Annotated in this window: 57 protein-coding genes, 2 tRNA genes and 2 pseudogenes (1 of these 61 running past the window's edge); 18 read left to right on the forward strand and 43 right to left on the reverse strand. The window is 69.9% G+C overall.

From position 1 onward, the window contains the following. The 3 genes from SSP29_RS40060 to SSP29_RS40070 all read right to left on the reverse strand — a co-directional run. A protein-coding gene (locus SSP29_RS40060; protein ID WP_089105847.1) for a response regulator transcription factor crosses the window boundary here: on the reverse strand, window positions 1–296 show its 5' end (the start). 370 nt of this gene lie to the left of the window's left edge; the window shows 296 of its 666 coding nt (coding positions 1–296); it begins with the start codon at window positions 294–296; the stop codon falls past the left edge of the window. Then, window positions 293–1,597, reverse strand: a complete 1,305-nt coding sequence (locus SSP29_RS40065; RefSeq protein ID WP_089105925.1) for a sensor histidine kinase — start codon at window positions 1,595–1,597, stop codon at window positions 293–295. Before SSP29_RS40065 ends, SSP29_RS40060 begins: the two co-directional genes overlap by 4 nt. 91 nt (window positions 1,598–1,688) lie before the next feature. Continuing rightward, window positions 1,689–2,357, reverse strand: coding sequence for a TetR/AcrR family transcriptional regulator (locus tag SSP29_RS40070; protein ID WP_089105848.1), 669 nt, complete (start codon window positions 2,355–2,357; stop codon window positions 1,689–1,691). A 271-nt stretch (window positions 2,358–2,628) separates the two neighbouring features. Here SSP29_RS40070 and SSP29_RS40075 point away from each other — a divergent pair, with 271 nt between their 5' ends. Beyond that, window positions 2,629–3,723 (forward strand): medium chain dehydrogenase/reductase family protein, encoded by a 1,095-nt coding sequence (locus tag SSP29_RS40075; protein WP_089105849.1) that lies wholly within the window; start codon window positions 2,629–2,631, stop codon window positions 3,721–3,723. Between the two features lie 11 nt (window positions 3,724–3,734). Here the strand turns inward: SSP29_RS40075 and SSP29_RS40080 are convergent, their stop codons facing one another. Further along, complete coding sequence (locus SSP29_RS40080) at window positions 3,735–4,937, reverse strand: GDSL-type esterase/lipase family protein (RefSeq protein WP_089105850.1); 1,203 nt, start codon at window positions 4,935–4,937, stop codon at window positions 3,735–3,737. Window positions 4,938–4,976: 39 nt separating this feature from the next. Continuing rightward, on the reverse strand, window positions 4,977–5,549 hold the full coding sequence (locus SSP29_RS40085) for a TetR/AcrR family transcriptional regulator (protein WP_089105851.1): 573 nt from the start codon (window positions 5,547–5,549) through the stop codon (window positions 4,977–4,979). A gap of 79 nt (window positions 5,550–5,628) precedes the next feature. Here SSP29_RS40085 and SSP29_RS40090 point away from each other — a divergent pair, with 79 nt between their 5' ends. After that, on the forward strand, window positions 5,629–6,123 hold the full coding sequence (locus SSP29_RS40090) for an FBP domain-containing protein (protein WP_089105926.1): 495 nt from the start codon (window positions 5,629–5,631) through the stop codon (window positions 6,121–6,123). Window positions 6,124–6,166: 43 nt separating this feature from the next. On the opposite strand, the gene SSP29_RS40095 is transcribed toward SSP29_RS40090, so the two are convergent. Beyond that, on the reverse strand, window positions 6,167–6,859 hold the full coding sequence (locus SSP29_RS40095; protein WP_089105852.1) for a TetR/AcrR family transcriptional regulator: 693 nt from the start codon (window positions 6,857–6,859) through the stop codon (window positions 6,167–6,169). Between the two features lie 206 nt (window positions 6,860–7,065). On the opposite strand from SSP29_RS40095, the gene SSP29_RS40100 reads away from it, so the two are divergent. After that, window positions 7,066–7,551, forward strand: coding sequence for a nitroreductase/quinone reductase family protein (locus SSP29_RS40100; RefSeq protein ID WP_089105927.1), 486 nt, complete (start codon window positions 7,066–7,068; stop codon window positions 7,549–7,551). Here SSP29_RS40100 and SSP29_RS40105 read toward each other — a convergent pair. Continuing rightward, window positions 7,541–8,824: a geranylgeranyl reductase family protein gene (locus tag SSP29_RS40105; RefSeq protein WP_089105853.1), complete on the reverse strand. Its 1,284-nt coding sequence runs from the start codon at window positions 8,822–8,824 to the stop codon at window positions 7,541–7,543. The two genes, SSP29_RS40100 and SSP29_RS40105, sit on opposite strands and share 11 nt — an antisense overlap. A gap of 198 nt (window positions 8,825–9,022) precedes the next feature. Between SSP29_RS40105 and SSP29_RS40110 the strand changes: the two genes are divergently transcribed. The 3 genes and pseudogenes from SSP29_RS40110 (at window position 9,023) to SSP29_RS40120 (ending at window position 11,903) form a co-directional block, all read left to right on the forward strand. Beyond that, window positions 9,023–10,378 carry a dipeptidase gene (locus SSP29_RS40110; RefSeq protein WP_089105854.1) on the forward strand — a complete coding sequence of 452 codons (1,356 nt, stop codon included), beginning with the start codon at window positions 9,023–9,025 and terminating at the stop codon, window positions 10,376–10,378. 97 nt (window positions 10,379–10,475) lie between these two features. After that, window positions 10,476–10,724 (forward strand): annotated as a pseudogene (locus SSP29_RS40115) (MBL fold metallo-hydrolase); the annotation flags it as partial. A 123-nt stretch (window positions 10,725–10,847) separates the two neighbouring features. Continuing rightward, a complete protein-coding gene (locus SSP29_RS40120) occupies window positions 10,848–11,903 on the forward strand; it encodes a hypothetical protein (RefSeq protein ID WP_089105856.1) in 1,056 nt (351 codons plus the stop codon). On the opposite strand, the gene SSP29_RS40125 is transcribed toward SSP29_RS40120, so the two are convergent. The 7 genes from SSP29_RS40125 to SSP29_RS40155 form a co-directional block, all read right to left on the reverse strand. Then, window positions 11,876–12,928: an ABC transporter ATP-binding protein gene (locus SSP29_RS40125; protein WP_089105857.1), complete on the reverse strand. Its 1,053-nt coding sequence runs from the start codon at window positions 12,926–12,928 to the stop codon at window positions 11,876–11,878. The genes SSP29_RS40120 and SSP29_RS40125 overlap by 28 nt on opposite strands. Beyond that, on the reverse strand, window positions 12,925–14,061 hold the full coding sequence (locus tag SSP29_RS40130) for an ABC transporter ATP-binding protein (protein WP_150135836.1): 1,137 nt from the start codon (window positions 14,059–14,061) through the stop codon (window positions 12,925–12,927). Before SSP29_RS40130 ends, SSP29_RS40125 begins: the two co-directional genes overlap by 4 nt. Then, entirely contained in the window at window positions 14,058–14,978 is a 921-nt protein-coding gene (locus tag SSP29_RS40135; RefSeq protein ID WP_089105858.1) for an ABC transporter permease, read from the reverse strand. The genes SSP29_RS40130 and SSP29_RS40135 overlap by 4 nt, the downstream gene beginning before the upstream one ends. Continuing rightward, window positions 14,971–15,957 carry an ABC transporter permease gene (locus tag SSP29_RS40140; RefSeq protein ID WP_089105859.1) on the reverse strand — a complete coding sequence of 329 codons (987 nt, stop codon included), beginning with the start codon at window positions 15,955–15,957 and terminating at the stop codon, window positions 14,971–14,973. The genes SSP29_RS40135 and SSP29_RS40140 overlap by 8 nt, the downstream gene beginning before the upstream one ends. Window positions 15,958–16,029: 72 nt before the next feature. Further along, window positions 16,030–17,847, reverse strand: a complete 1,818-nt coding sequence (locus tag SSP29_RS40145) for an ABC transporter family substrate-binding protein (RefSeq protein WP_089105860.1) — start codon at window positions 17,845–17,847, stop codon at window positions 16,030–16,032. A 257-nt stretch (window positions 17,848–18,104) separates the two neighbouring features. After that, window positions 18,105–19,145 carry an NUDIX hydrolase gene (locus SSP29_RS40150; protein WP_089105861.1) on the reverse strand — a complete coding sequence of 347 codons (1,041 nt, stop codon included), beginning with the start codon at window positions 19,143–19,145 and terminating at the stop codon, window positions 18,105–18,107. A gap of 143 nt (window positions 19,146–19,288) precedes the next feature. Further along, window positions 19,289–19,480, reverse strand: coding sequence for a hypothetical protein (locus SSP29_RS40155; RefSeq protein WP_089105862.1), 192 nt, complete (start codon window positions 19,478–19,480; stop codon window positions 19,289–19,291). A 295-nt stretch (window positions 19,481–19,775) separates the two neighbouring features. Here SSP29_RS40155 and SSP29_RS40160 point away from each other — a divergent pair. Next, window positions 19,776–21,799, forward strand: a pseudogene (locus tag SSP29_RS40160) (NPCBM/NEW2 domain-containing protein). A gap of 90 nt (window positions 21,800–21,889) precedes the next feature. On the opposite strand, the gene SSP29_RS40165 reads toward SSP29_RS40160, so the two are convergent. Beyond that, a complete protein-coding gene (locus SSP29_RS40165; RefSeq protein ID WP_089105863.1) occupies window positions 21,890–22,861 on the reverse strand; it encodes an ROK family protein in 972 nt (323 codons plus the stop codon). 213 nt (window positions 22,862–23,074) lie between these two features. Here SSP29_RS40165 and SSP29_RS40170 point away from each other — a divergent pair, with 213 nt between their 5' ends. Then, on the forward strand, window positions 23,075–24,160 hold the full coding sequence (locus SSP29_RS40170; RefSeq protein ID WP_174856047.1) for a LacI family DNA-binding transcriptional regulator: 1,086 nt from the start codon (window positions 23,075–23,077) through the stop codon (window positions 24,158–24,160). Between the two features lie 141 nt (window positions 24,161–24,301). Continuing rightward, window positions 24,302–25,099: a hypothetical protein gene (locus SSP29_RS40175; RefSeq protein WP_089105864.1), complete on the forward strand. Its 798-nt coding sequence runs from the start codon at window positions 24,302–24,304 to the stop codon at window positions 25,097–25,099. Here SSP29_RS40175 and SSP29_RS40180 read toward each other — a convergent pair. After that, complete coding sequence (locus tag SSP29_RS40180; protein ID WP_089105865.1) at window positions 25,045–26,994, reverse strand: serine/threonine-protein kinase; 1,950 nt, start codon at window positions 26,992–26,994, stop codon at window positions 25,045–25,047. The genes SSP29_RS40175 and SSP29_RS40180 overlap by 55 nt on opposite strands. 103 nt (window positions 26,995–27,097) lie before the next feature. Beyond that, window positions 27,098–28,402: a DUF6986 family protein gene (locus tag SSP29_RS40185; RefSeq protein WP_089105866.1), complete on the reverse strand. Its 1,305-nt coding sequence runs from the start codon at window positions 28,400–28,402 to the stop codon at window positions 27,098–27,100. A gap of 194 nt (window positions 28,403–28,596) precedes the next feature. On the opposite strand from SSP29_RS40185, the gene SSP29_RS40190 reads away from it, so the two are divergent. Beyond that, a complete protein-coding gene (locus tag SSP29_RS40190) occupies window positions 28,597–29,538 on the forward strand; it encodes an endonuclease/exonuclease/phosphatase family protein (protein ID WP_089105867.1) in 942 nt (313 codons plus the stop codon). 96 nt (window positions 29,539–29,634) lie between these two features. On the opposite strand, the gene SSP29_RS40195 is transcribed toward SSP29_RS40190, so the two are convergent. The 4 genes from SSP29_RS40195 to SSP29_RS40210 form a co-directional block, all read right to left on the reverse strand. Then, entirely contained in the window at window positions 29,635–30,597 is a 963-nt protein-coding gene (locus tag SSP29_RS40195; RefSeq protein ID WP_089105868.1) for an electron transfer flavoprotein subunit alpha/FixB family protein, read from the reverse strand. Window positions 30,598–30,649: 52 nt separating this feature from the next. Then, the gene (locus SSP29_RS40200; RefSeq protein WP_089105869.1) at window positions 30,650–31,438 is read right to left on the reverse strand and encodes an electron transfer flavoprotein subunit beta/FixA family protein; all 789 of its coding nucleotides are present in this window, start codon (window positions 31,436–31,438) and stop codon (window positions 30,650–30,652) included. A gap of 241 nt (window positions 31,439–31,679) precedes the next feature. Then, window positions 31,680–32,189, reverse strand: a complete 510-nt coding sequence (locus SSP29_RS40205; protein ID WP_089105870.1) for a flavin reductase family protein — start codon at window positions 32,187–32,189, stop codon at window positions 31,680–31,682. Window positions 32,190–32,397: 208 nt separating this feature from the next. Beyond that, window positions 32,398–32,811, reverse strand: coding sequence for a TlpA family protein disulfide reductase (locus tag SSP29_RS40210; RefSeq protein WP_089105871.1), 414 nt, complete (start codon window positions 32,809–32,811; stop codon window positions 32,398–32,400). A gap of 105 nt (window positions 32,812–32,916) precedes the next feature. Here SSP29_RS40210 and SSP29_RS40215 point away from each other — a divergent pair, with 105 nt between their 5' ends. Both SSP29_RS40215 and SSP29_RS40220 read left to right on the forward strand, forming a co-directional pair. After that, a complete protein-coding gene (locus tag SSP29_RS40215) occupies window positions 32,917–33,333 on the forward strand; it encodes a DUF4395 domain-containing protein (RefSeq protein ID WP_089105872.1) in 417 nt (138 codons plus the stop codon). 188 nt (window positions 33,334–33,521) lie between these two features. After that, on the forward strand, window positions 33,522–34,250 hold the full coding sequence (locus SSP29_RS40220; RefSeq protein ID WP_089105873.1) for a lysophospholipid acyltransferase family protein: 729 nt from the start codon (window positions 33,522–33,524) through the stop codon (window positions 34,248–34,250). A 45-nt stretch (window positions 34,251–34,295) separates the two neighbouring features. On the opposite strand, the gene SSP29_RS40225 is transcribed toward SSP29_RS40220, so the two are convergent. The 5 genes from SSP29_RS40225 to SSP29_RS57250 all read right to left on the reverse strand — a co-directional run bounded on the left by SSP29_RS40225 (window position 34,296) and on the right by SSP29_RS57250 (window position 39,021). Then, window positions 34,296–34,997, reverse strand: a complete 702-nt coding sequence (locus SSP29_RS40225) for a B3/B4 domain-containing protein (protein ID WP_089105874.1) — start codon at window positions 34,995–34,997, stop codon at window positions 34,296–34,298. Window positions 34,998–35,007: 10 nt separating this feature from the next. Beyond that, window positions 35,008–35,601 carry a transglutaminase domain-containing protein gene (locus SSP29_RS40230; protein ID WP_089105875.1) on the reverse strand — a complete coding sequence of 198 codons (594 nt, stop codon included), beginning with the start codon at window positions 35,599–35,601 and terminating at the stop codon, window positions 35,008–35,010. A 167-nt stretch (window positions 35,602–35,768) separates the two neighbouring features. Beyond that, a complete protein-coding gene (locus tag SSP29_RS40235) occupies window positions 35,769–36,839 on the reverse strand; it encodes a threonine aldolase family protein (RefSeq protein WP_089105876.1) in 1,071 nt (356 codons plus the stop codon). Continuing rightward, window positions 36,836–37,582, reverse strand: a complete 747-nt coding sequence (locus SSP29_RS40240) for an SDR family NAD(P)-dependent oxidoreductase (protein WP_089105930.1) — start codon at window positions 37,580–37,582, stop codon at window positions 36,836–36,838. The genes SSP29_RS40235 and SSP29_RS40240 overlap by 4 nt, the downstream gene beginning before the upstream one ends. Window positions 37,583–37,623: 41 nt before the next feature. Continuing rightward, window positions 37,624–39,021 carry a DUF6421 family protein gene (locus SSP29_RS57250; protein ID WP_089105877.1) on the reverse strand — a complete coding sequence of 466 codons (1,398 nt, stop codon included), beginning with the start codon at window positions 39,019–39,021 and terminating at the stop codon, window positions 37,624–37,626. A gap of 413 nt (window positions 39,022–39,434) precedes the next feature. On the opposite strand from SSP29_RS57250, the gene SSP29_RS40250 reads away from it, so the two are divergent. Further along, a complete protein-coding gene (locus tag SSP29_RS40250; protein ID WP_089105878.1) occupies window positions 39,435–40,118 on the forward strand; it encodes a glycerophosphodiester phosphodiesterase in 684 nt (227 codons plus the stop codon). A 15-nt stretch (window positions 40,119–40,133) separates the two neighbouring features. Here SSP29_RS40250 and SSP29_RS57255 read toward each other — a convergent pair whose 3' ends face one another. Continuing rightward, a complete protein-coding gene (locus SSP29_RS57255) occupies window positions 40,134–40,673 on the reverse strand; it encodes a GNAT family N-acetyltransferase (RefSeq protein WP_089105879.1) in 540 nt (179 codons plus the stop codon). Window positions 40,674–40,962: 289 nt separating this feature from the next. Between SSP29_RS57255 and SSP29_RS40260 the strand changes: the two genes are divergently transcribed. Beyond that, complete coding sequence (locus SSP29_RS40260; protein WP_089105880.1) at window positions 40,963–41,355, forward strand: VOC family protein; 393 nt, start codon at window positions 40,963–40,965, stop codon at window positions 41,353–41,355. Between the two features lie 540 nt (window positions 41,356–41,895). Here the strand turns inward: SSP29_RS40260 and SSP29_RS40265 are convergent. From SSP29_RS40265 to SSP29_RS40290, 6 genes are all read right to left on the reverse strand, one after another. After that, window positions 41,896–42,102: a hypothetical protein gene (locus SSP29_RS40265; RefSeq protein WP_089105881.1), complete on the reverse strand. Its 207-nt coding sequence runs from the start codon at window positions 42,100–42,102 to the stop codon at window positions 41,896–41,898. Continuing rightward, window positions 42,099–42,374 (reverse strand): DUF7848 domain-containing protein, encoded by a 276-nt coding sequence (locus SSP29_RS40270; protein WP_089105882.1) that lies wholly within the window; start codon window positions 42,372–42,374, stop codon window positions 42,099–42,101. Before SSP29_RS40270 ends, SSP29_RS40265 begins: the two co-directional genes overlap by 4 nt. After that, entirely contained in the window at window positions 42,371–42,682 is a 312-nt protein-coding gene (locus tag SSP29_RS40275) for a hypothetical protein (RefSeq protein WP_089105883.1), read from the reverse strand. The genes SSP29_RS40270 and SSP29_RS40275 overlap by 4 nt, the downstream gene beginning before the upstream one ends. 91 nt (window positions 42,683–42,773) lie before the next feature. Continuing rightward, window positions 42,774–43,625, reverse strand: coding sequence for a helix-turn-helix domain-containing protein (locus tag SSP29_RS40280; RefSeq protein WP_089105884.1), 852 nt, complete (start codon window positions 43,623–43,625; stop codon window positions 42,774–42,776). Between the two features lie 12 nt (window positions 43,626–43,637). Further along, window positions 43,638–44,162, reverse strand: a complete 525-nt coding sequence (locus tag SSP29_RS40285; RefSeq protein WP_089105885.1) for a DUF6879 family protein — start codon at window positions 44,160–44,162, stop codon at window positions 43,638–43,640. Beyond that, on the reverse strand, window positions 44,134–44,376 hold the full coding sequence (locus SSP29_RS40290) for a hypothetical protein (protein ID WP_089105886.1): 243 nt from the start codon (window positions 44,374–44,376) through the stop codon (window positions 44,134–44,136). The genes SSP29_RS40285 and SSP29_RS40290 overlap by 29 nt, the downstream gene beginning before the upstream one ends. Window positions 44,377–44,974: 598 nt before the next feature. Between SSP29_RS40290 and SSP29_RS60465 the strand changes: the two genes are divergently transcribed. Beyond that, the gene (locus SSP29_RS60465; RefSeq protein WP_150135849.1) at window positions 44,975–45,337 is read left to right on the forward strand and encodes a hypothetical protein; all 363 of its coding nucleotides are present in this window, start codon (window positions 44,975–44,977) and stop codon (window positions 45,335–45,337) included. A 225-nt stretch (window positions 45,338–45,562) separates the two neighbouring features. After that, window positions 45,563–46,420 (forward strand): inositol monophosphatase family protein, encoded by an 858-nt coding sequence (locus SSP29_RS40305; protein ID WP_089105888.1) that lies wholly within the window; start codon window positions 45,563–45,565, stop codon window positions 46,418–46,420. A gap of 166 nt (window positions 46,421–46,586) precedes the next feature. Here SSP29_RS40305 and SSP29_RS61015 read toward each other — a convergent pair whose 3' ends face one another. From SSP29_RS61015 to SSP29_RS40345, 8 genes are all read right to left on the reverse strand, one after another. Further along, complete coding sequence (locus SSP29_RS61015; protein ID WP_275539782.1) at window positions 46,587–46,712, reverse strand: hypothetical protein; 126 nt, start codon at window positions 46,710–46,712, stop codon at window positions 46,587–46,589. Then, complete coding sequence (locus SSP29_RS40310; RefSeq protein WP_150135851.1) at window positions 46,709–47,842, reverse strand: terminase large subunit domain-containing protein; 1,134 nt, start codon at window positions 47,840–47,842, stop codon at window positions 46,709–46,711. The genes SSP29_RS61015 and SSP29_RS40310 overlap by 4 nt, the downstream gene beginning before the upstream one ends. An 8-nt stretch (window positions 47,843–47,850) precedes the next feature. Then, entirely contained in the window at window positions 47,851–48,315 is a 465-nt protein-coding gene (locus SSP29_RS40315; RefSeq protein WP_089105889.1) for a phage terminase small subunit, read from the reverse strand. Window positions 48,316–48,805: 490 nt separating this feature from the next. After that, window positions 48,806–49,405: a bifunctional DNA primase/polymerase gene (locus SSP29_RS40320; RefSeq protein WP_107436339.1), complete on the reverse strand. Its 600-nt coding sequence runs from the start codon at window positions 49,403–49,405 to the stop codon at window positions 48,806–48,808. A 255-nt stretch (window positions 49,406–49,660) separates the two neighbouring features. After that, the gene (locus tag SSP29_RS40325; RefSeq protein ID WP_089105891.1) at window positions 49,661–49,912 is read right to left on the reverse strand and encodes a hypothetical protein; all 252 of its coding nucleotides are present in this window, start codon (window positions 49,910–49,912) and stop codon (window positions 49,661–49,663) included. 573 nt (window positions 49,913–50,485) lie between these two features. Then, window positions 50,486–50,791, reverse strand: a complete 306-nt coding sequence (locus SSP29_RS61395; protein ID WP_089105893.1) for an HNH endonuclease — start codon at window positions 50,789–50,791, stop codon at window positions 50,486–50,488. A 203-nt stretch (window positions 50,792–50,994) separates the two neighbouring features. After that, window positions 50,995–51,351: a nuclear transport factor 2 family protein gene (locus tag SSP29_RS40340; protein WP_167450112.1), complete on the reverse strand. Its 357-nt coding sequence runs from the start codon at window positions 51,349–51,351 to the stop codon at window positions 50,995–50,997. Window positions 51,352–51,402: 51 nt separating this feature from the next. Next, on the reverse strand, window positions 51,403–52,656 hold the full coding sequence (locus SSP29_RS40345; RefSeq protein WP_089105895.1) for an IS256 family transposase: 1,254 nt from the start codon (window positions 52,654–52,656) through the stop codon (window positions 51,403–51,405). Between the two features lie 296 nt (window positions 52,657–52,952). Here SSP29_RS40345 and SSP29_RS40350 point away from each other — a divergent pair, with 296 nt between their 5' ends. Next, on the forward strand, window positions 52,953–53,312 hold the full coding sequence (locus SSP29_RS40350; protein WP_089105896.1) for a DUF4352 domain-containing protein: 360 nt from the start codon (window positions 52,953–52,955) through the stop codon (window positions 53,310–53,312). A 51-nt stretch (window positions 53,313–53,363) separates the two neighbouring features. Here the strand turns inward: SSP29_RS40350 and SSP29_RS40355 are convergent. Together SSP29_RS40355 and SSP29_RS40360 are read right to left on the reverse strand one after the other, a co-directional pair. Beyond that, a tRNA-Pro gene (locus SSP29_RS40355) sits at window positions 53,364–53,436 on the reverse strand. Window positions 53,437–53,685: 249 nt separating this feature from the next. Beyond that, window positions 53,686–53,759 (reverse strand) — tRNA-Thr (locus SSP29_RS40360). A gap of 34 nt (window positions 53,760–53,793) precedes the next feature. Here SSP29_RS40360 and SSP29_RS52655 point away from each other — a divergent pair. Next, a complete protein-coding gene (locus SSP29_RS52655) occupies window positions 53,794–53,982 on the forward strand; it encodes a hypothetical protein (protein WP_145969008.1) in 189 nt (62 codons plus the stop codon). Window positions 53,983–54,371 lie beyond the last annotated feature (389 nt).

Raw genomic sequence — 54,371 nt, forward strand, 5'->3', positions numbered from 1 at the left:
CCGGAACGGATCGCCTCGAAGACGTACTCGTCGAGCTCGAACGTCGTCAGCATGACCACCCTGACGTCCTTCAGCTCCTCCTCCCCGGTGATCCGGCGGGTCGCGGCCAGGCCGTCCAGACGGGGCATGCGGATGTCCATCAGGACGACGTCCGGGCGCAGTTCACGCACTTTGCGCAGCGCCTCCTCGCCGTCCGCCGCCTCACCGGTCACCTCGATGTCCGGCTGCGCGTCGAGCAACGCCCGGAAACCGGCCCGCACCAGCGACTGGTCGTCGGCGAGCAGCACCCGGATCATCGGTCCTCCCTGTCGTCCCTGTCGTCCCTGTCGTCCAAGGGGAGTACGGCCAGCACCCGGAAGCCGCCGTCGGCGCGCGGTCCCGCCTCGATCGTGCCACCCAGGGCGGCCGCCCGCTCCCGCATCCCGGCCAGCCCGTTCCCACTGCCGCCCGCGTCCGCCCCGGTCGCCGGTCCGTCGTCGTCGATCCGCAACCGCAGCTCCCCTCCGCCGTGTTCGAACCGCACGCGCGCCTGCCGCGAACCCGAGTGCCGTACGACGTTGGTGAGAGCCTCCTGCACGATGCGGAAGGCGGCCAGGTCGGCGCCGGGCGAAAGGGCCGGCGACTCCCCCGTCACGGCCACGGCGAGTCCGGCGCCCGCCGCCTGTTCCACCAGCTCCGGCAGCCGCCCGAGCCCTGGCGCCGGCGCCCGCGGTGCGTGGCCCGGGGCGCGCAGGGTGTCGAGCACCTGACGCACCTCGCCGAGCGCCTCCTTGCTGGCCGCCTTGATGGTGGTGAGCGCGGCCCTGGCCTGCTCGGGGTCGGAGTCGAGGAGCGCGAGACCCATGCCCGCCTGGACGTTGATGACGGAGATGCTGTGCGCGAGGACGTCGTGCAACTCCCGGGCGATCCGCAGCCGTTCCTCGTCCGCGCGCCGCCGGGCCGCCTGGGCCCGGTCGGCCCGCTCACGCGCCCACTGCTCGCGCCGCAGCCGGACCAGCTCGGCGACAGCGACGATGATCAGCACCCAGGTGGCGATGATCACCTCCTGGCCGGGGTTCGCGCCGGTGTCGCCCGGCGGCGGCAGCCACCGGTACAGCCAGAGCGAGATCAGCAGATGCCCTGCCCACAGCATCCCGATCGCCGCCCAGGCGGCCCGGCGGTGCCCGGCGACGACGGCACTGAAGCAGGCCACGGCGACGGCCGCGAAGACCGGTCCGTACGGGTAGCCGGCACCGAGGTAGACCAGCGCGAGCGCCGCCGTGCCGAACGCCACGATCACCGGGTGCCGGTGCCGCCACAGCAGCAGGGCACAGGTGGCGAGGAGCAGCAGGCGGGCGTACGGGTCGAGAGGCTCGCGGTGGGGTTGCGCATGGGCGGCGAAGTTCGAGACCACCAGCACGAGGACGGTCAGCAGCACGGTGGAGCGCCACGGCAGGCGGGGGCGGTGGGTCCCGGCGCCGGCGCCGGCGCCGGTGCCGGCATCGGCATCGGCATCGGCATCGGCTCTGGTGCCGGTGGCGTCGGGGAGGTTCCACCACGGGGGTCCGTAGTGCCACCACTGCGCGGGACCTCGCTCCCGTACCCGCCGTTCGTCCATGACCGCCACGCTAGACGCAGCCGGAGCGCACGAGCGTCAGCCCGGCGAGGTGATCACGCGTACTCCCCGGGAAGTAGGCCGCCGGGCCTGGTCAGCGGCCGGGCGTCAGCTCCGCCACCTCGGCGTCGAACAGCCGGTCCGGTTCGAAGCCCATGCCCGTGAAGTGACCGGCGAGTTCGAGGGAGAGCACTCCGTGCATCCGGGTCCAGAACGCCAGCGCCCGCCGTAGCACTCCCGGCGGCGCGGGGTGGCCGCCGGCCCAGTCGCGGTGCTGGGAGAGGTGCGCGGTGAAACCGGCGGAGGCCGGCGCGGGCGCCTCGGGCTCGGCCGCCGCGCAGACGTCGAGCAGGGCCGCCATGATCTCCTGGGCGATTCCGGTGATGTCGTCGGGCGCCTGGTAGCCGGGGACCGGCGTGCCGTAGACGAGGAAGTACCGCTGGGGGTCGTCGAGCGCCCAGCGGCGCAGGGCGTGGGCCAGGCCGCCGATACCGGCCCCGGAGTCCGCGGCGGCACGGAAGGTGTCGGCCAGGCTGCGGTACGCGTCCCGGATCAGCTCGGTGATCAGCTCGTCGCGACTGCCGAAGTAGCGGTAGAGGGCCGGACCGCTCATGCCCAGTTCCTTGGCGATCGCGTTCAGGGACAGGCCCGACGCGCCCGCCTTGGCGATCTGCTCCCACGCACGCGCCTTGATGTCCGCCCGCACCTGGCTCCGGTACCGCTCGCGGGGGCTCACCGCGTCCGCGTCTGCGTCTGCGGCCATGGCCGTCACGCTCCTCTCTCGCTTTCGATGCCCGGGCGCCTCGGCACGTCGTCGTCTCGGCACCTCAGGGTTCGCCAGCTTCGGGTTCTCATCTTTGTTTCAACCTATCACTTTCGGCAGTGGATCTAACAGGAGCGATGACCACATCCAAGGTGAGGGCTTGACACTCAAGCGAGCACCAGTCATGTTTGTTATAGCTTCTAACGCAAGCGAGAACATATCTCGAATGCGAGCACGTCTACACACCCGTCTGCACACGGAGGCCGTCGCCATGGGAACTGCAGGAACCGCCGGAACCGCCGGAAACACCCAGCTCATCGAGGTCGTCCTGCCGGGCGTCGTGGAGCCGGAGGGCCTCCGCATCGAGCGCCGGGAGATCCCGGCCCCGGCGGCCGGCCAGATCGTCGTCCGCGTGGAGGCGACCGGCGTCTCCTTCGCGGAGCAGCAGATGCGCCGCGGCCGCTACTACGACCAGCCGCCCTTCCCCTTCGTCCCCGGCTACGACCTGGTCGGCACGGTGCTCACGGCCGGTGCGGGCGTCGAGCCCGGACTCGTCGGCAAGCGGGTGGCATCACTGGTGAAGGTCGGCGGCTGGGCCAGTCATGTCGTGCTCGACGCGGCCGACGCCGTGCAGGTGCCCGCCGGTGTCGGCGCGGCGGAGGCGGAGACGCTGGTCGTCAACGGCATCACGGCCTGGCAGATGCTGCACCGCAAGGCCAGGGTGCGCAGCGGCGGCACGATCCTGGTGCACGGTGCCAACGGCGGCGTCGGCACGGTCCTCGTCCAGCTGGCACGGGCGGCCGGCCTGCAGGTGATCGGCACGGCTTCCGCCCGTCACCACGACGCGCTGCGGGAGCTGGGCGTGACCCCGGTCGACTACCGCACCGAGGACGTCCCGGCCCGGGTCCGGGAACTGGCCCCCGGCGGTGTGGACGCCGTCTTCGACCACCTCGGCGGCCGCAGCGTCATCGACTCCTGGCGGCTCCTCGCCCCGGGCGGCACCCTCGTCGCCTACGGCAGCGCCACCACCCGGGACGACTCCGGCTCCAAGCAGCTCCCCGTGCTGAAGATCCTCGGCCGGGTGTGGACGTGGAACGCGCTGCCCAACGGCCGGCACGCCTACTTCTTCAACGTCTGGGAGGGCCGCGCCCTCGGCAGGGACCGCTTCCGGGCCCGGCTGAGCACCGACCTCACCCAGGTGTTCCAGGCGCTCCAGCGCGGCGAGGTCACCGCACGCATCGCCGCCCGGCTGCCGCTGACCCAGGCCGCCGAGGCCCTGCGGCTCGCCGAGTCGGGGACGGTCGCGGGGAAGGTCGTACTGGTCCCGGACGGCGGCGACGAGGCGCCGTCCGACTCGGCACGATGAGGACCGCCGGCTCAGCGGTCGCCGCCGCTCCCCGCGAACGCGAACGCGCCGTCGTCCGCGAAGGCCAGTCCGGCGAAGCGTTCGCCGATACGGCGGTGGGTGGCCGCGTCCGGGTGGAGTCCGTCGGGCAGCGGCAGCTCGGCGGAGTCGGCTTCGCCGTAGAGGACGCGGCCGTCGAGGTAGTGGAGGTGCGGATCCTCGGCCGCGCGCTGGGCGACGATCCGGGACAGCTCGTCCCGGATGACGTTCAGGGTGAGCTTGCCGCTCGCGCGCTCGGCCGGGTCGCCCGCGGCCGTGAAGGCGAGCCGGCCCTCGCCGAGGGCGCTCAGGTCCATGGCGGTGGGGCCCGGTGTGTCCTCGTGCATCGGGCACAGGATCGGCGACACGACCAGCAGCGGGGTGGCGGGGTGCCCCTCGCGGACGGTGTCGAGGAAGCCGTGCACGGCGGGACCGAAGGCCCGCAGCCGCATCAGGTCGGTGTTGACGACGTTGATGCCGAGCTTGAGGCTGATCAGGTCGGCGGGGGCGTCCCGGACGGCGCGGGCGGTGAACGGGTCGAGCAGGGCGCTGCCGCCCAGCCCCAGGTTGACCAGCTCCACGCCGGCGAGCGCGGCCGCGCGTGCCGGCCAGATGGCGGTGGGGCTCGCGGCGTCGGACCCGTGACTGATGGAACTGCCGTGGTGCAGCCAGACCTTGCGGCCGTGGTCGGGTGCGGCCGCGAGCGGGGCGTCGGTGCGCAGCGCGACCAGTTCCGTGGTCTCGTTGTGCGGCAGCCAGATCTCGACGACCTTCTCGCGCTCGGGGAGGCCGGCGAAGCGGAGGGTGCCTACCGGTCCGGGGAGCAGCTCCATGGTCCCGGCGCCCATGTCGACGACCTGCACCCGGCCGCCGGACACACTGCCCCGGCCGGCCAGGGCGCCGTCGACGAGCAGGTCGTAGACGCCGTCCGGGCGAGGTGGCGCGCCGGCGTAGAGGCGCTTGGTGGGCAGGGTGTCCAGTTCCACGGCGGTGGCGCGGGTGCGGAACACCAGCCGTACGCCGGAGGGCTGGGACTCGACCATGGCGAGCTGTGGGTCGGCGCACTGGGCGCGGGCCCGGGCCGGGAGCCGGTGCGGCAGGATGCCGTGCTCCGTCTGCTCCAGGTCGAGGGCGCCGCGCAGGAGATCGGCGGTGATCGGAGTGGTGATCCGGATCCGGCGGGGGTGGGTGTTCATGGCCTCTGCGTTCCGTACGAGGAATGAAAAGAAGGGGGTTCAGGTCGGGGCTGGCCAGTTGCGCAGGAGTGCATCGAGGGCATCAAGGACGCGGGTCCAGGACTGCTGGCTGTCGGGGGCGCTGTGGCTGAAGCCGCCGCTCAGTTCGAGGTCGACGTAGCCGTGGAAGACGCTGCCGAGCATCCGGACGGCATGGGTCTCGTCCGGTTCGGACAGGTCGTAGCCGCGCAGGATCGCCCGGGTCATCTGGGAGTGCCGCACGCCTGCGCTGCCTGCCGCCGTCTGCGGGTCGAGGCGCAGCCGGGCCGCCGCGTAGCGGCCGGGGTGGGCGCGGGCGTAGTCGCGGTAGACGTCGGCGAACGCGATGAGGGCGTCCTTGCCGGCCCGTCCGGCCAGCGCGTCGGCGGCCCGGTCGGCGAGCTCCTCCAGCGCCAGCAGCGCGATCCTCGTCTTCAGGTCCTGGGAGCTCTTGACGTGCGAGTACAGGCTCGCGACCTTCACGTCGAACCGTCTGGCCAGCGCCGAGACGGTCACCTGGTCGAAGCCGACCTCGTCGGCCAGCTCGGCTCCGGCCCGGACCAGTCGTCCCGTGCTCAGTCCCGCTCGCGCCACACCCGCTCCTCGCCTTCACCTCTAACCTGAATCGATTATGCGTTTGCCTAAAACCTTTAGGCAAATTAGCGTGCAGAGCATGCGACAGCTGACCGAGCAAGAGATCCGTGCCGCGTTCGTGAACTGCACCAAAGGCGCGGCGAAACGCCTGAACATCCCCCACGACCTGGACGAACGACCATGGGCCGACCTGGACTACTTCGGCTGGCGCGACCCCCAGGCACCCGATCGCGCCTACCTGGTGGCCGAGCTGGAGGACGGCCGCGCGCGGGCGGTGGCACTGCGCTGCCCGAGCCCCTCCTCCTGGCAGACCCGGCGCAGCATGTGTTCGATCTGCCTGACCACACACACCGGAGGCGTCTCCCTGATGGTCGCCGCCAAGGCGGGGAAGGCCGGGCAGCAGGGCAACTCCGTGGGCGCCTACCTCTGCAGCGACCTCGCCTGCTCGCTGTACGTACGGGGCAAGCGGGACGCGGGCGTGGGCGGGCGCATGCCGGAGTCGCTCACGCTGGAGGAGAAGACACGGCGGACCGTGACGAACCTCGCCGCGTTCCTGGACAAGGTCACGGCGTGAGCCGAGGCGGCGGCGCCTTTGCCGCCTCACCCGAAGGGCTCCGCTAGGGGAAAACCAGCCCCACCCCGTGGGCGAGCTGCGCGGCCGCGTGCCGGAAGAACCGCTCCCGTTCCTCCACGACCCCCTTGAACTGGCCGAACAGTTCGAACCCCACCAGCCCGAACAGCTGCGCCCAGGCCGCGACCATGGCCACCGCCACCTCCGGCGGGAGGCCGGGCACCAGCTCGTCGGCCATCCGGCGGGCCTCGGGGGCGAGCTCGGCGGGTACGGGGGTACGGGCCAGACCACGCCGTTCGAACGCCTCGCGCAGGATCCCGATGAGGACCAGGGCCACCCGGGCCGCCGGCGGAATGGTCGTGTCCGGCGCCGAGTAGCCGGGCACCGGCGAGCCGTAGATCAGCGCGTACTCGTGGGGATGGGTCAGCGCCCAGCCGCGCACCGCCTCGCACACCACGACCCAGCGCTGCGCCGGGGCCGCGCCGGCGGCAGCGGCGTGCGCGGTCTCGGCGGCCTCGCCGAGGGAGTCGTAGGCGTCGATGATCAGCGCGGTGAGCAGGTCGTCGCGGCTGGGGAAGTAGCGGTAGAGCGCGGAGGAGACCATGCCGAGTTCGCGCGCGACGGCCCGCAGCGACAGCTTGGCCGCGCCCTCGGCCGCGAGCTGTCTGCGCGCCTCGTCCTTGATGGCCGTGGTGACTTCCATCCTGGCTCGCGCGCGGGCGCCCTGCGGGGTGGTCATGGGGAGCAGTTTGCCATGTTTGCAGAGCGGTGCACACGCTTTGGAGCAGTGCACTTGATTCGGATCAGCGATCACAGATGAGAGCGATGCACGCGCACAAGTGCACCGCTCAAAAAGGAGAGCACCGCTCTTGCAGTGGATCACCGATCTCCCCCACACTGTTCCTCAAGCGAGAGCACTGCTCTCCCAAGCAGGTGGGGGTCATCATGTCGTCGTCACAGTCGCACTCAGAGCCGCAGCCGTCGCCCGAGCCGTACTACGCCAAGGCCAACCCGGTGGCCGTCCGGATGAACGGCCTCGTCGGGTGGCTCGCCCGGCGCGGGATCAGCCTCGCGGGCAGCGCGGAGCTGTCCGTGCCCGGCCGCAAGAGCGGCAGGATGCAGCGCGTCCCGGTCAACCCGCACACGTACGACGGCACCCAGTACCTGGTCTCGGCGCGCGGCAACTCCCAGTGGGTGCGGAACATGCGCGTGGCCGGCGGCGGGGAACTGCGGGTGGGCCGCAAGGTACGGGAGTTCACCGTGGTGGAGCTTCCCGATGCCGAGAAGCTCCCGGTGCTGCGGACCTACCTGGAGAAGTGGGGCTGGGAGGTCAAGCAGTACTTCCCCGGGGTGACGGCCAGGTCCTCCGACGACGAACTCGTCGCGGCCGGCGCCGACCACCCCGTCTTCCGGGTCACCGTCACGAAGTGACGGTTTCCTCGTCGGCCTGGTCCTCCGTGGGCGCGGTCTCCTTCGCCGCCGGCTCCGGGCCGAAGGCGGTGAGGGCGCGCTGGGCGAGCGGGTGCGAGCGGATGAGTTCACCGAGGGAGGTCCGGCCCTGGGTGATCTCCTTGAACGCCCGCCAGGCGGGACGGAACCCGGTCAGGACCGCGTGGAAGAGCCCGGGACGGCGCTCGAACACCGCGAGCATCCGCTTGCCGACGCTCATCTCGACGCCGAGGCCCGCCTTGATGGCGAAGGCGTAGTTCAGCGCCTGGCGGCGGGTGTCGACGGCGTCGTGGGCCTCGGCGATCCGCACCGCCCACTCCCCGGCGAGGCGCCCCGAACGCAGCGCGAAGGAGATGCCCTCGCGGGTCCAGGGTTCGAGCAGGCCCGCCGCGTCACCGCAGACCAGCACCCGGCCCCGGGACAGCGGTGAGTCGTCGGCGCGGCAGCGGGTCAAGTGGCCGGAGGAGATGCTCGGTTCGAAGCCGGCGAGGCCGAGCCGGGCGATGAAGTCCTCCAGGTACCGCTTGGTGGCGGCGCCTTCGCCGCGCGCCGAGATCACGCCGACCGTCAGCGTGTCGCCCTTGGGGAAGACCCAGCCGTAACTGCCCGGCATCGGGCCCCAGTCGATGAGGACCCGGCCCTTCCAGTCCTCGGCGACCGTCTCCGGCACCGGGATCTCCGCCTCCAGGCCGAGGTCCACCTGGTCGACCTTCACCCCGACGTGGGCGCCTATGCGGCTGGCGCTGCCGTCGGCGCCGACCACCGCGCGGGCCAGCAGGGTCTCGCCGCCCTGGAGCACGACCGCGACCGTCCGCCGGTCCGGGACCGCCGAGCCGTGCTGCTCGACGCGCTGCACGGCCGCGCCCGTGCGCAGCTCGGCACCCGCCTTCTGGGCGTGCTCGACCAGCTGCTGGTCGAACTCGGGGCGGTTGATCAGCCCGAACATCATCTGCTTGGAGCGCCGGGTGCGGGTGAACCGTCCGTTGTTGGAGAAGGTGACCGCGTGCACCCGGTCCTTGAGGGGCAGCTCGAAGCCGGGCGGCAGCGCGTCGCGGGACGGGCCGATGATGCCGCCGCCGCAGGTCTTGTAGCGGGGTAGCTCGGCTTTCTCCAGCAACAGCACGCGCCGTCCCGCGACCGCCGCCGCGTAGGCGGCCGAGGCCCCCGCGGGTCCCGCGCCCACCACGACGACGTCCCACACCCGCTGCACGTCGTCCGCCTGCACGTCGTCCGCCGAAGAATTCTCGCCGCTCACGATGGTCCGCTGCTCCGATCAAGCCGTAGAAGCCGTATCAAGCCGTCAAGCTGTCAAGCCGTGGGGCAGGCCCCGTCCGTCCGTAGGCCGACACCTGTCACCTGTCCCCCCGCATCCTACGGCGGAGATCGCCGCAGGCCACTGTGGGAGGATCGGTCCACTCACCAGTTCAACGTCGCACCCACGAGGAGCGTGCCCATGTCGTCCAATCCGGTCGCCGAGACCGTCGCCGCCCTGCTGCCCAGGGCCAAGGCGGAGCTCGCCGAGCTGGTGGCCTTCAAGTCGGTGGCGGACTTCGCGCAGTTCCCGAAGAGCGAGAGCGAGGGCGCCGCGAACTGGGTGGCCGACGCGCTGCGCGCCGAGGACTTCACGGACGTCGCCGTACTGGACACCCCGGACGGCACGCAGTCGGTGTACGGCTACTTGCCGGGCCCGGCGGGTGCCAAGACGGTCCTGCTGTACGCGCACTACGATGTGCAGCCGCCGCTGGACGAGGCCGCCTGGACCACCCCGCCGTTCGAGCTGACCGAGCGGGACGGCCGCTGGTACGGGCGCGGTGCCGCCGACTGCAAGGGCGGCGTGATCATGCACCTGCTGGCGTTGCGTGCGCTGAAGGCGAACGGCGGCGTCCCGGTCAACGTCAAGGTGATCGCCGAGGGCTCGGAGGAGATGGGCACCGGCGGTCTGGAGCGGTACGCCGAGCAGCACCCCGAGCTGCTGGCCGCGGACGTGATCGTCATCGGTGACGCGGGCAACTTCCGGGTGGGGCTGCCGACGGTGACCACGACTCTGCGGGGCATGACCATGGTCCGCATCCAGATCGACACGCTGCGGGGCAATCTGCACTCGGGCCAGTTCGGCGGCGCCGCCCCCGACGCCCTGGCCGCGCTGATCCGCGTCCTGGACTCGCTGCGCGCCGAGGACGGTTCCACGACGGTCGACGGGCTCGCGCCGGAGACGCGCTGGGAGGGTCTGGAGTACGACGAGGAGCAGTTCCGTACCGACGCGAAGGTGCTGGACGGTGTCGGGCTGATCGGTGACGGTTCGGTCGCGGACCGCATCTGGGCCCGTCCGGCGGTCACGGTGCTCGGCATCGACTGCCCGCCGGTGGTCGGCGCCACCCCGTCGGTGCAGGCCGCCGCCCGCGCCCTGGTCAGCCTCCGGGTGCCGCCGGGCGTGGACGCGGCCGAGGCGGGCAAGCTGCTCCAGGCCCATCTGGAGGCGCACACGCCGTGGGGTGCCCGGGTGCGGACCGAGACGGTCGGGCAGGGCCAGCCGTTCCGCGCGGACACCACCAGCCCGGCGTACCGGGCGATGGCCGACGCGATGGCGGTCGCCTACCCGGACGAGACGATGCAGTTCGCCGGTCAGGGCGGCTCCATCCCGCTGTGCAACACCCTCGCCGGCCTCTACCCGCAGGCCGAGTTCCTGCTGATCGGCCTGAGTGAGCCGGAGGCGCAGATCCACGCCGCCAACGAGAGCGTGTCGCCGCAGGAGCTGGAGCGCCTGTCGGTGGCGGAGGCGCTGTTCCTGCAGAACTACGCGGCGGGCTGACGCCCTCGGCCCGGCCGGCGTACGCGGTGGGCTGAATCGCTCTGCCCACAGCGGAGGACCCTCGTCCGTGGACGAGGGTCCTTCCCGGGGTCGGGACATGGACGTCATCGAGTTGCTCCCCCGGCTGCACCTGCTGCGCTTCCCGGTGGGTCAGGCCTACCTCTGGCACGATCCGGACACCGGTGACTCGACCCTGGTCGACACGGGACCGCCCGGCTCGGGCCGGCCGATCGCCGACGCGCTCACCGCACTGGGGCGGTCCCCCTCGGCGGTACGACGGATCGTCCTCACCCATTTCCACGAGGACCACGTGGGCGGGGCGGCCGAGCCGTCGCGTCCTTCCGGCGGCTGGCCGCCCTGGAGACGCGGACGGCGTGCTTCGGTCACGGTGATTCGGTGACCGTCGACGCGCCACAGGCGCTGCGGGAATCCGCGGACACCTACGGACCGCGGCGGTGACCATGGGGGTATGAGCGACACCGCGCGGCGTATCGCCGCCCACACCGGCATCGCGAACTCCCTGTCCCTGCTGAGCGACGTCGGGCTGGCCGAACTGGTCGCGGGCGGTGAGCCGCTCGATGCCGGGATCGGCGGGAGAGCGGTGCGGCTCGCGGTGGACGGCAGGCCGGTGTTCGTGAAGCGGATCCCCCTGACCGACCGGGAACGGGAGCCTCGCCACGCCCGCTCCACCGAGAACCTCTTCGGCCTGCCGGCGTACTGCCACTACGGCATCGGCGCGATCGGCAGCCCGGGGTTCGGCGGCTGGCGGGAGCTGGCCGCGCACCAGGTGACGACCGACTGGGTGCTGGCGGGCCGGTTCCCCGGTTTCCCGCTGCTGCACCACTGGCGGGTGCTGCCCGACGTGTCCGTCCCGCTGCCCGGCGAACTGGGGGACGCCGAAAGGGCGGTGGCCTACTGGGGCGACTCCGCGGGCGTACGGGAGCGCATCGACGCACTGCGGGACGCCTCCGCGAGCCTCACCCTGTTCCTGGAGCACATCCCGTACACCCTGCACGACTGGCTGGACGCCGAACTGCGCACGGACCGGGCGGACTCGGCCTGTGCCCTCACGGCCCGAGGGCTGGAGGACATCACCGCGTTCCTCTCGGGCACCGATCTCCTGCACCTCGACGCCCACTTCGGCAACATCCTCACCGACGGCCGGCAGCTGTACCTCACCGACTTCGGGCTCTCCCTCAGCTCCGGCTTCCGACTGGCCTCCGACGAAGGGGAGTTCTTCGACCGGCACCGGCACTACGACCGTGTGTACACCGTCTACTATTTGGTGATCTGGCTGGTCACCGCGCTGTACGGCTACCGGGGCGAGGAACGCGCGGAGTTCGTGCGGGCCTGTGCCGGCGGGGTACGGCCCGAGGGCATCCCCCGGGTCGCCGCCGAACTGCTGTCACGGCACGCCCCGCTCGCCGTCGGCATGGAGGTCTTCTGCCGGCGGCTGGAGCGGGAGAGCCGGCTGACACCGTTTCCGTACCCGGACGGTCACAGCAACTGCACGCTCTCCGCGTAGTGGCAGGCGACCGGGTTGCCGCCGCCCCGGTCGACCAGGTCCGGCACCTGCTCGACACAGGCCGTGCGCTCGCTGTCGGTGAGCTGGTTCGCGAACTTGGGGCAGCGGGTGCGGAAGCGGCAGCCGCTGGGCGGGCGGACCGGGCTCGGGACGTCGCCCTGGACGGTGATCCGTTTCCGGGCGCGTTCCTTGCGCGGGTCGGGCAGCGGGATCGCGGAGACCAGGGCCTGGGTGTAGGGGTGGGCGGGGCGGGCGAAGAGCTGCCGGGCGGGGGCGATCTCCACCAGGCGGCCCAGGTACATCACCGCGACCCGGCCGGCGACATGGCGCATCACGGAGAGGTCGTGGGCCACGAAGAGGAAGGACAGGCCCAGTTCGCTCTGGAGGTCCATCAGCAGGTTGAGGACGCCGGCCTGGATCGACACGTCCAGCGCGGAGACCGGCTCGTCCAGCACGATCACCTTGGGGCGCAGTGCCAATGCCCTTGCGATGCCGATGCGTTGGCGTTGTCCGCCGGAGAACTCGTGCGCGAAGCGGTTGCCGTGCTCAGGGTTGAGGCCGACCAGGCGCAGCAGTTCGCGTACCTCGTCGGCGGCGCCGGGGCCGTAGCGGCCGTGGATGCGCAGGGGTTCGGCGACGATCTCGTGGACCGAGATCCTGGGGTCCAGGGAGGCGTACGGGTCCTGGAACACGATCTGCAACTCGCGTCGCAGCGGCCGCATCTGACGTCTGCTCAGGTCGGTCAGCAGCCGGCCCCGGTAGTGGACGGAGCCCGAGGTGGCCGTTTCCAGGTTGAGCAGGGTCCGGGACACGGTCGTCTTGCCGGAGCCGGACTCGCCGACCAGGCCGAGCGTCTCGTTCTCGTACAGGTCGAAGGAGACCCCGCAGACGGCGTGCACGTCGCCGATCCGGCGGCGGACCACGCCCTTGGACATCACCGGGAAGTGTTTGACGAGGTCGCGGACCTGGAGGACGGGGTCGCCGGTGCCGCCGTGACCGGGCAGCGGGGGCAGCGGATCGGTCATCGGGCATCGTCCTCCAGGTCCGCGAACCGGGCCAGGGCCTCGGTGTCGGCGCCGACGGCGTCGAAGACCTCGCCGGCGGCCGTGTCCACGAGTTCGTCGGCGAAGTGGCAGGCGCTGCGGTGGGCGTCGGATCCGACGGGGCGCAGGGCGGGTTCCGTGCTGTCGCAGGGCTCCCGGCGCATCGGGCAGCGCGGGGCGAAGGGGCAGCCCGGGGGCAGGTTGAGCAGCGAGGGCGGGGAGCCGGTGATGGGGGTCAGGCGGTCCTCCTCGTGGTCGAGGCGGGGCAGGGAGCCGAGCAGGCCCAGGGTGTAGGGCATGCGCGGGGTGTAGAAGATGTCCTCGACCGAGCCGGTCTCGACGATCCGCCCGGCGTACATGACGGCGACCCGGTCGGTGTGGCCGGCGACCACGCCCAGGTCGTGGGTGATCAGGACGAGGGCGGCGCCGGTCTCGGCGCGGGCGGTCTCCAGGGCCTCCAGGATCTGGGCCTGGACGGTGACGTCGAGGGCGGTGGTGGGCTCGTCGGCGATGATCACGTCCGGGTCGTTGGCGATCGCGATGGCGATGACGACCCGCTGGCGCATGCCGCCGGAGAGTTCGTGCGGGTAGCTGTCGACGCGCCGTTCGGGGCTCGGGATGCCGACTGTGCCGAGGAGTTCCACGGCGCGGGCGCGGGCGGGGCGTCTGCCGAGTCCGGGGTTGTGTCTGAGCAGGGTTTCGGCGATCTGGTAGCCGATCGTGTAGACGGGGTTGAGGGAGGTCATCGGGTCCTGGAAGACCATGGCGATGCCGCTGCCCCGTACGTCCGAGAGGCGGGCGTCGGACATCCCGAGCAGTTCCGTGCCCTCGAACCGCACCGAGCCGCGCACCCGGGCCGAGCCTGGCAGCAGGCCCATCACGGCAAGGGCGGTGACCGACTTGCCCGACCCCGACTCGCCGACGATGCCCAGCGCCTCGCCCCGCTCCAGCCGGTAGCCGACGCCGCGCACCGCCCGTACGGTCCCGTCCTCGGTGGGGAACTCCACGCGCAGGTCGTCGACTTCGAGGACGGCGCCGGACTCCTCGCCCTTTGCCACGACCCTGTCGATGCCCTTGCCCTTGCCCTTGCCGTTGCCGTTGCCGGGGTCGGTCACTGTCGCACCCTTTGCTGCCGGGGGTCGAAGGCGTCACGCAGCCCGTCGCCGATGAAGTTGATGGTGAGGGCGATGGCGATGATGAAGGCGCCGGGGATGTAGAAGAGCCAGGGCCGGGTGTCGACCGCGGTCTGTGCCTGGGCGACCAGCAACCCGAGGGAGGTGTCGGGCGGTTGGACGCCGAACCCGAGGAAGGACAGGGCGGTCTCGGTGAGGATGCCGGTGGCGACCAGGATCGTGGCGTTCACGATGATCGGGCCGAGCGCGTTGGGCAGCAGGTGCCGGAAGATGATCCGGGTGTCGGAGGCGCCGAGCGCCCGGGCGGCCTCCACGAACTCCTTCTCGCGCAGGGACAGTACCGAGGAGCGCACCACGCGGGACACGTACGCCCAGGTGAGTCCGGCGATCACCGCGGCGATCCAGTACCAGGAGCCGCCGCTGCGCGAGGAGATGACCAGCGCGATCGCGAACAGCGGGAGGGTCAGCACGAGATCGGCGATGCGCATCATCAGCGCGTCGACGAACCCCCGGTAGAAGCCGGCGACGGCTCCCCACACGGCTCCGACCAGAGTCGAGCCGAGCGCGATCAGGATGGCGATCTTCAGCGAGGTCTGGGTGCCGCGCATCACCTGGGCGTAGGCGTCGTACCCCGAGGAGTCGGTGCCGAACGGATGCTTCCAGGAGGGTGGCTGGGAGTTGTCCGGGGTGTACTTGGCGTACGAGTAGTGCCAGAAGTGCGGGCCGGCGAAGGCCCACAGCACGATCAGCACGAAGACGACCAGGCTGATCATCGCGGCCCGGTGGCGCAGGAAGCGGCGCAGGACGAGCTGGGTCTGGCTGCGCTGCACGACGGTGAACTCGTGGTCGTCGTTCGGCGTCCGGGTGCCGGCCGGCCCGAGTGCCCCGATGTCAGTCATAACGGATCCTCGGGTCGAGAACGGCGTAGAGGAGGTCGGCGAAGAGGTTGAAGACGATGACGACGACGGCGGACAGCAGCAGCCAGGCCATGGTCCGGTAGACGTCGAGGGTGGTGGCGGCCTGGACGAGCATCTCGCCCATGCCGTGCCACTGGAAGATCGTCTCGGTGATGACCGCCCCGCCGAGGATGATCGCGATGTCGAGGGCGGTGACGGTGGCCAGCGGGATCAGGGCGGTGCGCAGGGCGTGCCGGGTGAGCACCCGGCCGCGGCGCAGCCCCTTGGCACGGGCGAGCCGGACGTAGTCGCTGTCCAGGACTTCGAGCATGGAGGCGCGGGTGTAGCGGGTCCAGGAGGCGAAGGAAACCAGGGCCAGGGTGATGGTGGGCAGGATGAGATGGCCGACGCGGTCGGTGAACTCGTTCCAGGTGGTGTCGACTTCGAGATACGGGGACTTCTCGCCGATGGTGCCGAGGAACTGGCTGCCGGTCTCCTGGTTGAACCAGATCCCGGCCTGTTTGAGCAGCACCGCGAACCAGAACACGGGCATGGCGAGGAACAGGAAGCCGAGGAAGGTGATGGTGTAGTCGGCGGCGCTGTACTGGCGGATCGCGCTGAACACCCCGAAGACGACGGCCATCACGAGGGCGAGCAGCATGGCGGCGGCGACCAGGGTGACGGTGACCCGGAAGCGGGTGAACAGGTCGTGGCCGATGTCGAGGTTGGTCTGGACGGACGGGCCCCAGTCGCCGTGCAGGACCCCGGTGATCCAGTTCCAGTAGCGTTCCACGACCGGTTCGTTGGCGTGGATGTGCCGGGCGAAGGCGGTCACGGCGGCCTTGCTGGGCGGCGGTTGCCGGGAGGTGGCGAAGTTGGCCACGGGGTCGCCGGAGTTGACGACGACCAGGAAGACGATGAACGTCGAGACGATCAGGACGGGTACGGAGACGAGGATGCGGCGCACGGTGTAGGCGAGCATGCGGTCTTCTCTCGCGGAGGCCCGGCCCCGGGGTCGCCGGGGCCGGGATTCGGATCCGACTGGTCGCCGGGGCTACTTCTTGAGGCCCCACGCGCCGACGTTGTACGGCGGTCCGACGTTGGTGGAGTTGTTGCGCATGTTGACGAACCGGGTCTGCACCGCGAGGAAGGTGGGCTTCTGGTAGAGCGGCAGCACGTAGGCGTCGTTCACCATCAGCTGGTCGGCCTGGTTGAGCAGGGCGGCGGCCTTGGTCTGGTCCGTCTCCCCGATGGCCGTGCTGATCAGGGAGTCGACCTGCTTGTTGCTGTAGCCGCCGTAGTTGCCGCCGGCTCCGGTGGTCCACAGCTGCTGGGCGCCGCTGATGGCGAACGGTGAGGCGACCCAGGCGAAGACGATGATGTCGTACTGGTGACCGGCCAGGACCGTGCCGAGGTCGGCGGCGCCGATGGGCTTGATCGTGACCTTGATCCCGAGGTTGGCGAGGTCGCTCTGCAGGATCTGGCACTCGCTCTGCCGGATCTGGTTGCCGGTGGTGTAGCGGCAGTTGAAGGGTCCGACGGCCGTGCCGTCCGGGGTCTTCAGGGCGGTGCCGACTCCGGTGAACTTGGCGTCGGTGAGGTACTTCTTGGCCTTGGCGAGGTCACCCGACCCCTGGCCGCTGGCGCTGACCACGTCCTTGTAACCTGCCGTCCCCGGGACGAAGTTGTGGTTGTAGAGCTGCTTCACGCCGGGGTCGAACTGGGCGACCGTCTTGGCCATGATGTCCTTGACGCTGATCGCCGTGAACATCGCCTGCCTCAGGGCCAGGTACTTGCCGATCACCGGGTTGTGCAGGTTGAGGTCGAAGTGCTCCCAGGTCAGCCCGCTGCCGATGGTGTAGGTGACGTTGGGGATGGCCTTCACCTGGTTGACGAGGTCCACCTCGGGCTGCGGGTAGATGCCCTGGACCTCGTTGTTGCGCAGCGCGATCGGCTCCTGAGTGGCGTCCGAGATCACCTTGAAGATCAGCCGCTGCAGGGTGGCCTTCGTGCCCGTCCACTTCGGGTCGGGCTCGTAGGTGGCGTGGTCGTTGTCCACCCACTCGGTCATCTTGTAGGGGCCCGCGGTCGCGTACTTGGTGGGCGGGTTCTTCTGGAAGTACTGCCAGCCCTGGGTCATCTGGGCGGCCGTCATGTGGGCCGCGTCGCCCGCCTTCGCGCCGGAGACCTTCTCGGCGACGTGCGCCGGGTAGAACGGGTAGCCGGCGCCGAACAGGGACTTCCAGTCGGCGTAGGGCTTGGCCATCACCACGGTGACGGTCTTGCCGTTGTCCGAGCCCGTGACCGACTTGATGCGGTCGTAGCCGGCGGTGGTCTCCGGCAGACAGCCCTTGGTCTGGGTGGCGTCGCTGGCGGGCGGTGGCGGGCAGTCCTTGCCGTCGTTGGTACGCCAGTAGTAGATGAAGTCGTCGGCGGTGATGGCGGTCCCGTCGTTCCAGGACGCCTTGGGGTTGATCTTGTAGACGATGGTCTGCGGGCCGGCGCTGGTCTGGGTCGCCGAGGTCACCAGGTCGGTGTTGAGCTTGACGCTGAAGTCCGGCTGCGGGACATAGACCTGGGGCAGCACCGGGCTCAGCGCCTCGGCGTTCTCGAAGGTGTTGCCGTTGGTGTCCTGCACGTTCCACTGCTGGATGTTCTTCTCGATGACGTAGGTGAACGTGCCGCCGGCCTTGGTGGTGCCGGAGTTGCAGGTGTCCGCCTTGCCCTGAGTGGAGCAGGACGTGAGGCCGGCCGAGGTGCCCTTGCCGCCGCTGCCCCCGCCACCTCCCCCGCTGCTGCAGGCAGTGAGCGCCAGAACGAGCCCGGCGGTCAGTGCGAGTCCCCTTGTGAGGGCCGAAGAGTGCGCGCGCATGTCCCTCCTTCAGCCGGCTGTTGTCCGGCCTGTGCACGGCGGCCAGCGGCCGCGAGGAAGTTGAGCTGCGCACCGACGGTAGAACGTCTGTGTACCTCCTTCACGTTCTTGTTCATACCGGGACGGCGACAATTCACCCTCGCTTTCCCCTAGGAACCTTCCGCCCCGCGCAAAGTCCCCTACACACACCCCGGAAATGCCAAAGTCCCCGCCAACATCGAGCACACGGCGGGGACTTGACAATCCGTCAGAGAATGTCAGCCGACCGGGACACCGGCTTCCAGATAGAGCGCGGCACCGCGCTCGCGGGCGCGCAGGGCCCAGCGGAGCCGTTCGTAGCGCACCGGCGGAAGCAGTTCGGCGGCCTCCTGCTCGGTGACGAACCGCCAGTCACGCAACTCCGGGCCCGGCAGCACCAGCCGCCCGGCCTCGGCGGAGTCCAGCCGGCCGCCGTCGAAGAGCAGCCGCAGGCCGCCGTAGCGGGGCGGCGCGGGCTGTTCCCAGTCGACGACGAGCAGCCCCGGCAGCTCCGCCAGCCGTATCCCGGTCTCCTCCTCGACCTCCCGTACGCCCGCCTGGGCGGGGGCCTCACCTTGCTCGACGACACCGCCCGGGAACTCCCAGCCGGCCTTGTAGGTGGGGTCCACGAGGAGGACGCGGTCCTGTTCGTCGAAGAGGAGGACGCCTGCGGCGACGGTTTCGGCGGTGGGTTCAGGGGTTTGTACTATGTCACATACCGCGGCTTCGCCATTCCCGACCGCCCCCGCGATCCGCACCGCCGCCTCGTAAGGACTGAGCGCGCTGGTGTCGACGAGATGGGCGTCGGCGCTGATCCAGGAGGCGAGGGCGGCACGGTAGGGCTCGATGCGGTCGTACGACCACTGCCGGATCCGCATCTCGCCGTCGGGCAGGTCGGGCGGGATCTCCCGCCCGGCTATTCGCTCGCGCAGGATCGTTTCCGCCGGGGTGAGGCACAGGTGCCGGACTGCGATCCGGCGGGCGGCGAGGCCGCCGAAGATCTCGTCCCGGTACTCCTGGCGCAGCAACGTCATCGGAACCACCAGGGTTCCGCCCAGTTCGGCGAGCATCGCGGCCGCGGTGTCGATCACCAGTCGTCGCCAGATCGGCAGATCCTGGAAGTCGCCGACGTCGGCGAGGTGCTTGGCCGGCAGCAGGTCTGTCAGTGCCCCGCCGATGACCTCGGGGTCGAAGAGCGTGCTGTTCGGGATCAGTTCGATGAGTTCACGTGCGGTGGTCGTCTTACCCGCACCGAACGCCCCGTTGACCCAGACGATCACGGACTCCCCCTCTTCTGTTGGCCCCTGTGGCTTGCCCGCTCCACACTGCCACGGAAACCAGCTCCCGTTGAGGGCGCGCAAACGGAGTGCCGGCGTCCCCTGCCTGGAACACCGGCACCGTTGCCCGCCCCCGCTCCGCCGGGCTACTCCTGGCCCAGGAGGTTCTGATCGCCCTGGAAGCTGTCCTGGCTGACGATGTGGTCGACGTGCTCCAGGGTGTCCGAGACGTTCAGGTCGCCGAGCGGGCCTTCGTGGGCCGCATGCGACGGGGTGATGGCGGCCACGACGAAACCGGTGGCCAGGCTGGCGATGGCGAGCATGCTGCGCTTCTTCATGCCCGTTTCAACTACGCGGACGGCCGGGGGTCACGGGCGTACCCGCGAGGAGAGCAACGGGACACGTCGGAGCGGAAACCGGGGCCGGGCGATCACGACGTCGCCGGCATCGGTCGACCAGAACATCGGATGACCCGATTCATTCCGGTCTGGACCAAACAGATCTCGAACGAAGCGTCGAACCATCATCACCGCTCTCTATTCAACACACTCCGACGGGTTCTAACGTAATCGCACAGAGCGATGACGCGTACATGCCGTCATCGCACCTTTCGCGAGTCGGAGGAACGTAACGATGCGTCACCCTCACACCCGCACGACCCGCACGATCCGCCGAAGAGTGGTCGGAGCACTGGCCGCGGCCCTGTTGTGTACGGCGGGCCTCGCCGCACCCGCCGTCGCCGACGCGAGGACCGCCTCCCCCGCCCTGGCCGACGGTCTCGCGCCGACCCCGCCGATGGGCTTCAACAACTGGAACTCCACGCACTGCGGCGCGGACTTCAACGAGGCGATGGTCAAGGGCATCGCCGACCTCTTCGTGGCGAAGGGCCTCAAGGACGCCGGCTACCGGTACGTCAATCTCGACGACTGCTGGGCCCTGCCCGATCGGGACGCGGACGGCAAGCTGGTCCCCGACCCGGCCCGGTTCCCGGGCGGGATCAAGGCCGTCGCCGACTACGTGCACGCCAAGGGCCTGAAGCTCGGCATCTACACCAGCGCCGGCACCAAGACCTGCAACGACGCGGGCTTCCCGGGCGCCCTCGGCCACGAGTACAGCGACGCCCGGCAGTTCGCCGACTGGGGCGTCGACTATCTCAAGTACGACAACTGCAACAACCAGGGTGGGACGCCAGGCAGCGGTACACCACCATGCGCGACGCGCTGGAGGCGACCGGTCGGCCCATCGTCCTCAGCATCTGCGAATGGGGCGAGAACAAGCCCTGGGAGTGGGCCGCCGGCGTCGGCCAACTGTGGCGCACCACCGGGGACATCAGCGACAGCTGGGGCTCGATGGTGTCGATCCTGAAGCAGAACCTACCCCTCGCCCAGTACGCCGGACCGGGGCACTGGAACGACCCGGACATGCTGGAGGTCGGCAACGGCGGCATGACCGACACCGAGTACCGCTCGCACTTCTCGATGTGGTCGGTCATGGCCGCCCCGCTGCTCATCGGCACCGACCTGCGCAAGGCATCCCCGGCGACCTTCGGCATCCTGGACAACAAGGAGGTCATCGCCGTCGACCAGGACCCGCTGGGCAAGCAGGGCACGGTGGTCTCCTCGGAGGGCGGCGGCTGGGTCGTCGCCAAGGAGATGGCGGACGGCAGCCGAGCGATCGCCCTGTTCAACGAGTCCGGCTCGCCGCAGCGCATCGCGACCTCGGCGACGGCCGTCGGCCTGCCGAACGCCCCCGCCTACACCCTGCGGGACCTGTGGCAGCACCGGAGCTACAACACCGCGGGCACCGTCTCCGCGATCGTCCCGGCGCACGGCACGGTCCTGGTGCGGGTCGCCGCCGACCGGCGCTGGGCGGCCAACCCGCCGGCCGTCGAACTCGGTCCGGACGGGAGCCGGTTCAGCGAGCCGGGAAAGACGTCCGAGCTCAGCACGTCGGTCACCGACCTGGGCCGCACCACGGCCGGGAAGGTCTCCGTGTCGCTCACCGGCCCGGAAGGCTGGACCGTCAGGGCGGCCTCGCCGACGAAGACACCCGCCCTGCCGACCGGCCGTGCTCTGCGCACCCGTTGGCGGGTGACCGCTCCCGCGGGGACGCCGAGGGGGTCGTACGACCTGCAGCTCAAGGCGAGTTACCGGTCGCCGGCCGGAGTGCGCGCGGAGAGCGCGACGACGGTCACGATGGCCGTCGTGGACCCGCCGCCCACCGGCGGCTCCTACCTCAGTGACCTGCCCTGGCTGTCGGCCGGCAACGGCTGGGGACCGGTGGAGCGCGACACCAGCAACGGGGAGACCGCCGCGGGCGACGGACATCCGATCACCATCGGCGGGGTGGTGTACGCCAAGGGGCTCGGCACCCACGCCCAGAGCGAGGTCGACTACTACACCGGGGAGGCGTGCGAGAGGGTCACCGCGGACGTCGGGGTGGACGACGAGGAAGCCGCCAACGGCACCGTCTCCTTCGAGGTCTGGGCGGACGGCACGGAGGTCGCCTCGACCGGCGTGCTGACCACGGACATGCCCGCCCAGCCGCTCACCGCCGACGTGACCGGCGCCGAGGTGATCAGGCTCGTCGTCACCGACGGCGGTGACGGCATCACCTCCGACCACGGGGACTGGGCGGACGCGCGGATCACCTGCTGAGGTCCCACGGGTTCGCCCCCGGCCCGGTCGGACGGCCCTGAACACCGGCCGACCGGGCCTGAACGTTCCTGCGCAGCCCTGCGACCGCCGTCAGACCCCCGAGCCTCCCGAGACCCCCGCCGCCTCCGCGTCCGGCCTGGCGGCCAGCGCGGCCGCCGCGGCGCCCACCAGGCCCGCGTCCGTGCCCATCTGGGCCGGCACGACCGTCAGCCGCTGGACGAAGGAGAGGGTGGCGTAGTCGGTGAGGGCCTTGCGCAGGGGCGTGAAGAGGATGTCCCCCGCCTTGCCGACGCCCCCGCCGATCACCGCGATGTCGATCTCGACCAGGGTCGCGGTGGCCGCGATCCCGGCCGCGAGCGCCTGCGCGGCCCGTTCGAAGGAGGCCACCGCGACCGGGTCGCCGGCCCGGGCCGCGGCCGCCACCGCCGCCGCCGAGGTGTCGCCGTCGGGACCCGGCTGCCAGCCGCCCTCCAGCGCGCGCCGGGCGATGTTCGGGCCGCTCGCGATGCGCTCGACACAGCCGCGCGACCCGCACGGGCAGGGATCCCCGTCGAGGTCGACGCTGATGTGGCCGATGTGGCCCGCGTTGCCGGTGGGGCCTGGGTGCAGCTTGCCGCCGAGCACCAATCCGCCGCCGACGCCCGTCGACACCACCATGCACAGCGCGTTGTCGTGGCCGCGGGCCGCGCCCTGCCAGTGTTCGGCGGCCGTGATGGCGACGCCGTCGCCGATCAGCTCGACCGGCAGCCCGCCGGCGGCCGCCCGCACCCGCTCGACGAGCGGATAGTCCCGCCAGCCGGGCACGTTGACCGGACTCACGGTGCCGGCGGAGGCGTCCACCGGGCCCGCGCTGCCGATCCCGAGCGAGCGGGCACGCCCCCACAGAGGTGAACCGGCGAGCTCGCCGACCACCTCCTCGACGGCCCCCATGACCGTCTCGCCGTCCTGCTGGGCGGGTGTCGCGCGCTGGGCGCGCGCCTGGATCCGTCCGTGGCCGTCCACCAGCGCGCCGGCGATCTTGGTGCCGCCGATGTCGAGGGCCGCCACGAGGTCGGTGTGCATCAGAGTCAGTTCTCCCCGTCAACCATGAGTAGCCGAGTGAAACAACAGGCCGGTCAAGCGGTGGGGGCGCAGGCCGGAGATTGCGGTGGACAGTCTCCCTCGCATCTGACAACGTTGTCCAGGCTCTATGCTCGACGCCACATCCTCATACAAACCCACGAGCCTGTGTATCCCTGATACAAACCCATGAGCCCAGACACAACCCGTGAGCCCATGCATCCCGTGGACGACAGGACAGGACGCCGCATCGTGCCCGACACCTCCCGCCGCGCAGACCGTCTCCCCGGCTCCCGTTACGGGACCCGGCCGACGATGAAGGACGTGGCGGCACGGGCCGGTGTGGGCCTCAAGACGGTGTCCCGGGTGGTCAACGGCGAGCCCGGGGTGACCCCGGACACCGAGCGCCGGGTCCAGGAGGCGATCGACGCGCTGGGCTTCCGCCGCAACGACAGCGCGCGGGTGCTGCGCAAGGGCCGTACCGCGAGTATCGGCCTCGTCCTGGAGGACCTCGCCGACCCGTTCTACGGCCCCCTGAGCCGCGCGGTGGAGGAAGTGGCCCGGGCGCACGGGGCGTTGCTCATCAACGGCTCCAGCGCCGAGGACCCGGACCGGGAGCAGGAGCTGGCGCTGGCGCTGTGCGCGCGGCGGGTGGACGGTCTGGTGGTGATCCCGGCCGGGGACGACCACCGCTATCTGGAGCCGGAGATCAGGGCGGGCGTGGCGACGGTGTTCGTGGACCGTCCGGCCGGGAAGATCGACGCAGACGTCGTGCTGTCCGACAGCTACGGGGGCGCCCGGGACGGGGTCGCCCACCTGATCGCGCACGGCCACCGCCGGATCGGGTTCATCGGCGACATGCCCCGGATCCACACGGCGGCCGAGCGGTTGCGCGGCTACCGGGCGGCGATGGAGGACGCCGGGATAGTCGTCGAGGGGGCGTGGACCTCCCTCGGGGTGACGGACCCGGAGCGGGTGCGCCGGGCCGCCGAGGAGATGCTGTCCGGTCCCGACCCGGTCACCGCGATCTTCGCGGGCAACAACCGTGTCACCGTCACCGTGATCCGCGTCCTCGCCGAACAGGCCCGCCCGGTCGCGCTCGTCGGCTTCGACGACATCGAACTCGCCGATCTGCTGCACCCCGGACTCACGGTCGTCGCCCAGGACTCGGCCCTGCTCGGCCGCACGGCCGCCGAGCGGCTCTTCCGCCAGCTGGACGGCACCCTCCTGGCGCCGGAGCGGATCGAGCTGCCGACCCGGCTGATCACCCGCGGCTCGGGCGAACTGCCCCCGGCGGACTGAGCCGCACATGACGGACCGGACGCTCACGGGAGCCGGCCGCCGGATGAACGGCCCCGCGCACGCGGAATCCGGCCGCCTGCCGGCGCTCACGGAACCGAGCCGTACGTCGGCCGGCCGCACGCCCGTCGAACCGAGCCGCACATGACCGGCCGTACCCTCGCCGAGCTGGGCCTCGACGAGGCACCGCGTGACCGGCCGCTGGCCTACCCCGGCGTCTGGCCGGCCGACTCCGGGCTCCTCGACGGTGACCGGCTGCTGCCGCTCGGCCGTCTGGTGCACGACGACGGCCGGGTACCGGTGCTCGCGGTCGGCTCCAACGCCTCCCCCGCCCAACTCCGGCACAAGATGGCCGAGTCCGGCGCCACCGGGCAGATCCCCATGGTGCGCGCCCGGGTGACCGGCCTCGACGTGGGCGTCTCCGCGCACGTCAGCCGGCTCGGTTATGTGTCGGCGTCCCCGGTCGCGTCCCCGTCGGCGGTGCGGGAGTTGTTCGTCCTCTGGCTGGACGGACGGCAGCTGGAGGTGATAGACGCGAGCGAGGGCGTACCGCTGCCGAACGGCAACTTCGACCGGGCCTGGCTGCCCGCTCCGGTCGTGCGCGCCGCTCTCGCGGACGGTACGACCCTCCCCGGCGTACACGCCTACGTCAACCGGCACGGCGTGCTGCACGACGGCACCGGCACGCCCCGCCGCCATCCCGGCGAGCGCGCCCTCCTCACCGAACTCCTCACGGAGTCGGCTGAGTTGAGGGAGCTGTTCGGTGTCACTCCGGAGCAGTTCTGCGCGCGGGCGCGGGCCGACTCCGCGCTGTGCGGGCGGGGCACCCGGCTGTTCGCGGAGCGGAAGTGGGCGGTCGCGTCGGGGCTGGAGCGGTACGTGCGTGCTCAGCAGACGGGGAGTCCGGGGAGCGGCTCGTCGTTGGTGCCGCCCTTGACGTAGACATCGCTGATGTACACGCCGGTGTTGCCCTTGTCGTCGTCGGTCTCGGCCCACCAGACGTTGGTCCGCTTGCCGTGGGTCTCCCGGCGGCCCAGGTCGGCCTGGCAGTAGAAGGCGTGGGCGCCCTGGCGGACCTTGCCGGCCTTGACGCCGTCGGCGGTGTAGGACTTGGCGCCGCCGTTGCGGACCAGGCAGGTGTACGTGCCGTCGCCCGCGGACTGGCAGACCGGGGCGGGGGTGGTGGGGGCGTCGGCCGTGGCGGTCGCGGGGGCGGTGGCACCGGCGGTGCCCGAACCGCCGGAGGGGCCGGGGCCGGCGGTCTGCGCCGAGGACGGTGTGGCGGAGGCCTGTTCGGCCGGGTTCGCCGGCTCGCCCCCGGCAGTGTGCGTGGAACCGGTGGCCGGTACGGCGCCCGTCTCCGCGCCCTGCCCCACGGGATCCGCGTCGGCGGTGCGTCTGGCCCCGGTGCCGCGGACGCTCTCCGAGGCGCCGGCCACGGTCGGGGCGGACGGCCCCGCGTCCGTCTTCGCCGTCTGTCCGCTGTCGTTGAGCAAGGCGACGGTCAGCCCCGTCGCCGTGAGGACGACGGCGACGGCCACCACGACGAGCGTCCGGACCCGACGGCGGGTGCGGATCGGTCCGGTGGGGCTCATCGGGCTGTCGGGTGCGCCCGGCCGGGGCGCGGAATCTAATCTTCGGGCGGCCACGAGACCGGGCCCCGGAGTTCCGGCTCCCTGGGCGAGTCCGGCGGCGGGCACCGGGGCGAGCTGCCCGACGGGCTCCGGAGCAGGTCCCTCGGCAGACGCTTGAACGGACTTGCGAGCAGATCCGGCCACAGGCCCCTGGACAAGCCCCTCGACAGCCCCTTGGACGCGCTCGTCGTCAGTCCCCTGGCGGGCCGCCCCCTGGGCCGGCCCGTCGCCGGGCCCCGCATCGGCCCCCTTGGCGGCTCCGCGTTCCGGAGACACCGCCGGCGCACCGGTTCCGGTCTGCGGCCGCGCGGGCTCCCGCAGGGCCGTCGTCGGGGTGTCCGCGACCGGTTCCCGCGCCACGGTCCGCAGCAGCCCGCAGGCCTCCTCGGCGTCCGGGCGGGCGTCGGGCCGCTTGTCCATCAGGCGCCGGAGGACGGGGGCGAGGGGACCGGCCCTACGGGGCTCCGGGAGGGGCTCGTCCACGATCGCGGTGAGCGTCGAGAACGTGGACGTACGGCAGAAGGGCGAGGCCCCCTCCACGGCCGCGTACAGGGCGGCACCGAGCGCCCACACGTCGGAGGCCGGGCCGGGGGCGGCGCCCTTGGCCCGCTCGGGCGCCAGGTAGTCGAGGGAACCGACGAGTTCGCCGCTGCCGGTCAGGTGAGTGGCGGAGCCGTCGCCGGGATCGGCCATGGTGGCGATCCCGAAGTCGGTGAGGACGACCCGGCCCGAGCGGTCGAGGAGGATGTTGCCGGGCTTGACGTCGCGGTGCAGGACGCCGACCCGGTGGGCCGCGGCCAGGGCGTCCATGACCTCGGCGCCGACGCGGGCGGCCTCCTGCGCCCCGAGCGTGCCGCGCTCGCGCAGCAGGTCGTCCAGGGAGGGGCCGTCGACCAGTTCCATGACGATCAGCGGGCGGCCATCGACCTCGGCGATGTCGTGCACGACGACCACCCCGCGATGGCGCACCCGGGCGGCGGCCCGCGCCTCGCGCTGCATCCGCAGCCGCAGGTCGGCCAGTTCGGGTCCGGCGCTGTCGGTGTAGGCACGCAGCTCCTTGACGGCGACCTCGCGGCCGAGGACCTCGTCGACGGCGCGCCACACCACGCCCATACCACCGCGCCCGAGCCGGGCCACCACCCGGTACCGCCCTGCCAGCAGGCGACCGGTCCCGTCAGCCTGTCCGTACGAACCCGACACCAAAGCCCCGTTCCTGAAACCCGTCCGTGAATGGCGCACCAGAGTACGGGGAGATGACAGGGTCGGTTCAAGTAGGCTGGAAAAGCTGTGACTTGACCGGTACGCGCTACTTGCCGGAGGCCGTCAGATCTCCGCGCCGGGGCATCGCGAAGCCCTCCAGATCTGCCCGGGTCAGGCCGGTCAGCCGGGCCACCTCGCCGTTGTCGAGGGCACCGCAGTCCAGGCCGCGCAACAGGTAACCGCTGAGCGCCTTGGCGGTTGCGGGCTCGTCCATGACGTCGCCGCCGGCGCGGTTGGCGTACCGGGCGAGCCGGGCGGCCGCCTGCTCCAGGCCCTCGCGGTAGAAGGCGAACACGGCCGCGTACCGGGTCGGGAGGTGGCCGGGGTGCATGTCCCAGCCCTGGTAGTAGGCGCGGGCCAGGGCGCGCCGGGTGAGACCGTAGTGCAGCCGCCAGGCGTCGTGCACCTTGGCCGTAGGGCCGACCGGCAGGACGTTGGTGGAGCCGTCCGACACGCGTACGCCCGTGCCGGCGGCGGCGACCTGCATGATCGCCTTGGCGTGGTCGGCGGCCGGGTGGTCGCTGGCCTGGTGGGCGGCGGAGACCCCGAGGCAGGCGCTGTAGTCGAAGGTGCCGTAGTGCAGTCCGGTGGCGCGGCCCTCGGCGGCCTGGATCATCCGGGCGACGGTGGCGGTGCCGTCGGTGGCGAGGATGGACTGGCTGGTCTCGATCTGGATCTCGAACCCGATCCGGCCGGGCTCCAGTCCGTGCGCCTTCTCGAAGGCCTCCAGGAGCCGGACCATCGCGGTGACCTGTTCGGGGTAGGTGACCTTGGGCAGGGTCAGCACAAGGCCGTCGGGCAGGCCACCCGCCTGCATCAGCCCGGTGAGGAAGATGTCGAGGGTGCGGATGCCCCGGTGGCGCACCGCGGCCTCCATGCACTTCATCCGGATGCCCATGTACGGCGCGGCCGTGCCCTCGGCGTACGCCTCGGCGATCAGCCGGGCGGCGCGGGCGGCCGTCTCGTCCTCCTCGGCGTCGGGGCGGGGGCCGTAGCCGTCCTCGAAGTCGACGCGCAGGTCCTCGACGGGTTCCTGCTCCAGCTTGGCTCGGACCCGGGAGTGCACGGGCTCGGCGAGGTCGTCCGGCAGGCCGAGTACGGCGGCGAAGGCGGCGGCGTCGGGGGCGTGTTCGTCGAGGGCGGCGAGGGCCTGGTCACCCCAGGAGCGGACGGTGCCGGCCGTGAAGGCGTCGCCGGGGACGTACACGGTGTGGACGGGCTGGCGGGTCCCCGGATCACCCGGATAGCGGCGCTCCAGTTCGGCGTCGACGGGTGCGAGGGAGGCGCTGATCTCCTCGCTGACGGCGCCCGCGAGGCTCGTCGCCACCTTCTCCTGCCGACTCTGGCCCATCCCGCACCCTCCTGATTTCCACTGTACGGAATCAACAATCCGTTGAATGAAGGTATCCGGGCGCCTTCGGCGTGGTCAACACCGTGTCCACGAGACGACACGCCCCCATCTGGACATGTTCACGCTCATCACGCACCTGGGTATCACACTGCTCAACGCCCGCCCGTCCGGCTTGTGCCCCCTAAGGAGCCGTCGTGCCGAACCAGCGCCGAGTCACCCGCCGGCTGGGACTGCAGGCCTTACTGGCCGCAGCGGTCACCGTGCCCCTCTCCAGTGCCGCGATCACCGCCTCCTCCGCCTCCTCCGTCTCGCGGGTCCGCAGGGTCAGCGCCCTCGCGGCACCGCCCCGGCCGGCGCCCCGCCTCGACGTCATGACCTTCAACCTGCGGTATGCCAGTACCGCCGAACCCAACAGCTGGGCCGACCGCCGCCCGGTGATGGCCGAACTGCTGCGCCGCGCACAGCCCCAGGTCATGGGCACCCAGGAGGGTCTCTACCAGCAGTTGCGCGACATCGACAGCGACCTCGGACCGCACTACGACTGGGTCGGCACCGGCCGCGAGGGCGGCAGCCGCGACGAGTCCACCGCCATCTACTACGACATCCGCCGCCTGGAGCCGCTGGAGCACTACACCTTCTGGCTCTCCGACACCCCGGAGGTGATCCGCTCCAACACCTGGAGCGCCGCCTTCCCCCGTATCGTCACCTGGGTCCGCTTCCGCGATCTCGCCGACGGCGGACGGGAGTTCTACGTCGCCAACACCCACTTCGACCAGAAGAGCCAGTACGCCCGCGAGCGCAGCGCCACGCTCCTGGTGCGGCGGATCGCGGAGTTCGACCGGAGGCTGCCGGTCGTGGTGACCGGCGACTTCAACGCCTACGCGCACAAGAACCGGGCCTACGACACCCTGGTGGACTCGGGGCTCGTCGACACCTGGGACGCGGCGGAGCACCGCGGCCCCCAGTACGCGACCTTCCACGGCTACCACCGCCTCAAGCCGGACGGCGACCGTATCGACTGGATCCTGACCTCGCCGGGGGTGACCACGCACCGGGCGACGATGGACACCTATTCGTGGCAGGGCCAGTTCCCGAGCGACCACCTGCCCGTGCAGGTCTCGCTGAGCCTGCGCTGAGCCGGGCCCGCGATGAACTGAGCCTGCGCAACGACACGACGAGGCCCCCGCGACCGGTGTCGGTCACGGGGGCCTCGGACAGCCCTGCGGCGGCGATCAGCCCTTGCGGGCCTTGACCTCCTCGGTCAGCTGCGGGACGACGTCGAAGAGGTCGCCGACCACACCGAAGTCGACCAGCTCGAAGATCGGGGCCTCGGCGTCCTTGTTGACGGCCACGATGGTCTTCGAGGTCTGCATGCCCGCGCGGTGCTGGATCGCGCCGGAGATGCCGTTGGCGATGTACAGCTGCGGGGACACCGACTTGCCGGTCTGGCCGACCTGGTTGGTGTGCGGGTACCAGCCGGCGTCGACGGCGGCACGCGAGGCACCGACAGCCGCGCCGAGGGAGTCGGCGAGGGCCTCGATGATCGCGAAGTTCTCGGCGCCGTTGACGCCGCGGCCGCCGGAGACCACGATCGCGGCCTCGGTCAGCTCCGGACGCCCGGTCGACTCACGCGCGGTACGGCCGGTCACCTTGGTGCCGGTCGCCGCCGCCGAGAAGGTCACCGCGAGGGCCTCGACCGCACCGGCGGCCGGGGCTGCCTCGACGGCGGCGCTGTTGGGCTTGACCGTGATGACCGGGGTGCCCTTGGCGACGCGGGACTTGGTGGTGAAGGACGCGGCGAACACCGACTGGGTGGCCACCGGGCCCTCGTCGCCGGCCTCCAGGTCGACGGCGTCGGTGATGATGCCCGAGCCGATGCGCAGCGCGAGGCGGGCGGCGATCTCCTTGCCCTCGGCGGAGGAGGGGACCAGGACGGCGGCCGGGGAGACGGCCTCGACGGCGGCCTGCAGGGCGTCGACCTTCGGGACGACCAGGTAGTCGGCGTACTCGGACGCGTCGTGGGTGAGGACCTTCACCGCACCGTGCTCGGCCAGCGCGGCGGCGGTGTCGGCGGCGCCGTTGCCGAGCGCGACGGCGACGGGCTCGCCGATGCGGCGGGCCAGGGTCAGCAGCTCCAGGGTGGGCTTGCGGACGGCACCGTCCACGTGGTCGACGTAGACGAGGACTTCAGCCATGGGAATGCTCTCCTGCTTGGATCAGTTGAGGGGCGGTCAGCGAGTGCGGGGCTCAGATGAACTTCTGGCCCGCGAGGAACTCGGCGAGCTGCTTGCCGCCCTCGCCCTCGTCCTTGACGATCGTGCCTGCGGTGCGGACCGGACGCGGGGTGGCGTCCTCGACCGCGGTCCAGGCACCCTCCAGGCCGACCTCCTCCGCCTCGATGTCGAGGTCGGACAGGTCCCAGGACTGAACCGGCTTCTTCTTGGCGGCCATGATGCCCTTGAAGGACGGGTAACGCGCCTCGCCCGACTGGTCGGTCACCGAGACCACGGCCGGCAGGGAGGCCTCCAGCTGCTCGCTGGCGGCGTCGCCGTCGCGGCGGCCCTTGACCGTGCCGTCCTCGACCGAGACCTCGGAGAGCAGGGTGACCTGCGGGACGCCCAGCCGCTCGGCGAGCAGGGCCGGCACGATGCCGGCGGTGCCGTCGGTGGAGGCCATGCCGGAGACCACCAGGTCGAAGCCGGCCTTCTCGATCGCCTTGGCCAGCACCAGGGAGGTGCCGATGGCGTCGGTGCCGTGCAGGTCGTCGTCCTCGACGTGGATCGCCTTGTCCGCGCCCATCGACAGCGCCTTGCGCAGCGCGTCCTTGGCGTCCTCCGGACCCACCGTCAGAACGGTGACCTCGACGTCGTCGTCCGAGTTCTCCGAGATCTGCAGCGCCTGTTCGACCGCGTACTCGTCGAGCTCGGAGAGCAGACCGTCCACGTCGTCACGGTCGACGGTCAGGTCATCGGCGAAGTGCCGGTCGCCAGTGGCGTCGGGCACGTACTTCACAGTGACAACGATCCTCAGGCTCACGCCGGCTCTCCTACTGCATCGTCTCTTCTGGGCTGCCTCTTGCAGGCAGCATAGGCGCCTCAAGCGGCTCATCCCGGTCGGGGCGGCCGCGCGCTCCGAACGAAATATTACTCACCAGTACAGCCAGTTCATTCCCGCTAAGCAAGCGCTTTGAACTGTGACCTTCGCAACGCAGCGTAACCGGAACTCGACGCGTTCGCAGAACGAGGGGCGTGTGATCCGCGGAACCAGGGGCGCGTGATCAGTCCCGCAGACCGTTGAAGCCGCCCTGGTGGTACAGGAGCGGCCGGCCCGCGCGGGAGGGATCGCCGACGAGCACCTCGGCCAGCACGATGCGGTGGTCACCGGCCGGCACGCGCGCGACGACCCGGCACACCAGCCACACCAGGACGTCGTCGAGGACCGGGACACCGGCATGACCGTCGCGCCAGCCGGTGGGCGCCCCGAACCGGTCGGCGCCACTGCGCGCGAAGGTGGCCGCGAGCTCCGCCTGGTGCTCGCCGAGGACGTGGACGCCTATGTGCTCGGCGGTGGATATCGCGGGCCAGCTGGAGGCACCCGTGCCGACGCCGAAGGAGAGCATCGGGGGCTCGGCGGAGACGGAGGTGAGGGAGGTGGCGGTGAAGCCGACCGGGCCGTCGGCGCCGCGCGCGGTGATCACCGCCACACCGGCCGCGTGCCGCCGGAAGGCGGAGCGGAGCAGGTCGGGCGAGGCGAGCTGAGGAGTGCCGAGGTCGGGCGTGGCCGTCATGGAGTTGTCCTTCTGCGAGAGGCGGCGTTCGGGTCCGTGGCTGCTCAACAGCCCGGACAGCGCGCGCTCGCGGTGCGGGCCAGGTCCACGTGGACCCGCCCGTAGAGAAGGAGTTCCTGAGCCATACGGTCAGGCTGACGATAGGTGGTGCGCCCGGTCAAGTACGTTCCGGCATATGGGAGGTGCCTCACCGTCATCGGCATGTCCGTCAGACCGCCTCTCCCAGCGCCGCGATGACGTCCGCCTTGCGGGGCTGTCCGGTGGCGCGGCGCACCACCCGGCCGTCCGCGTCGAGCACCAGCACGGTGGGGGTCTTGAGGATCTCCAGCTCGCGTACGAGATCCAGGCGGGCCTCCGCGTCGATCTCGACGTGGGTGACGCCCGGGACCATCCCGGCGACTTCGCCCAGCACCCGCCGGGTGGCCCGGCAGGGGGCGCAGAAGGCGCTGGAGAACTGCACCAGCGTGGCCCGTTCGCCCAGTTCGCCGCCGAGTTCGGCCGCCCCGAGCCGCTTGCCGTCGTCCCGCCCCCGCACCCGTACCCTCCCGCTCCGCCGCCTGTGCAGCACTCCGTAGACGCTCGCCGCCGCGAGCACCGCCACGCACACCACCAGTCCGGTCATCACCGGACAAGGATCCACGAGACCGCCCATCACCCGGAAAAGCGTTCACGAGACTGCAAAGATTCCCGGCTCCCCTACCGGCCCGCGGGGCGGAATCCTTGGTTCATGGACATCGACGCACGTGGGCCGCGGTTCGCGGCGGCCGTGACGACGGCCGTACTGGCCGCCGCACTGATCACCCGCAGCCCCTGGATCCTCGCCTGGCAGACACTGGCGTTCGCACTCGGCGCGGCCGGGGGCGTGACCCGGTCACCGTACGGCTGGGTGTTCCGGACGGCCGTACGACCGCGGCTCGGCCCGCCGACGGAGTTCGAGTCGCCGGAGCCCCCGCGGTTCGCACAGGCGGTGGGACTGGTCTTCGCGGGGCTCGGTCTGGTCGGATTCACGCTGGGGCCCGCCTGGTTGGGCCTCGCGGCGACCGGGGCCGCGCTCGCCGCGGCCTTCCTCAATGCGGCATTCGGGTACTGCCTGGGCTGCGAGATGTTCCTGCTCATCCGGCGGTCGGCGGCACGCCCGGAGTAAAGGCAGGTTAAAAGCGCGAGGTGGATCAAGGGAAGAACGTGACGAGAATCTCGCCGCGCCCGGGCACCAGGGCTGGCTCCCCGTCCGTTCTTCGGGCACGATCTGCGAGACGCCGTAAACCTACGGCTGCGTAACTTTCCCGCCGGGAGCCCCTTTCCCAGGCAGAGCAGAAAGGGTCCGTCCCGCCCATGGCAGAGCTGGTCTACCGTCCCGTCATCGGTTTCGCCAAGACGCTGTTCAAGGTCTGGGACCTCAAGATCGACTGCCAGGGTTCGGAGAACATCCCGCGCTCGGGCGGCGCCGTGCTGGTGAGCAATCACATCAGCTACCTGGACTTCGTCTTCGACGGCCTGGCGGCCCTGCCGCAGAAGCGCCTGGTGCGGTTCATGGCGAAGGAGTCGGTGTTCCGGCACCGGATCTCCGGCCCGCTGATGCGCGGGATGAAGCACATCCCGGTGGACCGCAAGCAGGGCGAGGCCGCCTACCAGCACGCGCTGGACTCGCTGAAGTCCGGTGAGATCGTGGGCGTCTTCCCGGAGGCCACGATCTCCCAGTCCTTCACGCTGAAGAGCTTCAAGTCGGGCGCCGCGCGCCTCGCCCAGGAGGCCGGCGTCCCGCTCGTCCCGATGGCGCTGTGGGGCACCCAGCGCATCTGGACCAAGGGCCAGCCGCGCAACTTCAAGCGGGACCACCTGCCCGTCACCATCCGGGTCGGCGAGCCGGTCGAGGCGCCCCGGGACCAGTACGCGGGCGCCATCACCCGCCGGCTGCGCGAGCGCGTCCAGGAGCTCCTCGACGCCGCCCAGCGCGCCTACCCGGCCCGCCCGAAGGACGCGTCCGACACCTGGTGGCTCCCGGCCCACCTGGGCGGCACGGCCCCCACGCTGGACCAGCTGAAGGCCGCCGAGGCGATCTGAGCCTCACTCACCCCGGGCTTCGGCCCCGGGCCTCGGCCTTGAGCCTCAGCCCGCCGGCTCCGGCGCACGCACCTCGACGCGGGCGCCCGGGCTGAACTTCTCCAGCAGTTCGGTGAGTTCGGTGCCCGCCGACGCCACCTCCGGCACCGGCATCGGGGCGAGGCTCTCCAGCAGGAAGACGGCCGAGGTCGTCCGTTCGGTGAGACGGGTGCGGGGGCCCTGGCGCCAGTTCCAGCGGCGGCAGGTGACACCGGTGTCGTCGCACCACACGACCTCGCCGGCGTCGGGGTGCTCGACCGCCTCCTCGCCCCCGGCCACGGTCACGAAGTCCTCCTCCCCCGTGGCACGTACGAGGCGCATCCCGCCCTGGACGAGGTCGAGATCCTCTCCCCCGACCGGGATCAGGTGGGCCACGCTGATCGCGTTGTAGAGGTCGACGAGCAGGTTGATGCGGGGCAGGCCGCCGTCCGCGAGGGCCCGTCTGGCCAGCGCCTCGGCCGAGTTGCGGGTGCGGGACGGCTTGGAGCCGAAGGCCGTGTAGGCCGTCCGCCAGGCGGCCATGTGCGGGTCCTCGTGCGGGGCGCGCCCGTCGAGGCGTACGGCCAGACGGCGGGCCGCGTCGTCGAGGAGCGCCGAACTCGCCTCGGTGCTGGGCCCGTTGACCAGGCCGTGGGCCTCGATCACGAGGTGCGTGAAGCCGGGCGCGAGGGCGCGCACCTCGTCGGACACGGTGAGCGTGAGAGTCATCTGCCTTGCCTCAGAGTGCGGTGGGGAGCGTCTTCCAGAGGTACGGGCGGTCGGACGCCGCTTTGAGCACGCCGAGCACGACCGGGTGGGGTTCAGCGTACAGGACCGGGTAGTCCATCTCATTGGACCGAGGGTCGGGGACCCAGGCCAGCCGCTCGCCGTCGAGGGAGAACCGGGCGGCCACGCCCGGCTTGTTGCCGCGCGGATCCTGCCGGTGCCAGGCGCCGTGGAAGCGGACGGCGATCAGGCCGTGCACGACATGGCCGTGACCGTCGTCGTCCGCCAGCCGCTGGTAGCACAGGGCCGCGGGGATGTCCTCGGCCCGCAGCAGGGCGGCCAGGGCGTGGGCCTTGGCGTAGCAGATGCCGGTGCCCTGCTCCAGCACGTCCGAGGCACGCCAGGTCACGCGCAGGTCGCCGGAGTCCTGGGAGTGCGGGATGGCGTCCCGCACGAATTCATAAGCGGCCCGCGCATAGGCATACGAATCGCCGACCCCCGCCGCCAGTCGGGCAGCGGTCTCCCGGACCACAGGATGATGATAGTCGATGACCTCGTCAGCGGCCAGGTAGGCGGACAGGTCGGCGGTGTTCTGGATCAGCTCCATGCCCGCAGAGCATAGGAATGCGGCCACCCGGGCGTCAATGACTTTTCAGGTGACCGCATATCTATGCAGCAGGCGGCTCTGCAGCGCCCCGTAAGGGGCGCGGGGAACTGCGCGACCAGCCACGACGGAGCTGCGGTCGGCAGATCGCGGCGCTCCCCGCGCAGCACTCAGCGCGCCATCTCGTCCTTGAGCGCCGCCACGAACGCGTCCACGTCGTCCTCGGTCGTGTCGAAGGCGCACATCCAGCGCACGTCCCCGGCCGCCTCGTCCCAGAAGTAGAACCGGAAGCGCTTCTGCAGGCGCAGGCTCACGTCGTGCGGGAGCCTGGCGAAGACGCCGTTGGCCTGCACCGGGTGGAGGATCTCCACGCCGTCCACGGCCCGGACGCCCTCGGCGAGCCGCTGGGCCATCTCGTTGGCGTGCCGGGCGTTGCGCAGCCACAGGTCCTTGGCGAGCAGGGCCTCCAGCTGCACGGACACGAAGCGCATCTTGGAGGCGAGCTGCATGGACAGCTTGCGCAGGTGCTTCATGTGGCTGACGGCGTCCTGGTTGATCACCACGACCGCCTCGCCGAACACGGCACCGTTCTTGGTGCCGCCCAGGGAGAGGATGTCGACGCCCACGGCGTTGGTGAACGTGCGCATCGGGACGTCCAGGGAGGCCGCCGCGTTGGCTATCCGGGAGCCGTCCAGGTGCACCTTCATGCCGTGCGCGTGCGCGTGCTCGCAGATCGCGCGGATCTCGTCCGGCGTGTAGAGGGTGCCCAGCTCGGTGCTCTGGGTGATCGACACCACCTGCGGCATCGCACGGTGCTCGTCGTCCCAGCCGTACGCCTGCCGGTCGATGAGCTCCGGGGTGAGCTTGCCGTCGGGGGTGGGCACGGTGAGCAGCTTGAGTCCGCCCATGCGCTCGGGGGCGCCGCCCTCGTCGACGTTGATGTGCGCGCTCTCGGCGCAGATCACCGCGCCCCAGCGGTCGGTGACCGCCTGGAGCGCGACGACGTTGGCGCCGGTGCCGTTGAAGACCGGGAAGGCCTCCGCCGTGCCCCCGAAGTGGCTGCGGACGATCCGCTGGAGGTTCTCGGTGTACTCGTCCTCGCCGTACGCGACCTGATGGCCGCCGTTGGCGAGGGCCAGCGCGGCCAGTACCTCGGGGTGGGCTCCGGCGTAGTTGTCACTGGCGAAACCGCGGACCTGCGGGTCGTGGTGGCGACGCGCGTCGGTCCTGGGAGGGTTCACGGCTTCTCGGTCAGCCACAGACGGTTTCCGTTCACTTCGGCGGCGGGCTGGTGCCAGACGCCCTCGATGGCCTCGGCCAGGTCCTTGACGTCGGTGAAGCCCGCGAACTTCGCGTTGGGCCGCTCGGCGCGCATCGCGTCGTGCACCAACGCCTTCACCACCAGGATGGCAGCGGCGGAGGTCGGGCCCTCGGGGCCCCCGGCCTTGCGGAAGTAGTCGGCCAGGGCGAGCGTCCACGCCTCGGCGGCGGCCTTGCCCGCGGCGTACGCGGCGTTGCCCGCGGTGGGCCTGCTCGCGGCGGAGGCGCTGATCAGGACGTACCGGCCGCGCTCGCTGCGCTGCAGCGCCTCGTGGAAGGCCAGCGAGGTGTGCTGCACGGTCTTGACGAGCAGCAGCTCCAGGAAGTCCCAGTCGTCCAGGCTGGTCTTGGTGAAGGTCTCGCTGCCGCGCCAGCCGCCGACGAGGTGCACGAGACCGTCGACGCGGCCGAAGTCCTTCTCGACGTGGGTGGCCCAGTCCCGGGTGGACTGGAGGTCGAGCAGATCCACCGTGTCACCCGTGACGCTCGCGCCACCGGAGGCGTAGCGGGCCGCGTCCACGGCCTCCGACAGGCGCTGTGGATCGTTGTCCGCCCCGACGACGGTCGCGCCGGCCTCGGCCAGCCGCACCAGCGTCGCACGCCCTGCGGGTCCGCCCGCGCCCGCCACCGCGATCACCGCACCGCTGAGAGCACCGTTGCCCACCATGTCGTTCCCCTCTTGAGCCGTGTTCCGGTGCCGGTCGCTCACGCGGCGACCGGCTCGGCGCTGTCCGCCGTGATGCCCTTGGTCTCGGCGATCACGTTCTTCAGTTTCTTGGACAGGGCCTCGTAGAACATGCTCAGCGGAAACTCGTCCGGAAGCACGTCGTCCACGAGCTTGCGCGGCGGCAGCGTCAGGTCCAGGGCGTCGGGACCCTTGGCCCACTTGGAGCCGGGGTGCGGGGCGAGGTAGGTGGCGACCAGCTCGTACCCGGCGAACCAGTGGACGAGCTTCGGGCGGTCGATGCCGTCCTTGTAGAGCTTCTCGATCTCGGCGCACAGCTGGTTGGTGACCTGCGGGGCGCGCGCCCAGTCGATGGCGAGCTTGTTGTCGGTCCATCGGACCACGTCGTGCTTGTGCAGGTAGGCGAAGAGCAGCTGGCCGCCGAGCCCGTCGTAGTTGCGGACCCGGTCGCCGGTGACCGGGAAGCGGAACATGCGGTCGAAGAGCACCGCGTACTGCACGTCACGGGCCTGCGGAACGCCGTCGGCGGCCAGCTTCACGGCCTCCTTGAAGGCGGTGAGGTCGCAGCGCAGCTCCTCCAGGCCGTACATCCAGAACGGCTGGCGCTGCTTGATCATGAACGGGTCGAAGGGCAGGTCGCCGTGGCTGTGGGTGCGGTCGTGGACCATGTCCCACAGCACGAAGGCCTCCTCGCAGCGCTTCTGGTCGTGGACCATGGCGGCGATGTCCTCGGGCAGGTTCAGGCCGAGGATACCGACGGCCGCGTCGGTGACCCGGCGGAAGCGGGCGGCCTCGCGGTCGCAGAAGATACCGCCCCAGGAGAATCGTTCCGGCGCCTCGCGTACGGCGATGGTCTCGGGGAAGAGGACGGCGGAGTTGGTGTCGTAGCCGGCCGTGAAGTCCTCGAACTTGATGCCGCAGAACAGCGGGTTGTCGTACCGGGTGCGCTCCAGCTCGGCCAGCCAGTCCGGCCAGACCATGCGCAGCACGACCGCCTCCAGGTTGCGGTCCGGGTTGCCGTTCTGCGTGTACATCGGGAAGACGACCAGGTGCTGGAGGCCGTCCGCGCGGCCCGCGGCGGGCTGGAAGGCCAGCAGGGAGTCGAGGAAGTCGGGCACCCGGAAGCCGCCGTCGGCCCAGCGCCGCAGGTCCGCCACGAGCGCCCGGTGGTAGGCGGCGTCGTGCGGGAGCAGCGGGGACAGCTCTTCCACGGCCTCGACGACACGCCGTACGGCAGCCTCGGCGTCGGCCGGCGCGGGCGCGCCCTCGGCGTCGAAGTCGATCGCCCCGTCCTTCGACTGCCATGGCCGGATCCGCTCCACGGAGTCCTTGAGGACGGGCCACGCCGGGTGCTCGACCACCCTGGTCACGGGAGGAACCTGCTCCTCCGAACCCACCTGCACAAGAATTTCCGTCATGTCCCATCCTCCACGGGAGAAGCTTCCGTAAGGACACCGTATGCATACGGGGTTTCTCCCAGCAAGGGGGCACTCGGGAAATTATCCTGCGGCACCCCTTCTTCACCGCGCTTTTTCCTGTGCGAAACCGCGAAGGCGCTCACATTCACTACGGCCGGTGACGAGGTGTCAGCTCCGGGGGGGCCGTATGGATCCGGCCGGTCAATGCGCGGCGGGACGCGCCCACCACCGGGTGACCGCCGACCGGGGCACGGGCCAGGTATCGCACACCCGGCGCGCCAATCCCCCCGTGTACGTACGGGTTCATCGCGACGGGCGGCCATTAGGCTGCGCCCAGCCGCGTGGACAGCGACGTCCGTCGTACGGTTCGCGCGCCTGCCCCACCGCCGCCGTCGACGGAAGCGAGTTGAATCTTGAACTTCCTTACCATCGGTCACCGCGGAGTCATGGGCGTCGAGCCCGAGAACACCCTCCGTTCCTTCGCCGCCGCCCAGCAGGCCGGCCTCGACCTGATCGAACTCGATCTCCACCTCAGCAAGGACGGCGCCCTGGTCGTCATGCACGACGCGGAGGTGGACCGCACGACCGACGGCACCGGCCCGATCGCCGAGAAGACCCTGGAGGAGCTGCGGGCGCTGGACGCCGGCCGGGGCGAGCGGGTGCCGGTGTTCGAGGAGGTCCTGGACTCGGTGCGGACCCCGTTGCAGGCCGAGATCAAGGACGTGGCGGCGGCCCGCGCGCTGGCCGAGGTCATGCAGCGCCGGGACCTGGTCTCCCGGGTGGAGGTCTCCTCGTTCCACGACGAGGCGGTCGCCGAGATCGCCCGGCTGGTGCCGGGGGTGCGCACCGCGCTGATCGCCAGCCGCTACGGCACCGACGTGGTGGAGCGGGCCCGGGAGGCGGGGGCGGCGACCCTCTGCCTGAACATCCGGCGGCTGACCCTGGAGGTCGTCGAGCACGCCCGCAAGGCGGACCTGCGGGTGCTCGGCTGGGTGGTGAACACCCAGGACGATCTGCGGCTGGTGCGGGCCCTGCAGCTGGACGGCGCGACGACCGACTACCCGGAGATCAAGCGCACCGCCCGCTTCACCGCGTGAACGCCGGCCCGCACCTCACACCAGCGGCTTGACCAGCAGCTCGAACTGCAGGTCGTCCCGCTGCGGAATGCCGAAGCGCTCCTCGCCGTACGGGAACGGCGTCATCTTTCCCGTACGGCGGTAGCCGCGCCGCTCGTACCAGGCGATCAGGTCGTCGCGCACCGAGATCACCGTCATGTGCATCTCCGTGACGCCCCAGTCCTCGCTCGCCTGACGCTCGGCCTCGGCGATGACGACCTTGCCGAGGCCGCCGCCCTGGAGGGCGGGGCTCACCGCGAACATGCCGAAGTACGCGTGGTCACCACGGTGTTCGAGCTGGCAGCAGGCGACGACCGCGCCGTCCCGCTCGACGACGAGCAGCTTGCCGTCCGGCGCCTTGATCACTTCGAGGACGCCCTCCGGGTCGGTGCGCTGCCCCTCCAGGATGTCCGCCTCGGTGGTCCAGCCGACCCGGCTGTCGTCGCCCCGGTAGGCCGACTCGACCAACGCGACCAGGACGTCCACGTCGGCGCCGGTGGCGTCGCGGAAGGTCAGTCCGGTGGCGGTGTTCTCCATGGGCGGGTTCTCCGATCTCAAGCACGACTGAGCCGGGCACGACCCTATCCCCGCGGCCCGGCTCCGCTTCCCGGCTCCCGGGCCACCGGGTGCCGCCGCCGGCCGCCGCCCGAGGCTTTCGCCCCCTGGCTGCCGATGCCCGCCGCCCGGCCTCCTGGACGCGCATCCGCCGGTGCCCGCGACGACTCCCGCCCCCGGCCGTCGGCTCCCGCCACATCCCGGCTCGCGACTCCCGGCGCCCAGCGCCCCGCTCGTCCCGATATGGCCCCTGCCGCTACGCTCCGGTCGCATGGTGCATGTACTGAGCAGCCGTACGCTGATCCACCCCGCCGACCCCGAGCGGTCCCGCGCCTTCTACGGCGAGCAGCTCGGCCTCGCCGTCTACCGCGAGTTCGGTGAGGGTCCCGAGCGCGGCACGGTCTACTTCCTCGGCGGCGGGTTCCTGGAGGTCTCCGGGCGGTCGGGCACCCCAGCCCCGCCGGCCGTACAACTGTGGCTCCAGGTCGCCGACGTCGCGGCGGCGCACGACGAGCTGGCGGCGAAGGGCGTCGAGATCGTGCGCCCGCCCGTGAAGGAGCCGTGGGGCCTGGTCGAGATGTGGATCGCCGATCCGGACGGATGGAAAATTGTTATCGTAGAGGTGCCTGAAGATCATCCCATCCGATACCGTCCGGGCATCTGACCTGCGGAAACGAAGAAACCCCGCCCTCCCTGGCTCCGTGGACCAGGCAGGACGGGGCTCTGACGCCTGGTTCACTCCTCCGGCAGGCTCTGAAAGAGAAGTGCGGCACCCAGGCGCCACGTCCGCCACGCTGTTCCCCGGACCCCAGTCCGAAGGGCGGACGCAGATTTTAAAGCCCCGCTCACGGGGCCAGGCGGGACCTGTGAGCGGGGCAGTACCGCCCCGGGCAGTCCGCATGTGGGAACGGACTCCTCCGACGGGCGGCGCCTCGTCCTCCAGAGAGGCGCTAACCAAAAGGCAGGACGAGAAGCGTTGGCCGGACACCTCCCCTGCCCTACGGCGGAGGCAGGGGAGGCCTTCCGGACGCTGCACAGCCACGAAGGCCGACCAACCGTGCAGCAGCCTCTTTCGCGGCCTTGGATGGCTCAGCACACCGCGTAGGAGGCTCGGACGCTGGCGGGGTACCGAGCGAGATTTTGCCGACCTCACCCGGCCCCCGCCGCGCCCTCCGCAGTCGACGAACGGGCGCCGGCTGCGGGTCTAGGGGGTGGGCGATGCGTTCCAGTGGTACTCACCGTGCCGCTCGCCGTCGAGCATCAGGTTGGCCACGTGGTCGTCGCCTTCGTGCGGCTCCAGACGGCAGGAGACCGTCACGCCCTCCCAGTTGAGTCCGGTGACTTGCCGCTCCCGCCGGACGAACCAGTAGGGCAGTGTCCTCGACATGCCGCAGACATCCGCGCTCGTCATGTCGTCCGCTCCGGCTGCACGCTCGGTACGACGCGGAAGTTGGTCTGGCTGACAGTGCGGTACCGCGTATGGGTGGGGTACTTGGCGTTGTGCTCAAGCGCCCACTCATCGGGATCCTGCGTCACCGGATCCTCTCCAGGGCCCTCAACGGCGCCCTTGGCGTTCATCCACTGGTGCTCGATGCAGTTGACGCACTCGATCCAGCTACGCCCTGGCAGTGCGCCTATTTCAAGCCGGGACTTGACTTCGGGGTACGGGTCGGGCGACGTCATACCGCCACCTCGTCCACGTCCTCAAGACGCATCCCGCGACTCTCGGCAATCCGGAGTACAGACGTCAGAGACTCCGTCGCGCGCAGTAGTGCGTACCTGACTTCGGCGTGCGTTGACAGGGGGTTGTCCAGCACCTTGCGGGCCGCTTTGAGGACTGCCTCCCCGGAACCGAGTTGCTCCTCCTCCAGGCCGTCAGCAAGTCGAGAGATGAGGCCGTTGGGGTCGTCAGTCTTCAGTAAGCACCACTTGCCGTCTTCGGACCAGGGCAGAAGACGAGCCCCCTGTCCTCCCAGTGATTGAATCGTCATCCTCGCGCCTCCGCCTAAGTGCTTCTGTCCTTCGACGGTAGGCGCGCAAGGGGGCGCAGTTCCACGGAGTTCTACGAAGTTCTATGCAACTTCAGTCGAGCGAGTCAATCGCCGACGAGATCAGCCCGCGGGCGTCGGCACCGTAGACCGCAAGTGCGGTCATCTCCTCGAAGGCGCGTGCGTACATCGCAATTTCCCCAGGGGCTGTCACGGTGATACCGGCCGTGAGGAGTTCGACGGACACGCGCTCCTCGTCGAAGAGCGTGAACGTCTCCAGCGTCCACATGGGCCGCTCCCGTCCGGCAGGGATGATGCCGACAGAGACGGCCGGCAACGCCATGACGGAGAGGAGATAGCCCAACTGTCCAGCCATGACTACGGAGTCACCGACGACGTGGCGGAGGACCGACTCCTCCAGGAGGAGACCGAACCGTCGACGTCCGTCACGGATGATGTGCGAGCGATCAATGCGTGCGGCCGCAGCCTCGTCGACGTCCTCCGGCGTTCCGTGCACGCGCGCGATGTTCCCGAGGAGTGCGGCGGCGTACTCGTACGTCTGGACAAAGCCGGGGATGACGCTGGAGCTGTAGACGCGGAAAGTCCGCGTCTGCTCGTACAGCGGGATGCGGGACTCCTGGAGCCGTCGCAATCCGCTCCGCTGGACACGACGCCACTCCAGATACATCGAGTCAGCCGTGCGGTTCGCGGCAAGGAGATCCGGGATCCTGTCCTCTGCATCGCAGGCGACACACCAGGCGCGAATGTCGGCGTCGGACGGGGGTGTTGTGGCGCTCTGCAGTCGGGACACCTTCGAGGGCAGCCATCCCGTTCGGTCCGCGACCTCCCTACCCGTCAGGCCGGCATCACGCCGGATCTCTCGGAGCTTCTCCGCGATGGCGCGGCGGGCCTCGTCGAGGGCAGCAGACGGGTAGGGAGATTGCATGGCCAGGGACGCTCAGACCTCGAAGTCCGCGTGAGGGATGGCACGCTCCCACACGGCTTCGAACGCCTCAGCGTGACGCTTCACGACGTCGGGTGCGTCCTCCATGACGTCCTCGACGAACCGTCCGTCTCCAGCGAACAGGCTGAAACGGATCAGGCGGTTGTCGAAGATCCACAGGTCGTTGCCAGGGATGAGCAGATCGGACGCCAGACGTCGAGGGAGCCATCTGACGTCCTCGCCGGCCGCAACGTTCTGCGGCGTGCACGAGTGCTCGTACCGGATGTACTCCCCCACCGGCTCGGAGACGACGCGAGCGCGACGCACCACGACGCCGCGACCAACCGCGTCCGACACGGCGCTGTGGAAGGAGTTCCACCACGTCGGCCGGTCGTCGAGAACGTACCGACTCCCTGCACGCCAGGCCGCGAAGTCCTCGTCTTCTTCGGCGACCCCGTAGACGTCATGCGTCTCCAGGTGGACGGCAGAGAAGCGACAGCCTGCAAGCAACTCAGCGAACGGGGGAACGTTCCGCGGCATCGAGCGCCTCCCTGATCTGCTCCGCCATGCGGACGGGCAGCCTGACGACCGCCTCCGTGTCGGGGATCGGCCCCGTGACAAGGCATTCTGCCTGAAGTGCCTCGTCGGCCTTCCACCCCTGGACTACGAACTCTTGCTTCTCCTCGTCGAGCCACACCGTCGGGCAGTGGTCGCCGTTGGTCTCGGGGTCTTTCCCGAAGAACCGTAGCGTCATGATGACCTCCGTTGTCACGCGGATTGCGCAATGTTCTACGAGAGTCACGCCCACGGGGCCGAAGCGTCAAGAGTGCCTACCGCCGTCTCGTACAACGCACGAAGCCCCTACCGGACGAGCGACCGGCAGGGGCTTCGTACATCGGGCGCAACGTCCTGCGAGGGGCGGAAGACACAGAACGCTGGGTCTCCAGGTGTGCCCTGGTGTGACTGAGCGCTTCTGTTGGCCACTCTGAGCGTCACAGTTGGCCGGAGGACAGCGATGGATTCAGGTAGCTGATGCCGGTTTCGATTAAGTCGACCGCTATGTCGGGTTCATCGGCTGTGCTGGGCTGGTGGAGGTCTCTACGGGGCCCTGCGGGCCGGTGTGGTCGCATACGTGCGGGCTGGATGATCTGATCGCGCCGTACGTGCTGGATGAGCAGGTTGCTGAGCATCTGGAGGTCGGCGAGGGCTGGTCTCGGCGGTGGAGTGCGGTGTGGAAGTCGTCGGACGCCGATGTCGTCTGTGCGGTACGAGAGCTGGCTGCCGTTCCGACCAGCATCACAGTGCCGGTACGCCGATTCACGTGGCGGGCTGATCAGCGTCACCGTCCTGGGTTGAAGTACCTGCAGGCCACGGGCCGGATGCACGGCTTCGAGAGCCTGGCTGAGCGTCGGCTGCTGCTGGCCGTCGACTTCGTGGCGAGCGGGGACGAAGTGTTGTCGCAGCCGTTTCGTCCGCGGTTCTCCTCGAAGGACGGCAAGGGGGAGCACATCCCGGACTTCCTGCTGGTCAGCGGCGAGGGCGGCTGGCTGCTGGACGTCCGCCCCGCCCACCTGGTCAAGGAGCGGGATGTGCTCCGGTTCGCCGCCGCCCGGCAGGCCGCGCAGGCTGCGGGCTGGCGGTATTCGGTGGTGACCGGCTGGCGCCGTGAGGTCATGACGGGCCTGGAGACGCTGTCGGCCGGCGGCGGCCGTTGACGGACCCGCTGGGGCTTGGCGACCAGGTGCGGGAGCTTGTCGCGGAGCGTCCCCGACGCCTGGGTGAACTCGTCGAGGCCACCGCGGTCCCGCCGGTCGCCCGGGTGCACGTGGTGCATCTGCTCTGGCATCGCAGGCTGGCGGTGGATCTCGCTGCACCGCGCATGGACGTGTCGGCTCGGCAAGCAAGGTGATCGCACAAGGCTCGATGGGAAGGCCATGGGTATGGCAAACGCGACGGATCTGGCCCTGGCTCACCATCTGGCTGACCTGGCCGACGGCATCGCCCGCCGCTACTTCACGGCAGCCGGTCTCACCGTCCACACCAAGAACGACGGAAGCCCGGTCACCGACGCCGACTGGGAGATCGAACACTCCCTGCGCTCCGAGATCCGCCGACGGCGTCCCCATGACGCGTTCATCGGCGAGGAGTACGGAGAGCGAGGGAAAGCTCGCCGCCGTTGGATCATCGACGGCATCGACGGAACCGCGAGTTTCGTCGCGGGCGAACCAGAATGGAGCACCCTGATCGCCCTCGAAGACCACGGCACCATCACCTTGGGCATGGTCTCCGCGCCCGCCTTGGGCAGCCGTTGGTGGGCCGCGCCAGGTGCCGGCGCATGGACAGGACCCAGCCCCTCCCGCTCACCAGCACACTCACGCAGGCTGACGATCACCCCTGGTGGCCATGGTCACGACGCCGTTCTCGGCATCTGGCCGCCCCCTCACCGACTGAGCGAGCCGCACCGAGCCATCGCCGCGAAACTGGCCGGACACACGGCACGGACCCGTCCCGCGCTCGACTGGTCCGCAGCAGAAACCAGCACGCCACCACCCCGGAAACCGTCCACAGGATCCGGCACCTGCCACGGCGGCCTCCTCGTCGCCACCGGCCAGCTGGACGCCTTCCTCCTGCTCGGGGCCGGCCCCTGGGACATCGCCGCTCTGATCCCCATCGTCCAAGAAGCCGGCGGCGCATTCAGCGACCTCGCAGGTCAACAGCGCACCGACACAGGAGCAGCGTTGTTCGCCAAGCCCGCCATCCATCACGAGCTCCTGGCCGTCATCATCTCCAGCACCTGAGGCCAGACCGCCACCCGACTCTTGAGCACGGAGCGGCCAACTGAAGCACTCAGTCACACCTGGCGACATCGCTGACTGTACGCGGGCGGGTCAGGTATTCGCAACAGTGTTCGAATATATGGATACAAGACAGCCCCCGTCGGCACGTCCGACGGGGGCTGTCTCCTCAGTACTTGCCGCCTCGCGCGGCCCGGACGATCTCCAGGCACTCCGGGCACAGCGGGTTGGCTCCGTGGGCATAGCGGATGGTGGGCTGGTGGCATCTTGCACAGGGGCCGGTCTGGGAACTCATGCCCTCAGCGTACGACCGTGCTGGGCGTCCTTCGGTGTCAGTCCCGCTCTGGCAACGTTCACGGCCTGTTGGCGGTAGAGGCTCATGCCTAGGTTCGTGCCGTCCATCTGCTCCAGGTCCCGGGCCACCTCGTCGCGGACGTGCTGACGGTGCGCGGCGACGAGGGCAGTACCGTCCCAGCCAGCCCGCTCGAAGAAGTCCAAGAGATCCCGCTCCGCACCAACGGGCTCTCGTCCCTCCGCCTCGTCGGCCGCGCGGAGTTCATCCTCGTCCTTGAGGTTCTTGCAGATGCCGTACCGGTGGTCGTAGAGGAGTCGAGCGCGACCGCGCTTCTTCTTCCCCTCACGAATGGCCTCAGCCTCTTCGTAGGTGCGTTCCGCTACGGAATCCTGCCCCGGGGCGAACATGGTCGTTGTTTCCAAGTACCACGTTCCGGCGCCCTTCTTCCTCTTGCGGAGGTTACGGGTAACCGTGGCGTACATGCGCCGAAGTTCCGGGGTGTTGTACAGGTGTGTTTCGTCAAAACACACCCACGTTTCCTTACCACCATCCTTCGACGAGGACGACGCGGTCGACGGAGTTATCTCTCCGCCGTCAGGGAGATTGATCTTCGTCAATCCGGGGTCTACGCCCGGGATTTGGGAAAGGGGTGACGCCTCGTCGGTCAGGTTGAAATAGATGGTGTCATAGACGTTTCCGGTCTGGCCTTCCTCCGTCGCCATGATGCGGAGGTAGGGGACGCGAACCGGCCGGCCCATCGGCTCGCCTGGCTCGTAGACGTACTCGAAGCCAAAGCCCCACGGGTCGCGGTAGACCTCCCCGCCCTCAGCCCAGCCGGCGAAGCGACAGGGGCCGAACGCCTCGAAGAGGCCGATGCGGGCGCCGAGACCAGACTTGTCGCAGCCCTTCGGGCGGGAGAAGAACGCTGAGTCGTACAGCATCTTTCCGGCGGGCTCGTCGACCGCGTAGCAGTCGACTACGAATCCGGTGTACTCGTCACCGTGGCGCACGGGTTCGCCCTGGACGTCGCCAGGACCGTGCACGACCATAAATTCCATCCACGCGACCGCCATCCACCCGAGCGAGCGGGAACGGTCGTGACCGGGGGCGCGCACGGTTACGTGCGGCACGCGGTCTCCTAGCCTGTGAGACGCGCCCTGCGCGAGTTGATGTCAGTCACTCCGTCGGAGCGCTGAGCGGGCCGCTGAGGGGCGCTCGTGGGGTCGTCGACCTTCAGCTTCAACCGGGCTCTGTCCTCCGGCGTGGCGCCGAACTTGGCAGCTCTCAGCCGTACTTCAGAAGCGAACTCCCACCGGCCCTTGGCCCACATCGTGTGGTGCATGAGCGCGGTGTCGATAAGGAAGTCCCAGTCGGTTGCGACGAAGGTCTGTGCAACTGGCGACGTGCGCCAGGAGTTCCACCACGCCACGGTTCGGGGGTGCCACTCGACCAACAGGCCCGTGTCCTCGTCGACACCGAGCACGCCCTCCGGCAGTTCCGGACCGCGGAGTTCGTCGTCAGGGGTGAGGACCGTGTCCGGCTCCGAGGCGTTGCGTCGGCGCCGCTTTGCGGGGTCTTTCGGGGCGGGTCCGCGGCCTGCCATCGATCCTCCTTTTCACTACTCCAAAACCGGATACCGCGAAACTTGGACTACCGACTATTAGGGTTCCGCAGTAATGTTCAGTGCTTGCACCTTGAATTTGATCAGGTCTACTAGGACAATTGAAGTGTTCGGACTGTCAACCTCTTCTAGATCTCTCCTTAGTCGCCCGCCTTCGGGAGTCCCTACCATTCACGGACTACCCGAGATGGCGGCACGTCCTCCCGATGGGGGCGGTGAGTGATCGAAGGGAGGATGAACAGTGGAGATGCTCCAACTGATGCTGGCGATTGCCGTAAGCAGCGGTCTCACGTGGCGAGTTGCGATAGACGTACACGTACGTCGCAGCGAGTCTCACAGCGCAAATCAGGCTGATGGGAGAAAGAAGAAGCGCTGTTCCAAGTGCGGCCGTAAGTAAGTGCCGGACACCGGGGTGTGCCGGAAGAAGAGCGGTGTGCCCCGACCCGGCGGGGGTCCAGGCCTCCGCTCGGGGCTACCTCAAGAGCGCCGACACAGCAGCCGACACGTTCGCCAGAGTCAACGGTGCGTTGCCATGTCGGCGCCCCGTCATTGCGATGTACCGGCCAGTCCCGTAGACCTCCACGGCCGTACCGTCGGGGCGACGCAGCTTCCGTCCCTGTCGGACGTACGCGCGGCCCCAGATGTGCAGCCCGTCGCCGGACGGGGAAACCTCTACGTAGGTGGCTCCCGCGTCGCGGACGATTGCTGCGGCCCACGGAGCGAGTTGCCCGGTAAGCGGGTTCACGCAGTGGTCCAGGTCGAGACAGACGATGTCGTCCTCGTCGCTCAGGACGAAGCCCAGACCGACGCCGGCCGTCGAGGCAGTGGCGTCCTTGTGCGTGCTCCACGTCCGCGGGTCGGTCGAGGACGCCGGCATGCCGCCGATCGTCAGCGGCCTCTTGTCCGCGGAGCGCCGGACCCACCTGTCGCAGGTCGTCAGCTCTCGGGGAGTCGCGTCGTTCTTCGCCGCGCGGTGAGCGGCGACACGGCAACGCGTGGAGCAGAAGCGCGCCCGGTGCGAGTGCCTCGCGCCGAGGTGCTCCGGGCACCATTCGCATTTCCGTGTGTTCATGGGTCCCATTCTAGTGCGGCCGGTAACGGTAAAACAATGTCTGACCAGGGACTTTCTAACATGTTGCGCAACCGAAGCTCTGTGCGCCCGAGTGCCGCCTCGGGGGCCAAATCAGTCCAGGGAGCCGACGTTCGAGCCGCCAGCGGGCGCCTGTGGCGTCCTCGTCCACTTCCCCCAGACCCGTACAGACAGCGACGCCCAGCACCTGTACGGTCTTCATACCGGGCCGGTGGGGGATCACCCCCTGGTTCTGGGCTAGTCGATCTTCGCTGCGAAGCCTGCGCGAGGTTCTCGACGCTCGCCGTCAGCGTGCTCGCCGCGGATCTCCAGGCGACTCGGGATCAGCGTCAGCGTGATCTTCGTGACGTCATCCTTCGTGCCGACCACGATCTTCGGGGCCTCCGCAAGCCTGCCAACGTCGACACCGTTCACGGAGACGCGGGTGACGACCACGCCGTCCGCGCCTGTGTCGTCCGCCTCCTCCAGCACCACATGGGCTCCGCTCATGGGCTAGTCCTCCAGCGCTGAGTGTGCGGTTGCGGGGCAAGCCGCTGTCTTTCGCACATGGCGCGGACCGTGCCTCTCGTGTCGTTGTATGGTCTTATCTACTGCCCACGGCATCGCCAGTTGGAAGGCTGGCCGCTGAGACCAAGGTGCCTGAGTTGAGGCGTGCTCCGTACGCCTAGCTGACCGCGCTCTGTGGAGCAACGAGCAGTAGCAGGCGGCCTGATAGGGCCTCGATGACCCGTCTCGGGAGACGGACCCGGTGTGCGCGGACACCGCTTGGGATTGCAGGCAGCCGCCTGCGTCGTCGGGGTTGTCGTTCCTGTGGGCTTCAATTCCCCTCGCATGCGGCGTCCACCGTCTCGAAGGGGTTCCACCCGTGTGGGCCGTAATAGAACAAGTCTCCGTCGGTGCGCCTTGGTTGCTGCTTTGCGTCGTCGGGCTGACCACCCAGGCGATCCTTCTGTCACTCCTCATTTCACTGCGCAACACAGACGCTTCGGAGCGCCCGGAAATCATCAGGGCGCTTGCAGAACTGATGCACTTCTGGCGGAGGCGGTAGACGTCACTCGCGGGCTAGCCCTCTAGCGCTGGGTGGGTCTGCTTTGGTCGCTCTGTACACACGCGCGTGAGGGCTGCTGCATGACCTCCCTCACTGCTGCTCTTCTGTCGGTGGCACCACGCGCACAGCGCCCTCAGGTTGGCCATGCTGTGATCGTCACCGGGCGCTATGTGGTCCACGTCAGTGGCTGGTGCTGCGCACATCTCGCCTGTGCTGAACCGCTCCTGACACTGGTAGTTGTCCCGCCTCAGCACCCGTGCTCTGAGCCGTGCCCAGTTCCGTGGAAGGCGCGCTCTGCGTGTGCTGCTCTGCCACACCATTGCGCCTCCTCCTCGCACGCCTGTGTCTTACGCTGTGGCTCCGTGTGGCCAGGGGAGGCCACCGCTTCATGGGGGTGCGCTATGCGCAGGTACGTTCGTCGGGCCCGTGTGCCGGCCGCAGCTCTGCTGTGTGCGGCAGTGCTGGCAGGGTGCTCGTCAGGTGGGGGGATGGAGCAATCGTCAAGAGTTGTGGATCGGCAGCGTCAGGGAGTGTTCCGGCGGTAGGTCCACATCTCGGCCATCTGACCGGCGCGGAGTTGGATCAGCCAGATGAGATGGCTGTCGATGGCGCCTGGGCGACTTTCGTGGCCGACGCCGCCGACCACGGACAGCAAGTCGTCGGTGCCGAGGATGGTGTCGATGTGGAATCGGAGTCCTGGTCGGCTGGCGTGGGTCTGCGTGACGGCGCGTTGAACGTCGGTGGGCCCGGTCACCTCTGGGTGTGCGTGGTCGGTCCAGTCCGGGCTCAGTACTTCCGGAGCGATCGAGGTGTCGCCCGTGTTCCACATCTGGAAGTACCGCTGCACGACGTGGTGGGAGGGGGCCGCTTGCGCGTCCATCGGGTTCTCCTTTGCTCCTGACGGGGACAGCATGCGAGATGAACCGTAAGATCACGCGGCTCGCGTGTCTGTCCGTTCGGCCAAGACGCCGTTCTCGAATCGGGCGCCGGAGCGGACGAGTGCAACGAGGTGGGCTCCCGTGATCGCTCGCCAACGAGCCTGGGCGGACTCGACGAGTTTGAAGACCATCGCGAGTGCCGCTGCTTGGCTGCCGGCCCCGCGGGTGACCTTCGTTCGCAGTTTGACGGTGGAGAATGTCGACTCGATCGGGTTCGTGGTTCGCAGGTGGATCCAGTGCTCGGCGGGGAAGTCGTAGAACGCGAGCAGTTCGTCGCGGTCGTCGGTGATCTTCGCGACTGCCTTGGGGAACTTGGCGCCGTAGGTCTTCGCGAACGCGTCGATCGCCTTCTCGGCGTGGTCTCGGCCCTCGGCGTTGTAGATCTCCTGCATTGCCTTCGTCGCGCCGGGCTGCGCGGACTTGGGCAGGCAGTTGTTGACATTACGGGATTTGTGGACCCAGCACCTCTGCGGCCGCGCGGCCGGGAACACCTCGACGAGCGCCCGCCACAGGCCCATGGCGCCGTCGCCGACCACCAGCTCGGGGTCCCGCATGCCGCGTCGGCGGCAGTCGCGCAGCAGGTCGGCCCACGACTCCGTGGACTCGCGCAGGCCCTCGGCCAGAGCGATCAGCTCCTTCGTGCCGTCCAGTCGCACGCCCAGGAGGACCAGCACGCACGAGTGCGCCTGGCCGAGGCGGACCTTCGGATGGACCCCGTCGGCCCACACGTAGACGAAGTCTCGATCGGACAGGTCACGGACCTGGAAGGCAGCGTGGTCGTCGCTCCACTGCCTGGTCAGCCGGGTGACCGTGGCGGGCGACAGGCCGGCTGTGCCGCCGAGGAACTGCTCCAGGGCGGGCACGAAGTCTCCGGACGACAATCCGTGCAGGTAGAGAAGTGGCAGCACCTCGGAGATCTTCGGGGATTTGCGGCACCACGGCGCGAGGATCTTGGAGGAGAACCGCTTGCGTTCGCCGGTGGCGTCGTCGACGCGTCGGTCGTTGACCCGCGGGGCCCGGACTTCGACCGGGCCGGCCGCGGTGACCACGGTGCGGGGCCGGTGGTGGCCGTTGCGGACCACCAGACGGTGCCCGCGCTCGTCGGTCTCGGCAGCCAACTCGGCTATGTACTGGTTGACTTCCGCCTCCAACGCGGCGGCCAGCATTCGCCGGGCGCCTTCTCGCACGATCTCGTCGATCAGGGAGCCGGACTGGGTGGAGCCATCATCGGTGACTACGCTGAGCACGGGCGTGCCTTCCCGACCCGCGCTGCGAACGCGGGCCTACTCGGAGACCATCAAAGGATCATCGGGAAGGTACGCCCTCCGCGTTCCTTCCCGGAGTCGATCCACAGGTCTTGAGCATTACTCGTGGGGATGGCAGTGATGCCAGTGCGACTCACGCGGCCGTCCAGGACGCCCCGCAGGAGCCGTCCAGTACGCCCTCCTCCGCAGCCCCCGCGCCGGTTCTGAGCGTTGGCCAGACGGGCACGTACGCCGTTGGCGAGACCGACGATTCGGGCGCCTTCAAGGCGACATCGACGATGTCCGTCACGGTCGTCAGCGCGAAGTACGTGACGCCAGCGGAGGTCGGAACGACCAACAAGCCGCAGGGGCAATACGTCGAGCTGACGCTCACGATGAAGGACACAGGCAAGTCGCCGGCACGGGTGATGACGTACGGCAACCTCAAGTGGGAGGACTCGTCGACGGCCGCGCAGGACGTCACGACGCTCGAAGGCGTCGGTACGGGCGCGAGTCTCGACACGGAGTACAAGCCTGGCCAGTCGGTGACCGGAAAGCTTGTGCTCGACGTCGCCCGGAAGGGCGGAGTCTTGAGCTACACCTACACCGAAGACCCGGACGCGGAGGCTGTGTTCAAGGTGAAGCTGCCGTCCGCGTAACGTCGTGCAGCCCCGTCCCCGGGGATCTCTCCTCCCAGGGTGGGGCTGTTGTCGGGACGGAAGGATTCGAACCTCCGACTCCCCGCTCCCAAAGCGGGTGCTCTGACCGCTGAACTACGTCCCGAACGACGTGCACTCGCACGCCAGTTAATAGATACTCGCTCTGGTGCCACCTCCGGTTGATCGGGGGGACGGGCCGGGCCTCCTGCCGCCGCGCGGTTGCGTGGCCGGACCCGGATTCCCCCAGAGAGGAGGTGGAGAGGTGGAGATTTTGGCCTTCACACTGGCGATGGTGCTTCTGCTCGTCGTAGCAGTTCGCAACTAGCCCGCCATGGGCGGCATGCTCGCGAAGCATGCCGCCCACACTCGCCAGAGCCCCCGGCGCGAGTCGAACGCGCGACTTCCGTCTTACGAGGACGGCGCTCTGACCAACTGAGCTACGGAGGCGTGACGTCACAGCGAGGCAGTAGAGTCCGCCACCATGACGAACGCATTCAGCATCGACTCGACGCCAGGACTTGAGAACGCCGTGAACCTGGAGATCTACATCCCCGCGGAAGCTTGGGCCGCACTGAACAACGGCGAGAGCTGGGTTGGGCACACAGCGAACGGTGAAGTCGAGTCCGAGACCATCGACATCAACAAGGTGACCATCAGACTCGGTGGCTAGCCCCTGGACGTCGAGCGGAAACCTCGGGACGGCCGGAGCCGCTGCAACCGCGCCTCAACCCGGAGGAGAGAGCGGGGAGCGCAGGAGCGGCGCCGGCCGTCAAGGAGTGGGGAGCGGTCGCCGCGCCAGTCGCCGGCGTCGCACGTCCTCCCCCTCCTACTATGGTTATGGGGGAAGCGTTAGGTCTTAGCGATCTTTGTACGTCCTCCGCAGGGCCTGGACAGACCGAGGGCCAAAGTGTCAAACAAACCCCCTATTTCTAAACTTCTCTAACGCGTGTAGAGAGAAAATGAAAACAGGGGTTTGTTTGGCCATTTGGCACCGAGACTGACCCAAGAGGCAACACCCAGTAACGAATCCACAGAAATTCGTCACGCTGTGGAGTTATC

Source organism: Streptomyces hyaluromycini (assembly GCF_002217755.1).
GTDB lineage: Bacteria > Actinomycetota > Actinomycetes > Streptomycetales > Streptomycetaceae > Streptomyces > Streptomyces hyaluromycini.

Excerpts from the sequence above, each read along its gene's own strand:
- SSP29_RS40065 (WP_089105925.1), bottom strand. The coding sequence starts at position 1,597 with ATGGACGAACGGCGGGTACGGGAGCGAGGTCCCGCGCAGTGGTGGCAC.
- SSP29_RS40070 (WP_089105848.1), bottom strand. The coding sequence starts at position 2,357 with ATGGCCGCAGACGCAGACGCGGACGCGGTGAGCCCCCGCGAGCGGTAC.
- SSP29_RS40075 (WP_089105849.1), top strand. The coding sequence starts at position 2,629 with ATGGGAACTGCAGGAACCGCCGGAACCGCCGGAAACACCCAGCTCATC.
- SSP29_RS40080 (WP_089105850.1), bottom strand. The coding sequence starts at position 4,937 with ATGAACACCCACCCCCGCCGGATCCGGATCACCACTCCGATCACCGCC.
- SSP29_RS40090 (WP_089105926.1), top strand. The coding sequence starts at position 5,629 with ATGCGACAGCTGACCGAGCAAGAGATCCGTGCCGCGTTCGTGAACTGC.
- SSP29_RS40095 (WP_089105852.1), bottom strand. The coding sequence starts at position 6,859 with ATGACCACCCCGCAGGGCGCCCGCGCGCGAGCCAGGATGGAAGTCACC.
- SSP29_RS40100 (WP_089105927.1), top strand. The coding sequence starts at position 7,066 with ATGTCGTCGTCACAGTCGCACTCAGAGCCGCAGCCGTCGCCCGAGCCG.
- SSP29_RS40110 (WP_089105854.1), top strand. The coding sequence starts at position 9,023 with ATGTCGTCCAATCCGGTCGCCGAGACCGTCGCCGCCCTGCTGCCCAGG.
- SSP29_RS40120 (WP_089105856.1), top strand. The coding sequence starts at position 10,848 with ATGAGCGACACCGCGCGGCGTATCGCCGCCCACACCGGCATCGCGAAC.
- SSP29_RS40125 (WP_089105857.1), bottom strand. The coding sequence starts at position 12,928 with ATGACCGATCCGCTGCCCCCGCTGCCCGGTCACGGCGGCACCGGCGAC.
- SSP29_RS40135 (WP_089105858.1), bottom strand. The coding sequence starts at position 14,978 with ATGACTGACATCGGGGCACTCGGGCCGGCCGGCACCCGGACGCCGAAC.
- SSP29_RS40140 (WP_089105859.1), bottom strand. The coding sequence starts at position 15,957 with ATGCTCGCCTACACCGTGCGCCGCATCCTCGTCTCCGTACCCGTCCTG.
- SSP29_RS40145 (WP_089105860.1), bottom strand. The coding sequence starts at position 17,847 with ATGCGCGCGCACTCTTCGGCCCTCACAAGGGGACTCGCACTGACCGCC.
- SSP29_RS40155 (WP_089105862.1), bottom strand. The coding sequence starts at position 19,480 with ATGAAGAAGCGCAGCATGCTCGCCATCGCCAGCCTGGCCACCGGTTTC.
- SSP29_RS40165 (WP_089105863.1), bottom strand. The coding sequence starts at position 22,861 with ATGCACACCGACCTCGTGGCGGCCCTCGACATCGGCGGCACCAAGATC.
- SSP29_RS40170 (WP_174856047.1), top strand. The coding sequence starts at position 23,075 with ATGCATCCCGTGGACGACAGGACAGGACGCCGCATCGTGCCCGACACC.
- SSP29_RS40175 (WP_089105864.1), top strand. The coding sequence starts at position 24,302 with ATGACCGGCCGTACCCTCGCCGAGCTGGGCCTCGACGAGGCACCGCGT.
- SSP29_RS40185 (WP_089105866.1), bottom strand. The coding sequence starts at position 28,402 with ATGGGCCAGAGTCGGCAGGAGAAGGTGGCGACGAGCCTCGCGGGCGCC.
- SSP29_RS40195 (WP_089105868.1), bottom strand. The coding sequence starts at position 30,597 with ATGGCTGAAGTCCTCGTCTACGTCGACCACGTGGACGGTGCCGTCCGC.
- SSP29_RS40205 (WP_089105870.1), bottom strand. The coding sequence starts at position 32,189 with ATGACGGCCACGCCCGACCTCGGCACTCCTCAGCTCGCCTCGCCCGAC.
- SSP29_RS40210 (WP_089105871.1), bottom strand. The coding sequence starts at position 32,811 with ATGACCGGACTGGTGGTGTGCGTGGCGGTGCTCGCGGCGGCGAGCGTC.
- SSP29_RS40215 (WP_089105872.1), top strand. The coding sequence starts at position 32,917 with ATGGACATCGACGCACGTGGGCCGCGGTTCGCGGCGGCCGTGACGACG.
- SSP29_RS40220 (WP_089105873.1), top strand. The coding sequence starts at position 33,522 with ATGGCAGAGCTGGTCTACCGTCCCGTCATCGGTTTCGCCAAGACGCTG.
- SSP29_RS40225 (WP_089105874.1), bottom strand. The coding sequence starts at position 34,997 with ATGACTCTCACGCTCACCGTGTCCGACGAGGTGCGCGCCCTCGCGCCC.
- SSP29_RS40230 (WP_089105875.1), bottom strand. The coding sequence starts at position 35,601 with ATGGAGCTGATCCAGAACACCGCCGACCTGTCCGCCTACCTGGCCGCT.
- SSP29_RS57250 (WP_089105877.1), bottom strand. The coding sequence starts at position 39,021 with ATGACGGAAATTCTTGTGCAGGTGGGTTCGGAGGAGCAGGTTCCTCCC.
- SSP29_RS57255 (WP_089105879.1), bottom strand. The coding sequence starts at position 40,673 with ATGGAGAACACCGCCACCGGACTGACCTTCCGCGACGCCACCGGCGCC.
- SSP29_RS40260 (WP_089105880.1), top strand. The coding sequence starts at position 40,963 with ATGGTGCATGTACTGAGCAGCCGTACGCTGATCCACCCCGCCGACCCC.
- SSP29_RS40265 (WP_089105881.1), bottom strand. The coding sequence starts at position 42,102 with ATGACGAGCGCGGATGTCTGCGGCATGTCGAGGACACTGCCCTACTGG.
- SSP29_RS40270 (WP_089105882.1), bottom strand. The coding sequence starts at position 42,374 with ATGACGTCGCCCGACCCGTACCCCGAAGTCAAGTCCCGGCTTGAAATA.
- SSP29_RS40275 (WP_089105883.1), bottom strand. The coding sequence starts at position 42,682 with ATGACGATTCAATCACTGGGAGGACAGGGGGCTCGTCTTCTGCCCTGG.
- SSP29_RS40280 (WP_089105884.1), bottom strand. The coding sequence starts at position 43,625 with ATGCAATCTCCCTACCCGTCTGCTGCCCTCGACGAGGCCCGCCGCGCC.
- SSP29_RS40285 (WP_089105885.1), bottom strand. The coding sequence starts at position 44,162 with ATGCCGCGGAACGTTCCCCCGTTCGCTGAGTTGCTTGCAGGCTGTCGC.
- SSP29_RS40290 (WP_089105886.1), bottom strand. The coding sequence starts at position 44,376 with ATGACGCTACGGTTCTTCGGGAAAGACCCCGAGACCAACGGCGACCAC.
- SSP29_RS40305 (WP_089105888.1), top strand. The coding sequence starts at position 45,563 with ATGGCAAACGCGACGGATCTGGCCCTGGCTCACCATCTGGCTGACCTG.
- SSP29_RS61015 (WP_275539782.1), bottom strand. The coding sequence starts at position 46,712 with ATGAGTTCCCAGACCGGCCCCTGTGCAAGATGCCACCAGCCCACCATC.
- SSP29_RS40315 (WP_089105889.1), bottom strand. The coding sequence starts at position 48,315 with ATGGCAGGCCGCGGACCCGCCCCGAAAGACCCCGCAAAGCGGCGCCGA.
- SSP29_RS40320 (WP_107436339.1), bottom strand. The coding sequence starts at position 49,405 with ATGAACACACGGAAATGCGAATGGTGCCCGGAGCACCTCGGCGCGAGG.
- SSP29_RS40325 (WP_089105891.1), bottom strand. The coding sequence starts at position 49,912 with ATGAGCGGAGCCCATGTGGTGCTGGAGGAGGCGGACGACACAGGCGCG.
- SSP29_RS61395 (WP_089105893.1), bottom strand. The coding sequence starts at position 50,791 with ATGGTGTGGCAGAGCAGCACACGCAGAGCGCGCCTTCCACGGAACTGG.
- SSP29_RS40340 (WP_167450112.1), bottom strand. The coding sequence starts at position 51,351 with ATGGACGCGCAAGCGGCCCCCTCCCACCACGTCGTGCAGCGGTACTTC.
- SSP29_RS40350 (WP_089105896.1), top strand. The coding sequence starts at position 52,953 with ATGTCCGTCACGGTCGTCAGCGCGAAGTACGTGACGCCAGCGGAGGTC.
- SSP29_RS52655 (WP_145969008.1), top strand. The coding sequence starts at position 53,794 with ATGACGAACGCATTCAGCATCGACTCGACGCCAGGACTTGAGAACGCC.